54 protein-coding genes and 3 pseudogenes (1 of these 57 cut by a window edge) are annotated in these 56,062 nt (G+C 65.7%); 47 read left to right on the top strand and 10 right to left on the bottom strand.

Annotated elements, in window-relative coordinates:
* On the bottom strand, nt 1-573 hold the 5' portion of the coding sequence (locus L1965_RS15055) for a DEAD/DEAH box helicase (RefSeq protein ID WP_235757259.1). 5,364 nt of this gene lie to the left of the window's left edge; the window shows 573 of its 5,937 coding nt (coding positions 1-573); the start codon lies at nt 571-573; its stop codon lies beyond the left edge, outside the window.
* Nucleotides 570-3,824 (bottom strand): hypothetical protein, encoded by a 3,255-nt coding sequence (locus L1965_RS15050; protein WP_235757258.1) that lies wholly within the window; start codon nt 3,822-3,824, stop codon nt 570-572. The genes L1965_RS15055 and L1965_RS15050 overlap by 4 nt, the downstream gene beginning before the upstream one ends.
* A gap of 157 nt (nt 3,825-3,981) precedes the next feature.
* On the opposite strand from L1965_RS15050, the gene L1965_RS15045 reads away from it, so the two are divergent.
* The 21 genes and pseudogenes from L1965_RS15045 (at nt 3,982) to L1965_RS14945 (ending at nt 20,858) form a co-directional block, all read left to right on the top strand.
* Nucleotides 3,982-4,308, top strand: a complete 327-nt coding sequence (locus tag L1965_RS15045) for a helix-turn-helix domain-containing protein (RefSeq protein ID WP_130992038.1) — start codon at nt 3,982-3,984, stop codon at nt 4,306-4,308.
* Between the two features lie 10 nt (nt 4,309-4,318).
* Nucleotides 4,319-5,041, top strand: a complete 723-nt coding sequence (locus tag L1965_RS15040; RefSeq protein ID WP_235757257.1) for an ImmA/IrrE family metallo-endopeptidase — start codon at nt 4,319-4,321, stop codon at nt 5,039-5,041.
* Nucleotides 5,042-5,145: 104 nt separating this feature from the next.
* Entirely contained in the window at nt 5,146-6,336 is a 1,191-nt protein-coding gene (locus tag L1965_RS15035; protein WP_235757256.1) for a hypothetical protein, read from the top strand.
* Nucleotides 6,311-7,255 carry a hypothetical protein gene (locus L1965_RS15030; protein WP_235757255.1) on the top strand — a complete coding sequence of 315 codons (945 nt, stop codon included), beginning with the start codon at nt 6,311-6,313 and terminating at the stop codon, nt 7,253-7,255. The genes L1965_RS15035 and L1965_RS15030 overlap by 26 nt, the downstream gene beginning before the upstream one ends.
* 190 nt (nt 7,256-7,445) lie before the next feature.
* Entirely contained in the window at nt 7,446-8,189 is a 744-nt protein-coding gene (locus tag L1965_RS15025) for a helix-turn-helix domain-containing protein (protein ID WP_277882980.1), read from the top strand.
* Nucleotides 8,190-8,487: 298 nt separating this feature from the next.
* On the top strand, nt 8,488-8,697 hold the full coding sequence (locus L1965_RS15020) for a helix-turn-helix transcriptional regulator (RefSeq protein ID WP_021096360.1): 210 nt from the start codon (nt 8,488-8,490) through the stop codon (nt 8,695-8,697).
* A 10-nt stretch (nt 8,698-8,707) separates the two neighbouring features.
* Complete coding sequence (locus tag L1965_RS15015; RefSeq protein WP_235757253.1) at nt 8,708-9,193, top strand: hypothetical protein; 486 nt, start codon at nt 8,708-8,710, stop codon at nt 9,191-9,193.
* Nucleotides 9,193-9,939: an ATP-binding protein gene (locus L1965_RS15010; protein WP_235757252.1), complete on the top strand. Its 747-nt coding sequence runs from the start codon at nt 9,193-9,195 to the stop codon at nt 9,937-9,939. The genes L1965_RS15015 and L1965_RS15010 overlap by 1 nt, the downstream gene beginning before the upstream one ends.
* Before the next feature lie 22 nt (nt 9,940-9,961).
* Nucleotides 9,962-10,468, top strand: a complete 507-nt coding sequence (locus L1965_RS15005; protein ID WP_235757251.1) for a DUF669 domain-containing protein — start codon at nt 9,962-9,964, stop codon at nt 10,466-10,468.
* Between the two features lie 66 nt (nt 10,469-10,534).
* Nucleotides 10,535-10,900: a hypothetical protein gene (locus L1965_RS15000; protein WP_235757250.1), complete on the top strand. Its 366-nt coding sequence runs from the start codon at nt 10,535-10,537 to the stop codon at nt 10,898-10,900.
* Nucleotides 10,900-11,844: a PD-(D/E)XK nuclease family protein gene (locus tag L1965_RS14995; protein WP_235757249.1), complete on the top strand. Its 945-nt coding sequence runs from the start codon at nt 10,900-10,902 to the stop codon at nt 11,842-11,844. The genes L1965_RS15000 and L1965_RS14995 overlap by 1 nt, the downstream gene beginning before the upstream one ends.
* Entirely contained in the window at nt 11,838-13,577 is a 1,740-nt protein-coding gene (locus L1965_RS14990) for a DEAD/DEAH box helicase (RefSeq protein ID WP_235757248.1), read from the top strand. Before L1965_RS14995 ends, L1965_RS14990 begins: the two co-directional genes overlap by 7 nt.
* Nucleotides 13,574-13,798: a DUF6511 domain-containing protein gene (locus L1965_RS14985; protein ID WP_235757247.1), complete on the top strand. Its 225-nt coding sequence runs from the start codon at nt 13,574-13,576 to the stop codon at nt 13,796-13,798. Before L1965_RS14990 ends, L1965_RS14985 begins: the two co-directional genes overlap by 4 nt.
* A complete protein-coding gene (locus L1965_RS14980) occupies nt 13,798-16,083 on the top strand; it encodes a PriCT-2 domain-containing protein (RefSeq protein WP_235757246.1) in 2,286 nt (761 codons plus the stop codon). The genes L1965_RS14985 and L1965_RS14980 overlap by 1 nt, the downstream gene beginning before the upstream one ends.
* 11 nt (nt 16,084-16,094) lie before the next feature.
* On the top strand, nt 16,095-16,997 hold the full coding sequence (locus L1965_RS16250; protein ID WP_439332098.1) for a crossover junction endodeoxyribonuclease RuvC: 903 nt from the start codon (nt 16,095-16,097) through the stop codon (nt 16,995-16,997).
* Entirely contained in the window at nt 16,994-17,194 is a 201-nt protein-coding gene (locus L1965_RS14970) for a hypothetical protein (RefSeq protein ID WP_235757245.1), read from the top strand. Before L1965_RS16250 ends, L1965_RS14970 begins: the two co-directional genes overlap by 4 nt.
* Nucleotides 17,187-17,615: a DUF6362 family protein gene (locus tag L1965_RS14965; protein WP_130992050.1), complete on the top strand. Its 429-nt coding sequence runs from the start codon at nt 17,187-17,189 to the stop codon at nt 17,613-17,615. Before L1965_RS14970 ends, L1965_RS14965 begins: the two co-directional genes overlap by 8 nt.
* Before the next feature lie 461 nt (nt 17,616-18,076).
* Nucleotides 18,077-19,441, top strand: coding sequence for a site-specific DNA-methyltransferase (locus L1965_RS14960; protein ID WP_235757260.1), 1,365 nt, complete (start codon nt 18,077-18,079; stop codon nt 19,439-19,441).
* A 1-nt stretch (nt 19,442) separates the two neighbouring features.
* Nucleotides 19,443-19,949, top strand: a pseudogene (locus L1965_RS14955) (DNA cytosine methyltransferase); the annotation flags it as partial.
* Nucleotides 19,950-20,154: 205 nt separating this feature from the next.
* On the top strand, nt 20,155-20,637 hold the full coding sequence (locus tag L1965_RS14950; RefSeq protein ID WP_235757262.1) for a hypothetical protein: 483 nt from the start codon (nt 20,155-20,157) through the stop codon (nt 20,635-20,637).
* Complete coding sequence (locus L1965_RS14945) at nt 20,634-20,858, top strand: DUF7220 family protein (protein ID WP_235757244.1); 225 nt, start codon at nt 20,634-20,636, stop codon at nt 20,856-20,858. The genes L1965_RS14950 and L1965_RS14945 overlap by 4 nt, the downstream gene beginning before the upstream one ends.
* Nucleotides 20,859-20,911: 53 nt before the next feature.
* Here L1965_RS14945 and L1965_RS14940 read toward each other — a convergent pair whose 3' ends face one another.
* Together L1965_RS14940 and L1965_RS14935 are read right to left on the bottom strand one after the other, a co-directional pair.
* Entirely contained in the window at nt 20,912-21,430 is a 519-nt protein-coding gene (locus L1965_RS14940) for a DUF3489 domain-containing protein (protein WP_235757243.1), read from the bottom strand.
* 96 nt (nt 21,431-21,526) lie between these two features.
* On the bottom strand, nt 21,527-21,799 hold the full coding sequence (locus L1965_RS14935; protein WP_235757242.1) for a hypothetical protein: 273 nt from the start codon (nt 21,797-21,799) through the stop codon (nt 21,527-21,529).
* Between the two features lie 111 nt (nt 21,800-21,910).
* On the opposite strand from L1965_RS14935, the gene L1965_RS14930 reads away from it, so the two are divergent.
* The 8 genes from L1965_RS14930 (at nt 21,911) to L1965_RS14895 (ending at nt 29,657) form a co-directional block, all read left to right on the top strand.
* Nucleotides 21,911-22,507, top strand: a complete 597-nt coding sequence (locus L1965_RS14930) for a hypothetical protein (RefSeq protein ID WP_144864451.1) — start codon at nt 21,911-21,913, stop codon at nt 22,505-22,507.
* The gene (locus tag L1965_RS14925; RefSeq protein WP_235757241.1) at nt 22,455-24,461 is read left to right on the top strand and encodes a phage terminase large subunit family protein; all 2,007 of its coding nucleotides are present in this window, start codon (nt 22,455-22,457) and stop codon (nt 24,459-24,461) included. The genes L1965_RS14930 and L1965_RS14925 overlap by 53 nt, the downstream gene beginning before the upstream one ends.
* Before the next feature lie 2 nt (nt 24,462-24,463).
* On the top strand, nt 24,464-24,673 hold the full coding sequence (locus L1965_RS14920; protein WP_028030714.1) for a phage head-tail joining protein: 210 nt from the start codon (nt 24,464-24,466) through the stop codon (nt 24,671-24,673).
* Nucleotides 24,673-26,244 (top strand): phage portal protein, encoded by a 1,572-nt coding sequence (locus L1965_RS14915; RefSeq protein WP_235757240.1) that lies wholly within the window; start codon nt 24,673-24,675, stop codon nt 26,242-26,244. Before L1965_RS14920 ends, L1965_RS14915 begins: the two co-directional genes overlap by 1 nt.
* 10 nt (nt 26,245-26,254) lie before the next feature.
* Nucleotides 26,255-28,309: a prohead protease/major capsid protein fusion protein gene (locus tag L1965_RS14910; protein ID WP_235757239.1), complete on the top strand. Its 2,055-nt coding sequence runs from the start codon at nt 26,255-26,257 to the stop codon at nt 28,307-28,309.
* Nucleotides 28,310-28,384: 75 nt separating this feature from the next.
* Nucleotides 28,385-28,720: a DUF2190 family protein gene (locus L1965_RS14905; RefSeq protein ID WP_235757238.1), complete on the top strand. Its 336-nt coding sequence runs from the start codon at nt 28,385-28,387 to the stop codon at nt 28,718-28,720.
* Nucleotides 28,720-29,031 carry a head-tail joining protein gene (locus L1965_RS14900; protein ID WP_235757237.1) on the top strand — a complete coding sequence of 104 codons (312 nt, stop codon included), beginning with the start codon at nt 28,720-28,722 and terminating at the stop codon, nt 29,029-29,031. The genes L1965_RS14905 and L1965_RS14900 overlap by 1 nt, the downstream gene beginning before the upstream one ends.
* Nucleotides 29,028-29,657, top strand: coding sequence for a DUF6441 family protein (locus L1965_RS14895; protein WP_235757236.1), 630 nt, complete (start codon nt 29,028-29,030; stop codon nt 29,655-29,657). Before L1965_RS14900 ends, L1965_RS14895 begins: the two co-directional genes overlap by 4 nt.
* Before the next feature lie 51 nt (nt 29,658-29,708).
* Here L1965_RS14895 and L1965_RS14890 read toward each other — a convergent pair whose 3' ends face one another.
* Nucleotides 29,709-30,449: a hypothetical protein gene (locus tag L1965_RS14890; protein WP_235757235.1), complete on the bottom strand. Its 741-nt coding sequence runs from the start codon at nt 30,447-30,449 to the stop codon at nt 29,709-29,711.
* 140 nt (nt 30,450-30,589) lie between these two features.
* Here L1965_RS14890 and L1965_RS14885 point away from each other — a divergent pair, with 140 nt between their 5' ends.
* From L1965_RS14885 to L1965_RS14815, 15 genes are all read left to right on the top strand, one after another.
* Nucleotides 30,590-31,009 carry an acyl-CoA transferase gene (locus L1965_RS14885; RefSeq protein ID WP_235757234.1) on the top strand — a complete coding sequence of 140 codons (420 nt, stop codon included), beginning with the start codon at nt 30,590-30,592 and terminating at the stop codon, nt 31,007-31,009.
* Between the two features lie 24 nt (nt 31,010-31,033).
* Nucleotides 31,034-31,975 (top strand): phage tail tube protein, encoded by a 942-nt coding sequence (locus L1965_RS14880; protein WP_235757233.1) that lies wholly within the window; start codon nt 31,034-31,036, stop codon nt 31,973-31,975.
* Between the two features lie 2 nt (nt 31,976-31,977).
* Nucleotides 31,978-32,433, top strand: coding sequence for a phage-derived protein YdaY family protein (locus L1965_RS14875; protein ID WP_235757232.1), 456 nt, complete (start codon nt 31,978-31,980; stop codon nt 32,431-32,433).
* Nucleotides 32,434-32,516: 83 nt separating this feature from the next.
* On the top strand, nt 32,517-32,672 hold the full coding sequence (locus L1965_RS14870; RefSeq protein WP_235757231.1) for a DUF7697 family protein: 156 nt from the start codon (nt 32,517-32,519) through the stop codon (nt 32,670-32,672).
* Nucleotides 32,653-35,070 (top strand): phage tail tape measure C-terminal domain-containing protein, encoded by a 2,418-nt coding sequence (locus L1965_RS14865; RefSeq protein WP_235757230.1) that lies wholly within the window; start codon nt 32,653-32,655, stop codon nt 35,068-35,070. Before L1965_RS14870 ends, L1965_RS14865 begins: the two co-directional genes overlap by 20 nt.
* A complete protein-coding gene (locus L1965_RS14860) occupies nt 35,070-35,696 on the top strand; it encodes a DUF2460 domain-containing protein (RefSeq protein WP_235757229.1) in 627 nt (208 codons plus the stop codon). The genes L1965_RS14865 and L1965_RS14860 overlap by 1 nt, the downstream gene beginning before the upstream one ends.
* Nucleotides 35,693-36,577 carry a phage/gene transfer agent baseplate hub protein gene (locus tag L1965_RS14855; RefSeq protein WP_235757228.1) on the top strand — a complete coding sequence of 295 codons (885 nt, stop codon included), beginning with the start codon at nt 35,693-35,695 and terminating at the stop codon, nt 36,575-36,577. The genes L1965_RS14860 and L1965_RS14855 overlap by 4 nt, the downstream gene beginning before the upstream one ends.
* A complete protein-coding gene (locus tag L1965_RS14850) occupies nt 36,574-37,020 on the top strand; it encodes an NlpC/P60 family protein (protein WP_235757227.1) in 447 nt (148 codons plus the stop codon). Before L1965_RS14855 ends, L1965_RS14850 begins: the two co-directional genes overlap by 4 nt.
* A gap of 9 nt (nt 37,021-37,029) precedes the next feature.
* Nucleotides 37,030-40,995: a baseplate multidomain protein megatron gene (locus tag L1965_RS14845; protein ID WP_235757226.1), complete on the top strand. Its 3,966-nt coding sequence runs from the start codon at nt 37,030-37,032 to the stop codon at nt 40,993-40,995.
* A gap of 7 nt (nt 40,996-41,002) precedes the next feature.
* The gene (locus L1965_RS14840; protein ID WP_235757225.1) at nt 41,003-42,079 is read left to right on the top strand and encodes a DUF2793 domain-containing protein; all 1,077 of its coding nucleotides are present in this window, start codon (nt 41,003-41,005) and stop codon (nt 42,077-42,079) included.
* A 19-nt stretch (nt 42,080-42,098) separates the two neighbouring features.
* A complete protein-coding gene (locus L1965_RS14835; RefSeq protein ID WP_036708271.1) occupies nt 42,099-42,386 on the top strand; it encodes a DUF6127 family protein in 288 nt (95 codons plus the stop codon).
* A gap of 73 nt (nt 42,387-42,459) precedes the next feature.
* On the top strand, nt 42,460-43,134 hold the full coding sequence (locus L1965_RS14830) for a YcbK family protein (protein WP_235757224.1): 675 nt from the start codon (nt 42,460-42,462) through the stop codon (nt 43,132-43,134).
* Complete coding sequence (locus L1965_RS14825) at nt 43,131-43,388, top strand: hypothetical protein (protein ID WP_235757223.1); 258 nt, start codon at nt 43,131-43,133, stop codon at nt 43,386-43,388. Before L1965_RS14830 ends, L1965_RS14825 begins: the two co-directional genes overlap by 4 nt.
* Before the next feature lie 241 nt (nt 43,389-43,629).
* Entirely contained in the window at nt 43,630-43,830 is a 201-nt protein-coding gene (locus L1965_RS14820; RefSeq protein ID WP_101341408.1) for a hypothetical protein, read from the top strand.
* 189 nt (nt 43,831-44,019) lie between these two features.
* Nucleotides 44,020-46,077 carry a DUF262 domain-containing protein gene (locus L1965_RS14815; RefSeq protein ID WP_235757222.1) on the top strand — a complete coding sequence of 686 codons (2,058 nt, stop codon included), beginning with the start codon at nt 44,020-44,022 and terminating at the stop codon, nt 46,075-46,077.
* A 411-nt stretch (nt 46,078-46,488) separates the two neighbouring features.
* On the opposite strand, the gene L1965_RS14810 is transcribed toward L1965_RS14815, so the two are convergent.
* From L1965_RS14810 to L1965_RS14800, 3 genes are all read right to left on the bottom strand, one after another.
* Complete coding sequence (locus L1965_RS14810; protein ID WP_235757221.1) at nt 46,489-47,964, bottom strand: restriction endonuclease subunit S domain-containing protein; 1,476 nt, start codon at nt 47,962-47,964, stop codon at nt 46,489-46,491.
* Nucleotides 47,961-49,775, bottom strand: a complete 1,815-nt coding sequence (locus tag L1965_RS14805) for a type I restriction-modification system subunit M (RefSeq protein WP_101341271.1) — start codon at nt 49,773-49,775, stop codon at nt 47,961-47,963. The genes L1965_RS14810 and L1965_RS14805 overlap by 4 nt, the downstream gene beginning before the upstream one ends.
* A 378-nt stretch (nt 49,776-50,153) precedes the next feature.
* On the bottom strand, nt 50,154-51,308 hold the full coding sequence (locus L1965_RS14800; protein WP_235757220.1) for a tyrosine-type recombinase/integrase: 1,155 nt from the start codon (nt 51,306-51,308) through the stop codon (nt 50,154-50,156).
* Between the two features lie 219 nt (nt 51,309-51,527).
* On the opposite strand from L1965_RS14800, the gene L1965_RS14795 reads away from it, so the two are divergent.
* Nucleotides 51,528-52,967, top strand: a complete 1,440-nt coding sequence (locus L1965_RS14795; protein ID WP_235757219.1) for a DUF6880 family protein — start codon at nt 51,528-51,530, stop codon at nt 52,965-52,967.
* 1,008 nt (nt 52,968-53,975) lie between these two features.
* A pseudogene (locus L1965_RS14790) lies at nt 53,976-54,479 on the top strand (phospholipase D-like domain-containing protein); the annotation flags it as partial.
* 195 nt (nt 54,480-54,674) lie between these two features.
* Here the strand turns inward: L1965_RS14790 and L1965_RS16135 are convergent.
* A pseudogene (locus tag L1965_RS16135) lies at nt 54,675-54,845 on the bottom strand (phage tail tube protein); the annotation flags it as partial.
* A gap of 29 nt (nt 54,846-54,874) precedes the next feature.
* Entirely contained in the window at nt 54,875-55,315 is a 441-nt protein-coding gene (locus L1965_RS14785) for an acyl-CoA transferase (protein WP_235757218.1), read from the bottom strand.
* A gap of 135 nt (nt 55,316-55,450) precedes the next feature.
* Here L1965_RS14785 and L1965_RS14780 point away from each other — a divergent pair, with 135 nt between their 5' ends.
* Nucleotides 55,451-55,906, top strand: a complete 456-nt coding sequence (locus tag L1965_RS14780) for a hypothetical protein (RefSeq protein ID WP_235757217.1) — start codon at nt 55,451-55,453, stop codon at nt 55,904-55,906.
* The last annotated feature ends 156 nt before the right edge of the window (nt 55,907-56,062 follow it).

Here is a 56,062-nt window from a genome sequence, read left to right as displayed (position 1 = left end):
CGATCTTGTCGCATCTGAGCGCACCTGCCCGGTGAAGCGCCCGAGTGTGATGCCGGGATCACCGAGATCCCGAAACAAGAGCCGGGCGATACGGTGCATCTGGTCGTTTGCGAGGGCGTTGAGCGGATAGACGAGGATCGTCCGAACGCCTGGCCGCTCCAGTTCCCCTTGACGCAAAAGATCATCGATCAGGGGGAATAGAAAGGATTCCGTTTTGCCGGAGCCGGTGCCTGTGGCGACGAGATAGTTTTCGTCGCGCCCGATGGCTGCAGACTGGTGCAGGTGAAGCCGCCTGCGCCACAGTGATCGCCCCTCTTCGCTTTCGGAAAGCGCTGACCAAGCACCGTGCAATGCACCGTTAGCAACGAGTTCCTCGATGCTTCCGCCCTTCTCGAAGTCTGGCAAACTTTCGACGAACGGGCCGCGCACCAATGCCGAGCGCGCGCATGCGTCAGCGACGGCTCGTGAAAGTCGCGGCGCCCGCGCAGAAGAGACAGCGGCGGCTGTTGAGATGTAGCGCGCCAGCGTCGCGCCGAGGTCGTCCCTGAAACGGATTGGGTCGAGTTCGGTCATGGGCGTTCCTTGGCGATTTGCCAGAGCAATAGATGGAAGGCGAAAAGCTCTGGAGCGAGGCGCAACATAAAGGCGATGCTGGTCAGAGCTTGCGTTGGCGACATTTCCGCCCGCGTGGAAAGGCCTTCAACGTACTCGGACACCTCATTCAGGCGGCTCGCCCGGGCAAAGCCGGAAAGGAGCGCCGAGCCCCATAAATCGACCTGAGCCGGCTCCTCCGACTCCTGGCTGCGATGCGGAGCAGGTGGGCGAAGCTTCTCTGGCGCCAAGATCCAGGCTGCGTGCATCAAGCGCTGCAAGGATGCCTGCCGCCGGCTGTTCGGCCCTTCTTCGGCAGTGTCCTCGACGAATAGACCAGCGGCGTCGAGCCGCTCGACAAGGCGCAGATGTGCTGCACGCCAATGGTCGGGCCCGAGCAATGGCGTACCACGCCAGAACCATCCCGCTGATGGATCGCCGTCGACCAGCGGCAGGTTTCTGAATAAGCGTGCTGGGTCGAATCCCTCCAATCGCGCTCCCTTGTCGCGCGCTGTCTGCAGATTCCGGAACGCGAGGTAGACCGTGGGATGAAGATGAGACAGCTCGCGAAGGCGCGCCGTGTCGAGTGTGGCGAGCGCTGCCATTTCGGCGACGCCGGGATCTATGGACGCCGCCAGTGAGGCAAATGCCTGAGGCGCTGCAGCGTATAGATCCGGAGCGAACCGCAAGGGGTGAAGGATTGGTACCCAGCCGGGGGCCGCGTGGTCGGGAGGCGGCAAGCAGGCCGCTCTCATCACCGCTCCGTCGCCGCCGTGAAGTTCTCGCAGCCGATGGCCGAGTTCCTGCCAGCGCGGCACCAATGTGCGCTCCAGCGTTGGCCAGCACTCTGCTGCATAGCAATCCGACAGCCATCGACTGAGGGCCTCGAACCGACGTTGAAGCTCTCCGTGCTGCACGAAGTCGTCCGCCGCCGGGTTGGCAACAGCGATTGCGAAACAGTCGCCTCGCGAATTGCGCAGCGGTCGCCAGCCATCGCGTCCTTCGGGGCGGATCAGGAGCCGGGCCAAGCGGGGGCCGTCATCGAACCAATCGGCGTCAAGTGTCAGTTCGAGGCCGTGCGCGTCGTTGTCGCTCACCTCGGCATGGAACCATTCTGGCCGTCGGGTGGCCACCGGCCGATGCCGCAGCGCGGCTTCGGCGAGAACTACCGTTCCGGTTTCATCCTCAACCTCGACGGCTACTGCGTCCACCGGCTCTCCGAATTTTAGCTGCAGCCGGATCGCGCTACGAGCGGGAAGAAGGTTAACCCCCTGGGGGGCAAGTGCTGCAACCAGTTCGAACAACAGGACTTCCGAACCGTTTCCACGCCGCAGTAGCACTCGTTCATCGGACGCAGGTGTCAGTAGATCACGAACAGCTAGACTACGGGTCAGCCCACCATAGAACGGCCGCTCTTCCCGCCTTCCGCGGATGACCAGTTGCGCCTTCTGATCAGGGCACCGGATGCTGATCGTATCGAAGCGATCATCTTCACCAACCGAGAGCCGCGTGCCAATCGGGAGTGGGGCAAGGCTGCCTTCTGCACGGCGCCTGGTTACGGAAACATCGGGCCAAGGCAGATCGAATGGAACATGAACGCCTTCGATTTCGAATACGGCCCGTGCAACGCTGTATCCGCCGCCGGGATCAAGGCAAAGACGCCCTTGGTCGTCACGGCCGACATGGAGGCATTCGTCCTGTACGAGGTTACGGACCGGGCGGTCGCTATGGAACACAATCCCGTCAGAGTCCCGAAATCCGGGCCATACCCAGGCGGCAAGTCCGATCCCGGAGCCATGAACAGTGGCACCATCAGCGCTAGGTGCCATCAGTTCCATCCGAAGACGCACCGGGTCTGCTGCCTCAGTCTCTGCGAAGCCCGCTAGGACCTCTTCCATCCCGACATCGCCAAAACCGTCATCTGAGATCAGTACCTCGATAAGCCGCGACTGCATGCCGAGCGCGACCCGTACCGCACGGGTCTCGGAGCGTCCCAATCCAGTTTCGACCCGAAGGCGTGCAGACTGCCCGTGAAGCACGCCCCGTGGACCGCTCGCGATTTCGGCGCCCGCCAGGGAAAGGCGTCTTCGTGGACGGGCCCTGAGGCCCATTTGAACACCGTCGAGGTTGAGCGCCACAGGGCGGGGCCCAAGCATCGTAAAGCCAACATAACTATCGGTTTCTGGTTCAAGAGCGGGTTCGCCTGCTACGGAGAACGGCGCACGTGCCAGGATCGCTATGTCCGTTGAGTCCAGTTCGATCTCTACCGCCCCTCGCGGGATCTCGCGCAGATAGTGGCCGGTGATCCTGTCGAACGCGGCACATCCTCCGTGCGCGACGAGTTCGAGCTGGCCGCTCTGGCCAGAAATTTCCCAACGTATCTCGCGCGGCCAGGGCTGCGGAAGTGTCCAGTCTTCGCCACCACGCAAACGCAGCGGTCGTTGCGCCCCATCGAGCCACAGGCGAATACGTCCCTCGCTTCGAGGCAGTCGCAAGACAAGCCCCCCAGACTGCCAATGGAGCCGGGGCCGTGGTGCAAGTGCCTCGCTTCCTCCTCGACTTGATGTCGGCCGCGTTTCCTTCAGCCTCTGGTCAAAGACTTCCTTGAAACACCTCTCGAACTCGATCGCAGGGACGAAGGCCTCTGGATCTTGGCGTATCCGTGCAAACAGGGCGGCATGCCAGGCAGTCTCGTCCCAGAGGATCGCACGGCGAGGCACGATGACCGCGGGTGGAAGGAAATACAGGGCATCGTCCTCCCAGCGGTTGAGTAGCACGGTCGTTTCGACAGGCGGCGGACCAAATGCTGCTTCCTGTCTCAGAAACGCGTCGATCAAATGGGGAAGCTGCGCTTGGCTTACTCCGGCATGAAGAAGGTAGACGTCGACATCGCGATCGAACCCTCGAGTAGGCAACCCGAACCGGTCGCAGACGCCACAGAATGAGCTGAACAGCACTTTGCGATGCTGCTGGTTATCAAGCGGAACGCGAAGAGTATCGGCAATATGCGGGTACACCGCATGGCCGGTGTCTCCATATCCTTCGCTAAGAGAGTGAGTGACGAGCCATGCTGCGAGGCTTGGAAACTGGCGGAACAACACTTTCAGCCTGTCCGGCCGGCCGTCCAGAAACTGTCGCGTGCGCTCAATGGCTCGCACTCGCGCGGCTTCGTCCAGGGGGATAAGGCCAATGAAGGGCGGCGCCCCTGCTTCTTGGCGGCGTCTGTTGATCAAGAAGTCTGCGGTCCTGCAACCCAAAGCACACCCTTCCGTCTACAGTGCCCGCTGGCCGCGAGTCCGCTTCGCTGTTGATACTGTTGGGGATAAGGCGTAACAGTTCGCATATCCGCGAACAAGCGGATTGACAGGGAGAGCAAGCGATGAACCGGCCATGTCCGCCGACGGTGTGACCTTCGGCCAGGCGATTTCGAAGGCCCGCAAGGGACTCGGTCTCAGCCAGAAGGAGCTCGCAGCGCGCGTGATGAAGGAAGAGGGCGGCGGGTCGATATCCCCGCAGTACCTCAACGACATCGAGCACGATCGACGCAGCCCCAGCTCGGGGCACCTGATCCGCCAGTTCTCCGGCATCCTGAACATCCCGGAGGACTACCTATACGCACTCGCAGGCCGGCTACCGGATGATCTGCGGCCGGATGCGTCCACTCCGGACAAGGTCGTCGAGGCCTTCGCCAATTTCAGGAAGACGTTGAAGGAGTAAGGAGGTTGGCATGGTGAAGATGATCCGTGACAACACGGGCCGCTTTGCCGAGCGACCCTTCTACGAGGCGCGGGATCTCGACAATGAATGCGAGCGACTGATCCGGGACCTTCTGCTGAAGCGCCGCGGGACGGTCGACTACCCCGTGGCGACCGACGACCTGACCGTGCTGATCGAGATGCACGGTGCGGACCTCGACCCTTACGCCGACTTGTCCGCGTATGGCGCCGATGTCGAAGGGGTGACCGAGTTCTTCCCCGACCGCGGACCGCAGGTCTCCATCTCGGAACGCATCGCGGCCGACGAACGGCGCGAGAATCGCTTCCGCACCACGCTCACCCATGAGTTCGGACACGTGAAGTTCCACGGGCCTCTCTGGGCGCAGAAGTTCGCCAACGGCGACCTGCTCGAGCGCGGCGTGAACGCCAACAAGGCGATCTCCAAGCGCGACAACATCCTGGACGCCCCGCAGTCCGACTGGATGGAATGGCAGGCCGGCTATATCAGCGGCGCTCTGTTGATGCCGGTCACGCCGGTCCATCGCCTCGTTTCCGACTACTGCAGCCCGCGCGAGCTGCATGGCGATATCCATGTTTCGACAGAGCATGCCGCGCGGCTGATCGAGATGGTCACGGAGCGGTTCGCGGTCTCCGAAGATGCCGCCCGCATCAGGCTGTTGAAGCTGAACCTGATCACTTCGACACACGGACAGCCCTCGCTTTTCGGCCGTTGATCGCGAATCCGCGGAAGCGCGTATTTTTTCGATTGACTCCACTCTGGCGCGATATACGCTGATTAGCAGATCAGCCGATACATGGAATCACCAGAAAGGAGATCATGGTGACTGCACTGTCCGCCTTCCTTCGCAAGACGCCCGGCGAGGCGCTGCGCGAATACTTCGACCGGCCGGAGATCGGCCTGCCCACCGAGTTCGACTGGAGCGTGCCGGAGGCCGAGCTGTCGAAGCCGCTTCTCGGCGCCATCGAGAAGATGTCCCGCGTTCAGCGTGACCGAATTTCGAACGACGCCGAGCGCGTCCATGCACTGTCCGACGAGCCGGGGCAGGCCGCGATCTACAGCGTTGCGGACGATCCCGCCTTCCTCGACGGGCTCGCGAACCCGCATGCGCGCTCGCTCTGGATGTTCCTGAATGCGCAGGACCGGTTCCGCCATGCCGAGGAAGTTCGCTTCACCGAGGACCGCAGGCGCGGCCGGATGTGGGCGGGCTACATGACCGACGCGGGCTGCGTTGTGCAGCGCGATGCATCGGCCCGTCACGCCTTCATCTCCGCGATCAAGGAGTTCTCGGGCGCCGCCCATGCCCATGTCGACATCTTCGACCGAGTTAGGACGACCCATGAGGGCGACGAATGCGACCTCGTGCAGGTGACGATCTACCGCGAGGGACGGCCCGACGATTTGCTGCGCTTCGACGACAAGGGGTCTCTCGTGCGGCAGGCCTATCGTCCCGTCTTCGAGGCCGCGGTAACCTATGAGCCCGCGACCGGCGGCATCGAAGTGATCGCCAACGACAAGGCGACGCGGGGCGAGATCGTGAAGGCGACGGTCACGCACCTTCTCGGCATCGCGTTCAAGGAGAACCGTCTGCCGCTTCGGTGCTACGACCTTTCCGTGCTGCTGACGCCGTACGACTTCCCGGTCGACCCGGAGGACGGGATCGAAGGTGTCGAGGTGCGCGAGCTGCGCCTCATGCCGATCGACGACAGCAGCCGAAGGGTCACACTGGAGAACATGGCCCGTGCGGACGGTACCATCTGGTCTATGGCGGACGAGATGTTCCAGGAGCGCACGCCCTTGCGCGACGGTTTCGTCATCACGCGGGCCAAACTGGCGGTGAAGCTTGCCAAGCGCCCAGGGGGCGACCGCCGGCGCACCCTCACGCTGTCGATCACTTGGCCCCACGGCTGCGACCTGAAGGATCGCACCGCGACCGAGCAGATGATCGGCGAGAAGTACCTGCGGCGCTGGGGGATCCTGGTCGATGACCTGCAGCTCTTCGAGGATTGATCTCGCCGCCCGCCGGCTGCTCTCGTCCATCGCCGGGACCCGCGATGCGCGGGTCTCGGCCATGGCGCTGGCGCATATGCGCGGCGCCGGAAAGACACTGATGGATACCGGACTGCTCGTGCAGCGCGGCGGCGCGATGTCCGTCGTTGCCGAGGACGATCTGGACGACACCCCGACGTCCGTCATCGACCACCCGATCACGGACCAGCATGGGCATCTCGGCAACGCGGCCTGGCACGACGAACAGGCGAGCGCCCGCCGCCGGGTCTATGCGTTGGACATGGGAGCAGCAGCTCGGCGGGTGGTCGCCCGCCTCGACTGCTCGCTCGGAAAAGACCCGGTGCCGTACCTCCACGGCGCGGTGCTGGACTTCGGGACAGCGCGACTGCCGAAGCGAAGGGCACGTGTCGGGATCTGGGTCGCTCGCCGTCTTACGACACCGGCCGTGTTCCAGGAGTTCCGCCAGCTCGTTGCGCGCCGCCCGGCCGACGGGCTTCGTGTGGTCCTCTTTCTCGACCCTCCGGATCGGCATCGCTTCCGCTTCATCCGGGGCCATGAGTTCGTCGCGTTGGCAGACGTGGTCGATCATGAAGATGGTCTTGCAGTCGCCCCGGAGGTCCTGACCGCCCGCCTGCTGAAGGGCCCGTCGCACAAGGAACCCGTCTGGGTCTCCGGCGACGGCGGCGTGCTGATCGTGCATGGCAAGTGGCACGAGTTCACCGGCGGCAAGCAGAAGATCGCCGTCGCCATGCTCGCCGAGGCTTGGCTGGACCGGGATCCGGTGCTGCCCGTCGCGCGCATCCTCGAGGAGGCCGAGTGTGGTCCTTCCGTGAAGCGAATGAAGAACCTCTTCGACGGCCACCCCACGTGGCAGGAAGTGATCCGGGAGAGCGGCTCCAGCGCCTGGCTCGAAGTGTGACGGCAGAAGATCGATCGCATCGGCTGTGCGGTGCGCCGCTGATGTCACCATTATGGTGCGCCAATGGCTGTATAACACATTGAATTTCATCATCTGTCCATGCACTGTCTAGCAACTGGCCATATAGTGTCCATTCCCCCTTCAATGTGGAGCGTCCATCTTGCCGTCACACAACACACGGAGACGATCCATGACACTTAACGGCGATAGGTTGCGTTCCCTGCGGGCTCAGAAGGGCCTGTCACAAGGGGATCTAGCCAAAATGAGCGACGTCCACCCCAAGACTATTTACAGGGCCGAGAATGGAAGCCCAGTTGATCAAGAAACCGCGGCGTTCATTGCGGATGCGCTGGGTGTTCCGGCGCAAAGCTTGCGCAACGAAGACGCGCCTGCGCACTCCGACACGCCCGGAGAGGTGATCCACTTGCCTTGCCGTTCAGGCCGGCGTCTCGTCGAGAAGATGACTGAAGTCTTCAACTTCACGTTCGAGCTTGATGTGGAGCCTACCGGCGCGAATGTCGACGCGGTCGAGGCGTTTCAAGAGGTTCTCAAGCACATGCTGCGGGATCCGCGCAATGCGGAAGCCCACAGGGAGGGACGCCAGACTGACTTGCGCCTTGCTGCCGAGGCCCAAGATGCGATCGCGGCGCTCACCGAACACGGGCTCATCGCCTATCTCGGCGTCTTTTCGAGCTACCAGGAGCTTGATCGAGTACTGATGAACGATGGTGACTATCACGCGCCTGGGCGCATCGCTCTCGATTGCGTTCTCCACGCCCACGTCGTGATTTCGGAGCAAGACGTCAGCCACCTCCGCCGCGTACATGACGCGCACATCGAGAATCAGGACCCCAGTGTCTTGGAGGGTGGGACTGCGATATTCCGCGGCTGGCGAGTGCAAGACTGGCCCGATGCGGTCTTCAATGTGGATTGACCTGCTCGCGGAAGGGTCGGTTCAAGCCGGTTCGCCAACGTGAAGTCCCGGATGGCTGGTCCCCTCCGAGCAACCCGATTGCTGATTTGTAGCGTGGTTTGCGCCGAGCGAAGCGCACAGTAAAGGCTAGAAATCCACGATATCGAAGGCCTGCAGGCGATCACCTGCGGGCCTTTTCGTCTTCGGGCACCCCGATCTGCATTCCTCCCGTCTCCCCTCCCACCGCCCTCCCGATCTCCTCCCCTCGCACACCCCAGTCTCGTTCGCAGGCATTCGGCCAATCGCGAAGGAGACGACGATGTCAGTCACGCATCTCAACCAGGTCGAGCTGGCGGCTCGATGGAAGATCAGCCCGCGCACGCTGGAGCGCTGGCGTTGGACCGGTGAGGGCCCCGCCTTCATCAAGATCGGCGGCCGGGTCGTGTACCGGCTCGAGGACGTCGAGGCCTACGAGGCCAACCGGCACTGCTCGAGCACGGCCGACAAGCCCGCCGTGAAGCTGGCGTGAGGGGACGGCCATGACGATCCCCAACCGCATCACCATCGACGATCTTCCCACCATGCCGGTCGGCGAGATCGCCGCGCTGCCGGGCGACCAGCTGGTGCTCCTGAAGCAGGACGCCGATGAACGGCTGCGCTCCGCGAAGGCCCTCTGCGACTGGCTCGATGGCGCCATCGCGCTGAAGTACGGCGACGAGGCGCAGGCTGCGCGCCGCATAGAGGGCAAGGACACCGGCACTGTCAGGCTGCAGGACGGCCAGGTCACCGTGGTCGCGGAGCTGCCGAAGCGTGTCGATTGGGATCAGGCGATTCTCGCCGGTCTGGTCGAGCGCATCCGGGCGGATGGCGCCCATCCCGCCGAGTACGTGGACATCGCGTTCAGCGTGCCCGAGCGCAAGTACAACGCCTGGCCCAAGGACATCCACCAGGAGTTCGAGCCCGCGCGCACGGTTCGCACCGGCAAGACCAAGTTCCGGCTGCTGCTCGGCAAGGAGGTGCGCTGATGGCCATCTCGCTCGCATCCCTGCGCACCTCGACGGTGCTGAGCCCGCCGCGCGTGCTGATCCACGGCGTCGCCGGCATCGGCAAATCCACCTTCGCCGCGTCCGCCGACGCGCCCGTGTTCATTCTCACTGAGGACGGTCTCGGCAAGCTGCAGGTGCCGCACTTCCCGCTGGCGACGAGCTACGCGGAGGTCGCCGAGGCGCTCGACGCCCTGCTCGACGAGGACCACCCATATTCGACGGTGGTGGTCGACAGCGTGGACTGGCTGGAGCCGCTGATCTGGGCCGAGGCCTGCCGTCGCAACGGCTGGCAGTCGATCGAAAGCCCTGGCTTCGGCAAGGGCTACGCCGAGGCGCTGACCATCTGGCGCGAGTACATCGACAGGCTGAATGCGCTCCGCGACCGGAAGGGCATGGCGGTCATCCAGATCGCCCACACCGACATCAAGCGTTTCGACAGCCCCGAGCACGAACCCTACGACCGGTACGTGATCAAGCTGCAGGCCCGCGCGTCCGCGCTGCTGCAGGAGCACTCGGACGTCGTGCTCTTCGCCAACTACCGGATCTCGGTCAGCAAGTCCGACGTCGGCTTCAACAAGAAGGTGACCCGGGCGCTCGGGTCCGGTGCGCGCGTCATGCACACCGAGGAGCGCCCCGCCTTCCTCGCCAAGAACCGCTACGGCCTGCCGGAAACCCTCCCGCTCGAGTGGTCGGAGTTCCTGGCCGCCATGCCCCAATCCGCCTGATTACGACTGAAAGGACAGCACGATGGCACGTTTCGAAACCGCCTTTGACGCCGCCGGCATCGAGCCCACCACCGCCTACGAGATCCTGCCCGCGGGCAAGTATCGCGCCCAGATCGTCGAGAGCGAGATGCGCGTCACGAAGAACGGGATGGGTAAGTATCTCTGGCTGATGCTCGACATCCTCGAGGGGCCGCAGCAGGGCCGCAAGGTCTTCGACCAGCTGAACCTGGTGAACGCCAACCCGACCACCGTGGAGATCGCGCAGCGCACGCTGTCGGCGATCTGCCACGCCACGGGCAAGCTGCAGGTGAACGACAGCGAGGAGCTGCACCTGATCCCGCTGACGATCCAGGTCGGCGTGAAGCCCCCGAAGGACGGCTACGGTGAGCGCAACACGATCCGCTACCTGGTGCCGGAGGCCCCGGCGCAGGCGACCCCGCCGAAGCCCGCCGCCACGCAGCCGGCCAGCGCGCCCGCGCAGTCGGCGCCCGCCCGCCCGGCCACCGCACCCTGGAACCGCAAGAGCTGACGCCCTCGGCCGCCGCGGGCTGAGACCTGCGGCGGCCAGGACATCGCCAGACCCGAGAGACAGATCATGACCAACATCACCGACGCGGCCTGCGTGGCCGCGAACGCCCCCGGCTTGCCCGACGACACCCGGCGCCTGATCGAGATCGAGGACGCCATCGCGAAGATCCGCACGCAGATCGCGACCGCGGATCTGGCGCGGCAGCGGACGGCGAAGCCGATCGACCCCGACTGGTTTCACCGCGCGCGCACGGCGCTGCGCCACCTCAATCGCGAGCGCGCCGAGATCGTCGCCCGTCAGGGCGGTCGCCGCCGGCGCGAACGGCTCAAGGACATAATCATCGCCGTCCTGCGCGAACGCCACGACAACGCCGCCTGGACGGCGGTGATGGCGGAGGCGCGGGCGCGGCTCGAGCGGGAGGAGGCATGCTGATGGCCGAGCTTCCCGAACCCCCGACGCCGACCCTCTCCGCGATCTACGCCTCCTACGAGGCGCGGCAGGGCGACGGCTTCCGCGACCACCTCGGCGCCTCGCTGATCGGCAAGTCCTGCACGCGCGCGCTCTGGTACGATTTCCGCTGGGCGACGCCCGCGCGGCACACCGGCCGCATCCTGCGGCTATTCGAGACCGGCCAGCTGGAGGAGGCCCGGCTCGTCCGCGACCTGCGCGCCACCGGCGCGACGGTGCTGGAAGTCGATCCCGAGACCGGGCGGCAGTTCCGCGTCGAGGCCCATGGCGGGCATTTCGGCGGCTCGCTCGACGGTGTCGCCCTCGGTCTGCTCGAGGCGCCGAAGACCTGGCACGTCGTCGAGTTCAAGACCCATTCGGCGAAGAGCTTCGCCGAGCTCGTCGCCAAGGGCGTCGCGCTCGCCAAGCCCCAGCACACCGCACAGATGCAAATCTACATGCACCTGACCGGCATCACGCGGGCGCTCTACGTCGCGGTCTGCAAGGACACCGACGCGCTGCACATCGAGCGTGTCCTGGCCGATCCCGAGATGGGTGAGCGCCTGCTTGAAAAGGCGCGGCGGATCATCTTCGCCCAGCACCCGCCCGAGCGCATCAGCGCGGATCCCGCCTGGTTCGAGTGCCGGTTTTGCGACCACCACGGGCTCTGCCAGGGCGAGGATGCCGCGGCGGTCACCTGCCGGTCCTGCCTGCATTCGACGCCTGTCGAGGGCGGCTGGCACTGCGCGCGCCACGACCGGCTGCTCGACTCGGCCGACCAGCGCCGCGCGTGCCCCCGGCACCTGTTCATCCCCGATCTCGTCCCCGGCGAGGTGAGCGACGCAGGCGAGGACTTCGTCTCCTACCGCATGCGCGACGGTTCGGCCTGGACCAACGACGCCCGCGAAGAGGAGGCCGCCGCATGCTGACCCTGCGCCCCTACCAGCAGGCCGCGATCGCCTCGATCTACGGCTATTTCGAGAAGGAGAGCGGCAACCCGCTCGTCGTGATCCCCACCGCCGGCGGCAAGAGCCTCGTCATGGCCGCCTTCATCGACGGCGTGCTCAAGGCCTGGCCTGACCAGCGCGTGCTGGTCGTCACCCATGTCCGCGAGCTGATCGCGCAGAACCATGCCGAGATGCTGGGGCTCTGGCCCGAGGCGCCGGCGGGCATCTACTCGGCCGGGCTCGGTCGCCGCGATGCGCGGGCCCGGATCCTCTTCGCCGGCATCCAGTCGATCCACGACAAGGCGACGCGCATCGGCCATGCCGATCTGGTGCTGATCGACGAGGCCCATCTGATCCCCGGCCGGTCGAACACCATGTATCGCCGCTTCCTCAATGACCTGCAGGCGATCAACCCCGCGCTCAAGGTGATCGGGCTGACGGCGACGCCCTTCCGGCTCGACAGCGGCATGCTGCACGAGGGCGAGAACGCGCTCTTCACCGACATCGCCTACGAGGTGTCGGTCCGCGACCTGATCGATCAGGGCTATCTCTCCCCGCTGATCTCGAAGCAGACGAAGACCCGCCTCGACGTGACCGGCGTGGGATCGCGCGGCGGCGAGTTCATCGCGCGTGACCTCGAGGACGCGGTCGACCAGGACGCCATCACGCGTGCGGCCGTGGCCGAGGTGATCGCCCATGGCGAGACGCGCCGGTCCTGGCTCGCCTTCTGTTCGGGCGTCCGCCACGCCACCCATGTCGCCGAGGAGTTCCGCCGCCGCGGGGTCAGCTGCGCCACCATCTTCGGCAAGACGCCGAAGGACGAGCGTGACGCGATCATCGCCGCCTTCAAGCGCGGCGAGATCAGGGCGCTGGCCTCGATGGGCGTACTGACGACGGGCTTCAACGCGCCGGCCGTGGACCTGATCGCGATGCTGCGGCCCACCAAGTCGGCCGGGCTCTATGTCCAGATGGCCGGTCGGGGCACGCGGCTCGCCGAGGGCAAGGAGAGCTGCCTCGTTCTCGATTTCGCGGGCAATGTCCGCCGGCACGGCCCCATCGATCTCGTGCGGCCGAAACGGCCGGGCGGTCCGGGGGACGGGCCGCCGCCCACCAAGATCTGCCCGAAATGCGGGACCATCGTGGCCATCGCCGCGCTCGAATGCCCCGACTGCGGTTTCGAGTTCCCCGGCCGCGAGGTGAAGCTCGAGCCGACCGCCTCGACGCTGGAGGTGCTGTCCACCGGCAAGCCGCAATGGGTCGGCGTCACCGACGTCACCTTCAGCCGCCACGAGAAACGCGGCGGGCGAGTCTCGCTGAAGGTCACCTACCGCTGCGGGTTCGCCTTCCACACGGAATGGGTCTGCTTCGAGCACGAGGGTTATCCGCGCCGCAAGGCCGCGAGCTGGTGGCGCGAACGGGCGCCCGAGGTAGAAGTGCCCGAGTCCGTCGACGAGGCGCTCCTGCTGGCGGATCGGCTGCGCCGCCCCACCGAGATCGCCGTCCGCCCTGCGGGCCGCTTCACCGAAATCACCGCCTACAGGTTCGCCCCATGCCTTACAGCCGTGCCGGGCTCTGCGCCGTCTGCCATCGAGAACCCCGCGGCTGGGGCTGGTTCGACGCGCGCTTCCGCGTCTCCGATCCGCGGCGCGACACGAGCCGCAGAGACCTCTGCAGCCGGGTTTGCCAGGACATCTGCCACCGGAGGTCGGGCATGATCGATCCGACCCCCAATGAGACGGCGGCCATGGTCGAGGGCGGAAAGGCCGGCGGCGCCTATCTCGACAGCCTCGGCCGGACCGATCTCGCCCAACTCAGCGAGGAGGAGTGGGACACCTTCGTCGAGGTGATCGTCACCGGCTACTGCGATGCCTTGCGTGAGATGGCGGCGAAGGACCGCGCGCGGCTCGACGGCATGATCCCGGAGGTGCCCTTCTGATGGCGGACACCTCGTGGATGGCGCGCGTGGGCGCGCGTCTCGTGACCAACGGCTACGCGATCCTGCCGATCGCGCCCGGCACCAAGAAACCCGGCCAGTTCGCTCGCGCGGCCTGGCACGACTACCCGCAGTGGAACCGGCATGCTTGCCGCGCCACGACCGAGCACGAGGTCGCGACCTGGTCGACCTGGCCTAGCTGCGGCGTCGGGATCGTCGGCGGCGCGGTCGCCGCGCTCGACATCGACGTCGCCGAGGATGGCGAGCTTGCGCTGCGCATCGAACGACTGGCCCGCGAGCGGCTGGGCGACACGCCCGCGCTCAGGATCGGCAAGGCACCGAAGCGGCTGCTGGTCTATCGCACGCGAGAGCCCTTCGCCGGGATCCGGCGCGCGCCGCTCGAGGTTCTGTGCCTCGGACAGCAGTTCGTGGCCTATGCCGAGCATCCCGACACCGGCCAGCCCTATGCCTGGCCGGACGAGGGGCTTGCGGATCTCGACATCGAGAGCCTGCCCGAAATCGACGCGGAAAAGGCGGCGGCCTTCCTCGACGAGGCGCTGGCGCTGATCCCGCCCGATCTGCGCCCGAAGAGCCTCGGTGCGAAGGCGGCGAACGGGGCCGGGCATCCGTGTCTGCCGGCCCACGCACAGGCCGGCACGCTGGCGGCGATCCGGAGCGCGCTGGCGTGGCTGCCGAACGCCGAGCTCGACTACGACAGCTGGATGCGCATCGGCATGGCGCTGAAGGGCGCTCTGGGCGAGGAGGGCGCGACGCTCTTCGGCGACTGGTCGGCGCAGGCGGCCAAGAACGACCCGGCCGCGACGGCGAAGGCTTGGGCGAGCTTCAAGCCCGCGCGGATCGGCGCCGGCACGATCTATCACCTCGCCATGGAGAAGGGCTGGCGTCCCGATCCAGACCTGCTGCTAGACGGCAGCCAGAAGGTCTGCGCGGGCGACGACCATCCCGCGGCCGGCCTCCTCGCGCGGCTCGCCCAGCCCGAAGCCCCGATGCCGATCCTCCCGCCTGCGCCGTCCTTCACGCTGACGATCCCGGGCGGGCTCGTGGGCGATCTCGCGCGCTACATGATCGACACCGCGCGCAGACCGCAGCCGCTTCTCGCGGTGGGCGCCAGCCTCTGCGCCCTCGGCGCGCTGATGGGGCGGCGCTACCGCACGACAACCGACCTGCGCACGAACCTCTATATCGTCGGCATTGCGGACAGCGGCTCGGGCAAGAACCACGCCCGAGAGGTCGTCAACGAGCTGTTCTTCGCGGCGGGGCTGGCGCACCACCTTGGCGGCAACAAGATCGCCTCCGGCGCGGGGCTTCTGACCGCGCTCCACCGTCAGCCCGCGATCCTGTTCCAGATCGACGAGTTCGGCATGTTCCTCTCGGCGGCGGCCGATCGGAAGCGCAGCCCGCGCCACATCACCGAGATCCTCGACAACATGACCGAGCTTTACACCGCGGCCAGCGGGATCTTCCTCGGCGCGGAATACGCCAACCGGGACGGCTCGAACGAGCGGCGCGACATCGTGCAGCCCTGCCTCTGCGTCTACGGCACGACGACCCCGCTGCATTTTTGGGGGGCGCTGCAGGGCGCCAACGTGGTGGACGGCTCGCTCGCCCGGCTCATCATCCTGCCGAGTGAGGAGGACTATCCGGACGAGAACCGTAGCGCCGGGCTCCGGAGATTGCCCCGGCCGCTGATCGAGGGCCTGCAGCGGCTCGCCGAAGGCGGCGGCCGGGCGAGCGGAAACCTCGCAGGCCGGACTTCCGGTCCCGAGACCGCGGTAGACCCGATGACCGTGCCGATGGACGACGAGGCGCAGGCGCATTTCGACGCGCTTCGCGACGAGATCACTGCCGAGCTCCGGGCCGCGGCCGGCACGTTCCACACGCCGATCCTCGCCCGGATCGCGGAGAACGCGGCCAAGGTCGCGCTCGTCCTCGCTGTGGGGCGGGATGCGGTCCAGCCCGTCATCGGGCTCAAGGATGCCATCTGGGCGATCGATTTCGTGCGCCATTTCGCCCGGCGCACCATCGACGCCGTCGAGCGCCACGTCGCCGACACCGAGACAGAGGCGCATCTGAAGCGAGTGCGCGAGATCATCCGCAAGGCCGGGTCGGCAGGCGTCACCAAGTCCGAGCTGACCCGCGCCTCGCAATGGCTCCGGGCGCGCGACCGCGATGACATCCTGCTCACGTTGGTCGAGAGCGGTGACATCGTCACGGTGGAGCAGGAGACCGGGGGTCGGAAGGCCATGCGCTTCCGGGCGCTGCGGTGAGGGCCGGGACGATGCTTCCTTCAACGGCCCCCATCCTTCATTTGAAGGAAGTACCCGCCCAAGCCTCCGTCCTGGAACGGAAATCCGGCGCGGCGGACTTCTTTCAATATTTCACGCAAGGACCCTCGCGCGCGTGGATGGGAAAGGGTGCCACACCCACACCCCATGAAATAACTGAAATATTGAAAGAAGAGATTTATCCGCATTCTGCCAATGGCTTGCGGCCCCACTTCCTTCAAGCGGACGGGGTGAAGCCATTGAAGGAAGTGCCGGGCGCTCCCGGCATCGACAACGTGACCGTGACCAAACCTCGCGATCCCGGTCCGGGCGCGCGTGCTGCCCTCACCAGGCAGCCGTGGCGCCTCGGCCTCTCACTCGAAGAGGAGGTCGTCATGGACCGCTCCCCATACATCGCCCCGGCGCCTCTCACGGCTGCTGGCAATCTCGACCGCTGCATTCTCGCGCGGGATCTCGGCACCAGCACCGGCTGGGCGTTGCGCTCGGCCGAAGGGCTGATCACCAGCGGGACCGCGAGCTTCAGGCCCGGCCGCTATGACGGTGGCGGTATGCGCTATCTGCGCTTCACCAACTGGCTGACCGAGATCGATCGCCTGTCCGGGCCGATCGCCGCGATCTGGTTCGAGGAGGTGCGCCGCCACGCCGGAACCGATGCGGCCCATGTCTATGGCGGGCTCATGGCCACGCTGACAGCTTGGGCCGAACTGCGCGGCGTGCCATATGCCGGCGTTCCGGTCGGCACGATCAAGCGTCACGCCACCGGAAAGGGCAACGCGCCGAAGGAGGCGATGATCGCGGCGGCCCGCGCCCGAGGCTTCAGCCCTGCCGACGACAATGAGGCGGACGCCATCGCGCTCCTGCTCTGGGCGATCGAGACGAACGGGGGTGTCGCATGAGGTGGCATCCCAAGGGCTACGGCGGCCATCGCCGGGATCCGGAACAGGTGAAGCGCGAGGGCTGGCGCGAGCAGGGTCTGCTCGCCGTCTCGCTCGAGGACGCGCGTCTGACCTGGCCGGAACGCGAGCTCGTCCGCCAGCTGGGCGAAAAGCTCTATGGGCCGCACCCCTCCGACGAGGGAGGGCGCCATGGATAAGTGGACCCCGTCCCTCGTCGAGGCACGCCTCGCTGAAGCGGCCTTCGTGCTCAAGCGCCTGCCCGAGCCGCGACGGCAGGGCTACTTCAGCACTTGGCCCGAGATCGTCCACTCCTTCGCCGACAAAGTGGGCCAGGAGCCGAAGCCCATGCGGGTGCTGCCCTCGCCGCAGGCGATCAGCCGGATGGAGGAGACGCTGACCTGGACCGCCTGCCTCGACCCCGTCGACGGCAAGATCGTCTGGATGCGCGCCCACGGCGAGCGCTGGAAGACCATCTGCTGGACGGTCGGTCTGCAACGCTCGGCCGCCCATCAGCACTGGCTCTACGGGCTCTGCGTCATCTCGCTGAGGCTCAACCGGCGGCGGTTCAACCGCAACCTGTCGAAGCGGCGCGTGATCGAGCTGGCCGGTGGCGCGTAACCCTGCGCGCCAGAGGGGAAGGTGTGCGGCGGACAGTTTTCGACGGGACAGAAAACCGGTTCAGGGGCTAGGTTCGGGATAAGCTCGGGAGAGGCGCGCGCGGCGCGGTCCCGAACGAAACCATCCTTTCGTTGGCGGGGTCCGTTGGAAAAGGAAAGGCGCTAATCCTTTCTCTGCGGGCCGCTGTCCGCCCCCGCCACGCCCTTTCGGCCGAGTTCACGGGTCCTTCCTGGCGATATTCGTATGCTGGCGGGCGAAGCGCGGGACTTCGCCAGCGACAGGGCCGGATTTTTGGGAAGCCACCCGGAAGCCTGACCACCCGAAACCCGCGCAAACCCCAATGAATGCTGGCCTTCGGGCCGGATACCCCGGACGCCGCTGGACCCCGCATGGAGTCCAGCGCGGCATCCGGTGTCTGGAATCCGGCCAGCATCCACCATCACATCGGAAACCACCCGACCATGACGCTGAACTTCGCCCCCGAGCGGATCGAGATGTGGCCGCTGGCCAAGCTCCAGCCCTACGCGAAGAACGCGAAGGCGCATGGCGCGGACCAGGTGGCGAAGATCGCCGCCAGCATGGCCGAGTTCGGCTGGACCGTGCCCTGCCTCGTGGCCGAGGACGGCGAGCTGATTGCGGGCCATGGCCGGGTGCTCGCCGCGACGCAACTCGGGCTGACCGAGGCCCCGGTCATCGTGCTCGGGCATCTGACCGAGGCACAGCGGCGGGCTTACCGGATCGCGGACAACAAGCTGACGGAGCTGGGCACCTGGGACGAGGCGCTGCTGTCGGCGGAACTGAACGACCTGCTGGCCGAGGATTTCGACCTGTCGCTGGTCGGGTTCTCCGATGGCGAACTCGACAAGCTGCTGGCCTACGTCGCGGAAGACGACGGTGAAGAAGGTGGCGCCGGGGGCTCCTTGCCGCCGGTGACCATCCCCGAACCGCCGCGCAACCCGGCGTCGCGCACCGGAGATCTTTGGATCCTCGGCGACCACCGGCTGCTCTGCGGCGACAGCACCAGCGCGGCCGACGTGCGCCGCCTGATGAACGGCGAGCGGGCGATCCTGTTCGCGACCGACCCGCCGTATCTGGTGGACTACGACGGCTCGAACCACCCGACCCGCAACAAGGATTGGTCCGCGTCCTACGGGACGACATGGGACGACAGTTCGCAGGGCGCGGAGCTCTATGACGGCTTCATCTCGGCGGCCGTCGCCGAGGCCATCACCGAGGATGCCGCCTGGTACTGCTGGCACGCCTCGCGCCGCCAGGCGATGCTGGAGGCCTGCTGGGAAAAGGCCGGCGCCTTCGTCCACCAGCAGATCATCTGGGTGAAGGACCGCGGGGTGCTGACCCGCTCGCATTACCTGTGGAAGCACGAGCCCTGCTTCATGGGCTGGCGCCGTCCGAACCGTCCGCCGAAGGTGGCCGAGCAGACACTGCCGTCGACCTGGGAGATGCCGTCCTTCGCCAAGGACGAGCGCCCCGACCATCCGACGCCGAAACCGCTCGACGCCTTCGGCATTCCGATGCGCCAGCACGTCGCCCGTGGCGGCCTCTGCTACGAGCCGTTCTCGGGCTCTGGCTCGCAGATCATGGCGGGCGAAGCCAACGGCCGCCGCGTCTTCGCGATGGAGATCAGCCCCGCCTATGTCGATGTGGCCGTGGAACGCTGGCAGGCCGAGACCGGCAAGGACGCGATCCTTAACGGCGACGGGCGGACCTTCGCACAGGTGAGAACCGAGCGGCTGGGCGACGGCACCGATACGCCGGACACGGACGCCGAACCCGAACCCGCGCGAAAGCGCAAGACCGCCGCGTGACATGCATGACCTGGCTTTACCTTCCTCCGGACGCGCTTCCGGAGACGCAGACGCATGCCTCTTCGGCCTCTCCCTCTGCTCCGGCGCGGGCGGTCTCGACCTCGGGCTCACCATCGCTATCCCCGGATATCGTGCTGTGGGCCATGTCGAACGGGAAACCTACGCCGCAGCCACTCTCGTGGCGCGGATGGAAGACGCGTCCCTGGATCAGGCTGTTGTCTGGGACGATGTTGGAACCTTCGACGGCCGCCCGTGGCGCGGCGCGGTGGACATCGTCACTGCGGGCTATCCGTGCCAGCCGTTCTCCGTCGCGGGCAAACGCCGGGGCGCGGACGACCCGCGCCACCTCTGGCCGCATGTCGCCCGCATCATCGGCGAGGTCGAGCCGCCCTTCGTCTTCCTCGAGAATGTCGCCCATCATCTCCGCCTCGGCTTCCCCGAAGTCGCCAGCGGACTGGTCGGCATGGGCTACCGCCTTGCGGCAGGCCTCTTCACGGCGGCGGAAGTCGGTGCGCCCCACAAGCGCGAGCGCTTGTTCATCCTCGCCATCCGCGAGGGAGACGACCTGGCCGACCCCGCGCGCTTGCTCCGGCACCCGTTCGAGTGGCGGGAACCGGACGGAGCTCCTGCGGCTCTGGCCGACACCGAGGGCCAGTGCGAACGAGAACCGGCAGACGAAGCCGACCCCGTCGCAGGCAGCGGGCCAGCACGGCATGAACCTGGCGACGACGGCCGCGCTCTGGCCGACGCCGCAGACCGACAGTTTTCGCAGCCGGGGTGGCGAGCGGAAGGACGAAAAGGGTCTGGACCGCATGGCGCGGGACTGGCCGACGCCAATGGCGAACGACGGCTGCAAGCCGAGCGCGGGAAACCGCCGCTCGGCCGACCTGACCCATTCGGCGGGGCTGTGGATGACGCCGACGGCACGCGATCACAAGGACGGGGCGACGAGCCTTGCCAACACGCCGGTGAACGGTCTGCTTGGCCGCCAGGTCCTGGTGACGCCATTGGCTGGGCCGAGTACCTGCGATACGCGCCGGACCTTGAACCCGCTGTTCGTCGAGGCGCTGATGGGCTGGCCCACCGGGTGGACCGGCTTCGCCTCTGTGGCAACGGAGTGGTCCCGCTGGTTGCGGCGCATGCGCTGCGAACTCTGGCGGCTGAATTGCTGGCCGATGGATGAGGTGGCGGCATGAAACAGTCCCGCCTCATGTCGCTGGTCGAGTCCATCGCCAACGTGGCTGTCGGCTACGGCGTCGCGGTCGTCACGCAGATCCTGATCTTCCCGGTCTTCGGGCTGCACGCGACGCTGGCGCAGAACCTCAAGATGGGTGCGGTGTTCACCGTGGTGAGCATCGCGCGGTCCTACGTCCTGCGGCGGCTGTTCGAGGCGGTCCGGATGCGGAGCGCCAAATGATCGACCGCCGCCCCGGAGGGACGGCGGCCATCAAATTTTCGGGGTCCGGTGCGTCAGGCGGCGGGGAGTCTGTACACGCGCCCGCGCCCTTCGACCTTTTCGGAGGTGACCTCGAGCCCGAGTTTCTTCTTCAGCGCGCCGGACATGGCGCCGCGCACCGTGTGCGACTGCCAGCCCGTTTGGGCGACGATCTCGTCGATGGTCGCGCCGCCCTCTGCGCGGAGCATCTCGATCAGGGTCTCCTGCTTGGTGCCCTTCCGGCGCTTGACCGGGGCGGTCGGCGTTTCGGGCGGCGGCGTCTCGCCCGGTTCGTCCGTGATCCCGAGGTTGCTGTAGGCCAGCGGGGTGGCGCGCAACGTGATCGGGCCGCGCTCCTCGTCGTGCCGCCAAACCGTGTTGAGATCCGTGGCGGCGATTTCCTCGATCAGGCCCTGCTTCAGGAGGCTCTTGCAGACGTTGCCGACGGCGCCGCCCTTGAGGCTGGCGGTGACAGGGAAGACTGCCCCGTCCCCGCGCGCGCAGGCGGTGGACAGGATGACGGCTTGGGCGTCGGAAACCTGGATCTGGTTCATGGGGTCGTCTCCGTGCTCGAGGCCCGCGTCATGCGGCGCCTTCTACGACCCCGAGCCGCGCGGGGCGCGCGGCGGGAGTTCCGGCGGTGCCGGAGATCAGCGGGCGTGTTCGCCCTCGCCGAAGGCGCTGTCGGTGATGCGCTTCAGCAGGCTGGCGTAGTGTTCGAGGGTGCCGACCATCGCCCAGCCCACCTCGTCGGGGGCGCAGTTGAAATGGTCGTCGCTGAGCGCCTGCAGGCGGGCAAGCATCTCGTCGATCTCGGCCTTCTTGCCGATGAAGGCGGCGAGTGCCGCCTCCTTGTTCCGGCGCGCCTTCTCGACGCGGAGTTCGTGGCGCGGGGTGGTGATCGGGTTCATACGGGTGGCCATCGGGGTGGCTCCTTGGTGAGTTGCATCGTCCTTCTGGAGACACGTTCCCTCTCTCCGGCGCGCTTATCAACTCGATAAGCGCATGATCTTGAATGATAATCGGAGCCGTCGATGCAGGGCATGAGCGAGCGCCAGTACGCCGCCCATGTCGGCCTGTCGCGGGGCGCGATCCAGAAGGCGAAGACGGCCGAGCGGCTGGTCCTCTATCCCGACGGCAGCATCAACGCGGCCGCCAGCGACGCCAGACGGGCCGAGACGACGGACCCGTCCAAGACCCGCAAGCCGCCCGCGCCAAAGCTGAAGCCCGTCCCCGAAGCGGCGGTGGCCGCTGTCGGCGACACGCTGCGCGAACAGGGGCTGGCGGTTCCCGCGGTCGGCGGCGGCACGACCTTCCTGCAGGCGAAGACGGCGAACGAGGTGCTGAAGGCGCAGGAGCGGCGCATCCGGCTCCAGAAGCTGAAGGGGGAGTTGATCGAGCGGGCCCGCGCGCTGGCGCTGGTGTTCCGGCTGGCGCGCGAGGAACGGGACGCATGGGTGAATTGGCCCGCGCGCGCGGCGGCGCTGATGGCGGCAGAGCTCTCGGCATCGTGCAGCGAGGCGACGGGCCAGCAGATCACCGTGGAGCCAGCCGCGATGCAGAAGGTCCTGGAGAAACATGTACGCGCCCACCTCGACGAACTCGCCGAGGTCCGGCCCGACTTCCGGTGAAATCGGCGATGGCCTGACGGACTTCGACGGCGCGGGCGAGATCCTGCGCGCCTGGGGCAACGGGCTGCGGCCCGACCCGGACCTGACCGTCTCGGAGTGGGCGGACCGGCATCGGATGCTCTCGGGCCGCGCCTCGGCCGAACCGGGGCGGTATCGCACGGTGCGCACGCCCTACATGCGCGAGATCATGGACCGGCTGTCGCCGGGCGATCCAACCCAGCGGATCGTGTTCATGAAGGCGGCGCAGGTCGGCGCGACCGAGGCGGGCAACAACTGGATCGGGTTCGCGATCCACCAGGCGCCGGGGCCGATGCTGGCGGTCCAGCCGACCGTGGAGCTGGCCAAGCGAAACTCGCGCCAACGGATCGACCCGCTGATCGACGAAAGCCCGGAGCTGCGGGAGCGGGTGAAACCGGCGCGCTCGCGCGACGCGGGCAACACCATGCTGTCCAAGGAATTCGCAGGCGGCATCCTGATCATGACGGGGGCCAACTCGGCGGTCGGGCTTCGGTCCACCCCGGCGCGATACATCTTTCTCGACGAGGTCGACGCCTATCCGGCCTCGGCCGACGAGGAAGGCGACCCGGTCACGTTGGCCGAGGCGCGGTCGCTGACCTTCGCCCACCGGCGCAAGGTGCTGCTGGTCTCGACGCCCACGATCCGGGGGCTGTCGCGCATCGAGCGCGAGTACGAGGCCAGCGACCAGCGTCGGTTCTTCGTGCCGTGCCCGCACTGTGGCCATGCGCAATGGCTCAAGTTCGACCGGCTGCGCTGGCAGAAGGGCCGTCCGGAGACGGCGGAGTATCACTGCGAGGGCTGCGAGAGGCCGATCGCGGAGCACCACAAGACGGCGATGCTGGAGGGGGGCGAATGGCGGGCGACCGCGACGGCCGCCGATCCGACCACGGTCGGGTATCACCTCTCGGCGCTCTATTCGCCGATCGGCTGGCTGAGCTGGGAGCGGATCGTGCGGGCATGGGACGCGGCACAAGGCTCGGACGAGGCGATCAAGGCGTTCCGCAACACGATCCTCGGCGAGACCTGGGTCGAGACCGGGGAAGCCCCCGACTGGCAGCGGCTCTACGACCGCCGCGAGCGCTGGACATCCGGCACGGTGCCAGCGGGCGGGCTGTTCCTGACCGCCGGCGCCGACGTGCAGAAGGACCGGATCGAGGTCGACGTCTGGGCCTGGGGGCGCGGACTGGAAAGCTGGCTCGTCGATCACGTGGTCATCGAGGGCGGCCCCGACCGGCACGACGCGTGGTCGGAGCTGACCGCGCTGCTGGACAAAAGCTGGCCGCACGAGCGCGGCGCGCATCTGCGGATCGCGCGGCTGGCCATCGACACCGGCTACGAGGCCCCGGCGGTCTATTCCTGGTCGCGAGCGCAGGGGTTCGCACAGGTGTCGCCGGTGAAGGGCGTCGAGGGGTTCAACCGCTCGAGCCCGGTGTCGGGGCCGACCTTCGTCGACGCGACCGAGGGCGGCAAACGCCTGCGGCGCGGGGCCCGGCTCTGGACCGTGGCGGTCTCGACCTTCAAGGCCGAGACCTACCGCTTCCTGCGGCTGGCGCGCCCGACCGATGAGGAGATGGCCGACGGGGCCGCGTTCCCGCCCGGCTCGGTGCATCTGCCGCACTGGGTCGAGAACGAATGGCTGAAGCAGTTCGTGGCTGAACAGCTGGTGACGGTGCGCACGAAACGTGGCTTCGCCCGGCTGGAATGGCAGAAGCTGCGCGAGCGGAACGAAGCGCTGGATTGCCGGGTCTATGCCCGCGCCGCCGCCTGGATCGCGGGTGCGGATCGCTGGCCCGACGAGAAATGGCGCGACCTCGAGGATCAGCTTGGGGCGGCGCCCACCGACACCGATCCCGCCGGGCAGATCAACCGGCCGGGACAGGCCCCGCAGGGCAAGCGCCGCTCCGACTGGCTCGGGCGGCGGGAGGGATGGTTCTGAACATGACCGACTGGACGGAAACCGAGCTCTCGGCACTGCGCCGGGCCTATGCCAGCGGCACGACCCGCGTCAGCTATGACGGCAAGTCCGTGGATTACGGCTCGGCCGAGGATTTGCTCGCGCGGATCCGCACCATCGAGCGCGCCATCGCGGGCACCACACGTCCGCTGCCGGTGGCCGGGCTCGCGGGCTTCTCGCGCGGAGATCGCTGATGTCGGCGACCTGGTTCGATCATGCCATCGCCACGGTGGCGCCGCGTATGGCCGCCGGCCGCGTGATGGCGCGTCAGGCCTTCGAGACGCTGACGCGCGGTTACGATGGCGCCGCACGCGGACGGCGCACCGAGGGCTGGCGCGCGCCCGGATCCTCGGCCGACACCGAGATCGGCGTCGCCGGGGCGCTTTTGCGCGACCGCATGCGCGATCTGGTGCGCAACAACCCGCATGCGGCCAAGGCCGTGGCGGTGCTGGTCAACAACATCATCGGCGCGGGCATCATGCCGCGCGCCGCCAGCGGTGACGACACGCTGGACCGCAAGGTCGATGCGCTGTTCGAGCGCTGGACGGCGGACTGCGATGCCGACGGCCAGCTCGACTTCTACGGCCTGCAGACGCTGATCTGCCGCGAGCTGGTCGAGGCGGGCGAGGTGCTGGTGCGCCGCCGTCTGCGTCGCGCCAGCGACGGTCTGCCGGTGCCGCTGCAACTGCAGGTGCTGGAGGCCGACTTCCTCGACGCCACGAAATCCGGCGCCATCGGCGCGGGGCGGCTGGTCCAGGGGATCGAGTTCGACCCGGTCGGCAAGCGCCGGGCCTATTGGCTCCATGCCGAGCACCCGGGCGACGCCTATGGCGCCTTGCAGAACGGTCTGCAGAGCCGCCCGGTGCCCGCGACCGATATCGCTCATGTCTACGAGAAGCAGCGCACGCAGGCGCGCGGCGTGCCATGGGGCGCGCCGGTGATCCGCTCCTTGCGCGATCTCGACGACTACGAGGTCGCCGAGCTGGTCCGCAAGAAGACCGAGGCCTGCGTCACCGCCATCGTCTTCGGCGATGACGAGGCACAGCAGGGCATCGCGCCATCCGTGGTCGATGCCGACGGCAACCGGGTCGAGCAGTTCGAGCCGGGGCTGATCGCCTATGCCCGCGGCGGCAAGGACATCCGCTTCAACCAGCCGTCGGCCACCGGCGGCTACGGCGAATACAAGCGGGCGAGCCTGCACACGATATCGGCCGGGTTCCGGGTGCCCTACGAGCTGCTGACCGGTGACCTCACCCAGGTGAATTATTCCTCGATCCGGGCGGGGCTGGTCGAGTTCCGCCGCCAGATCGACGCCGTGCAGTGGCAGCTGTTCATCCCGATGTTCTGCGCTCCGGTCTGGCGCTGGTTTACGGAAGCGGCGTGGGCGGCGGGGCTGATCCCATCGCCGATCGTGCCGGTCGAATGGTCGCCGCCGAAGTTCGAGGCGGTCGACCCGCAGAAGGATGCGATGGCGAACCTGCTGTCGATCCGCTCGGGCACCATGACGCTGGCCGAGGTGATCGCGAAGCAGGGCCGCAACCCCGACGCGGTGCTGGCCGAGATCGCCGCGACCAACGCCAAGCTCGACGCGCTCGGCCTTGTGCTCGACAGCGATCCGCGCCGCGTCACCAAGACCGGCAGCGCACAATCCAAAGACGGGGCCAGCGACCCGGCGACGGATCCGGCCGACGACGAACCGGCCGACGACGATCCCTCCGCCGAAGCGGATGAAACCGACCCGGCGCAGGCCGACGTCGACCAATAGGACTGACCCCATGGACACGATGATCGAACTGCCGGCCATGCGCCGGTCGGCGGAGCTTGCGCCGAACACGGCCGATGCCGACAGCCGCACCGTCGAGGTGGTCTGGTCGGCCGGGGCCCGCGTGCGCCGCGCGACCTTCTTCGGCGAGCCCTATGACGAGGAACTGAGCCTCGATCCCGCCCATGTCCGGCTCGACCGGCTGAACGCGGGCGCGCCCTTCCTGAAGGTGCATGAGCTCGACACGCTCGATGCGGTGATCGGTTCGGTCGTGCCGGGCTCGGCGCGGATCGAGAACGGCCGGGGCATCGCGCTGGTGCGGATCAGCGAGCGTGCCGATGTCGAGCCGATCTGGCGCGACATTCAGGCCGGGCACATCCGCGCGGTCTCCATCGGCTATCAGGTCCACCGCTTCGAGGTCTCGAAGCCCGAGGCGGCGCGCGAACTCTGGCGGGCGGTGGACTGGACACCGTTCGAGGTCTCTGCCGTCGCGGTCGGCGCCGATCCCGCCGCCGGTTTCCGCGCCCAGCATCCCCTTCACGACTGCGTCCTTCACCGCTGGGACGCCCCCACACTGCAAGGAGCATCCCCGATGACGGACAAGACCCAGACCCCGGCGCGCGACGCCGCAACCCCCGCCACCACCCAGCCGACCGAGCCGGTCGAAACCGAGGACACCCCCATGACCGAGCCGAAACCGGCTGATCCCGACCCGAAGGTCGCCGCAGTGGAAACCCGCACCCAGCCGAAGACGCAGGCAATCCCTGCGCCCGACACCGAGGCGGTCGCCACCCGCGCTCGCGAGGCCGAGCGCGACCGCGTCTCCACCATCTACGATCTGGCCGGGCGGCTGAACCTCGAGCGCGGCTTCGCCGAGGATCTGGTCAAGCGCGGCGTCAGCGTCGACGAATCCCGCCGCTTGATCCTCGATCAGGTCGCGGCGAAGTCGGACGAGACCCGGACTTTCCCGCATGTCTCCGTCCCCCTCAGCGGCCGGGACGAGCGTATCACCCGCCGCGACGCCGTGGCGAACGCGCTTCTGCACCGCTACAGCCCGACGCTCTTCCAGCTGGAGGATGCCGCCCGCCAGTACCGCGGCATGACGCTGCTGGAACTCGCCCGCGAAAGCCTCGGCAATGCCGGGGTGAACACCCGCGGCCTGTCGCGCGACGAGGTGGCGACGCGCGCGCTGCATTCCACCTCGGACTTCCCCGAAATCCTCTCGGCGGTCACCAACAAGACCCTGCGGCAGGCCTACGAGGCCTATCCCCGCACGTTCATGCTGTTCTGCCGCCAGGTGCTCGCCACCGACTTCAAGGCCATGCACCGGGTCCAGCTCGGCGAAGCGCCGCAGCTTCTGGAGGTCGGTGAGAGCGGCGAGTTCAAGCGCGGCACGCTGGGTGAGAGCAAGGAGAGCTACAAGGTCAAGACCTATGGCCGGGTGGTCGCGATCACCCGCCAGACGCTGATCAACGACGATCTCGACGCCTTCACGCGCATCCCGGCGATGTACGGCAACTCCATCGCCCAGCTGGAGTCGGACGTGGTCTGGGGGATCATCACCGCCAACCCGGCGATGGCCGACGGCAACGCGCTGTTCCACACCACGCACAAGAACCTCGCGGGCACCGGCGCGGCGCTGGCGGTCGATGCGGTGGGCGCGGCGCGGGCGGCGATGGCCAAGCAGACGGGTCTCGACAAGAAGACGGTGCTGAACGTCCGCCCAGCCTTCCTGATCGTGCCCGCCTCGCTGGAACTGAAGGCCGAGCAGCTGGTCGCCCAGAACCTCGTGCCCGCCGCGACGTCCAGCGTGGTGCCGCAGTCGATCCGCACGCTCGCGCCGATCAGCGAGCCGCGCCTCGACGCCGCGAGCGAAACCGCGTGGTATCTGGCGGCCAGCCCGAACCAGATCGACACCATCGAGTACGCCTATCTGGAGGGCCAGCAGGGCGCCTACATCGAGACGCGCAACGGCTTCGACGTCGATGGCGTCGAGATCAAGTGCCGCCTCGACTTCGGCGCCAAGGCCATCGACTGGCGCGGCCTCTACAAGAACCCGGGCGCGTAACCCGCACCATCCTGAACACTGACACACGGGCGGTCCAATCGGGCCGCCCTTCGTCTTTCCACGAGGATCACCCCCATGAAAACCTACGTCCAGCCCGGCAACACCATCACTCTGACCGCGCCCTATGCTGTCGCCTCCGGCGATGGCTTGCTCGTCGGCTCCATCTTCGGCATCGCCGCGGCCGCCGCCGCCCTCGGCGAACCCGTCGAGACCGCGCTCGTCGGCGTGTTCGACATCACCAAGGTCGGCTCCCAGGCCTGGACCGTCGGCGCCAAGGTCTATTGGGATGACACCAACAAGCGCTGCACGACGGTCGCGACCGACAACACTCTCATCGGCGTGGCCGTCGAGGCGGTGCCGAGCGGCGCGGGCGACACCATCGGCCGGGTGCGCCTGAACGCGACGTTCTGATGAGCGCCTTCGCCGCCGCCGTGGGCGCACTCTTCGCGGATCCCAACATCGGTCGGGACGCGGTCTACATCGCCGACGGCGGCGCGCCCGTGCTGGTGCGTGCCGTCGCCCGGCGCGCGGATGCCGTCTCCGACTTCGGCGACGCGCGGCTCTGGTCCGAGACCACCCGCATCGACCTGCGTGTGGCTGAGGTGGCGAACCCGCGCCCCGGCGATCGGATCGAGATCGAGGGCGATGCCTTCCTCATTCAGGGCGAGCCCGTCCGCGACCGCGAGCGGCTCGTCTGGACCGTCGATCTGAGGCCCGCGTGAAACTGAAGCTCGACATCGATCCCGACATCGTCGCGATGATGGCGGCCGAGGTCGCGGCGGGCGAACGCGCCGTCACGGCCGCCATGCGCGAGGCCGGGACCGGGCTGAAGACCGCGTGGAGGCTGCAGATCACCGGCGCGGGGCTCGGTACTCGGCTGGCCAATTCGATCCGGAGCCAGAACTTCCCGAGGTCGGGTGAGAGCCTGGATGCGGCGGCGCTCGTCTGGTCCAAGGCTCCGGTCATCGTGGGCGCGCATGACACCGGCCCGCTGATCCGCTCGAAGAACGGGTTCTGGCTGGCGATCCCGTTGCCTGCTGCCGGCAAGTCCCTGCGTGGTGGCCGGATCACGCCCGGCGAATGGGAGCGGCAACGCGGCCTGCGGCTGCGCTTCGTCTATCGTCGCACGGGACCGAGCCTGCTGGTGGCCGAGGGGCGGCTGAACACGAAGGGCCAAGCGGTGGTATCGCGCTCGAAGACCGGGCGCGGCAAGGTCACCGCCCCGATCTTCCTGCTGGTGCCACAGGTGAAGCTGCCGAAGCGGTTGGATTTGGCGCGGGACGCGGACCGGGCATTGGACAGCGTGCCGGGGCTGATCGTGGCGAACTGGGTGGAGCGAGCCATGTGACGCCGACATAAGCCTGTCGTTCATGTGAGGCGAAGAAAATTGGAACTATCGCTATCTGTTTCCGTCCAGATCTTGGCGGCGGACGAGATCAGCAGCGATGAGTCTCTCATCAATCTCTCTTGCCAGTCCTGAGATCGCGCCTTTGGCCGAAGAAACGAATGCAAAGTCTACAACGATCTTTTGCTCGCGCAAAACAACAAAGGGATAGTCGTTTCGATATTGCTCATCAGTCTTGCCATCTCGGTGCACCAACATGTGCCGTGCGTCCAAGTAAGGCATTGCCGCATCGAGGATATCCTGATCGACGTTCAAGCCAAGCCGGTCACTAGCTTTTCTGATCAAGTCCCTAGTGTTTCTTTCGTTCTCAAGTTTCCGGAAGATCGAATCAGAGATTGTGCGGACCGCCCCATCCCAGCTTCCAGCAGATAGAATGTCGGTCGCATGCAGGTCCAATTTTATGTTCCCGACAAATCGAGCAGGATTGACTCCCTTGATTGCTGCGTTGGCCATGATCGTCGCTAGATACTCGGAAAAATCCTCGTAAAGATCTTTTATGAACGCCGTATACAGAGTGCTCTTGAGATGGTTGCCGCAGATCCGGCGTGATGCCAGCGTGTTTGTTCGCCGTGCAAGGTAGGGATGACGAGCGGCGTCTGTCCCAAGATCTATGGCAAGATTAGAGGCAGAATTTGGCCGGCTAATGAACGAGCGAACGAGAAGGTCACACAGCTCCAAATCTGCTCCGTATGAGTCAACTCGTTGCTCAAACCTTCGAAATGCCTTCGTTGCCATATGTGAAATTCCTGTCTCTCTGGGCCAAGGCCAACGTGTGGCAAACTCAGCGGGATTTCTAGCGTCTTCGTCGAGCATCATCGTCTTTGCACGGTCGCTTGATGACCTAAACAGCGCTGGCTGCCCGAGAGAGTAATGAAATGCTGACCCTCCGCGAAACCATTCTCGCCGCGCTGCACGCGCGGCTTTCGGCGCTGCCCGCGACCGCCCTGCGCGGTGAGGTACTGCCCGAGCGCGTGCCCACAGAGGGCCTGCTGATCCTGCGCGACGGCGAGCCGGGGGAGCCGGAGGTGACGTTGTCGCCCCTGCGATATCATTACCAGCACCGCGCTGAGATCGAGGCGGTCGTGCAGGCCACCGACCGTGACGCCGCCTTCGACACGTTGACCGCCAGCATCGGCACGGCGCTCGCCGCCGACCGCACGCTGGGCGGGCTCTGCGACTGGGTCGAGGCGGAAGCGCCGCGGCCGGTCGATCTGCCCATCGAGGGCGCGGCCAGCCTGAAGGCGGCCGTCATCCCGGTGGTGCTGCACTATTCCACGGCCGATCCGCTCGGCTGATCCCGACAACCCGAGGAGAACACAATGGCACGAGCCCAGGGGGCGCGGGCGCTGTTGGCGCTTGCGTTCGAGACGACCTATGGAACGCCGCCCGCGAGCGGCTTCACCCGCATGCCCTTCGCCAGCGCGTCGCTGGGGGCCGAGCAACCGCTGCTGAACTCCGAGCTGCTCGGCTACGGCCGCGATCCGCTGGCGCCGATCAAGGATGCGGTGACAGCGGACGGCGATGTCGTGGTGCCGCTCGACGCCGAGGCATTCGGCTTCTGGCTGAAGGCGGCCTTCGGCACACCGACGACGATCGGCGCGGAGGCCCCGTACAGCCACGAGTTCCAGTCGGGGTCCTGGACGCTGCCCAGCATGTCGATCGAGACGGGCATGCCGGAGGTGCCCCGCTATGCGATGTACTCGGGCTGCGTGCTCGACCAGATCACCTGGCAGATGCAGCGCTCGGGGCGGCTCACCGCAACCGCACGGCTGGTAGCGCAGGGCGAGACGGTGGGCACGACCACCAGCGCCGGGACACCCGCCGCGCTGGAGCTGAAGCGCTTCGGCCATTTCAACGGGGCGATCAGCCGGAACGGCACCGCCCTCGGCAACGTGGTCTCGGCCGAGATCACTTATGCTAACAACCTCGACCGGATCGAGACGATCCGCTCGGACGGGCGCATCGACGGGGCGGACCCGTCCATCGCCGCGCTGACGGGCCGGATCGAGGTCCGCTTCGCCGACCAGACGCTGGTGACGCAGGCGATCAATGGCGAGGCCTGCGAGATGGAGTTCGCCTACGTCCTGCCCTCGGGCGAGAGCTTCACCTTCACCGTGCACGCCGTCTACCTGCCGCGCCCGCGCATCGAGATTTCCGGGCCGCAGGGCGTGCAAGCCACCTTCGACTGGCAGGCCGCGCGCGACAGCGTCGTCGGCCGGATGTGCACCGCAACCCTGATCAACGACATCGAGGTGTATTGAAAATGCTGACGCTCGACCTGGCCAACGCCCCGCGCTGGCATGACCTCGCGCCCGGCGTCCGGGTGCAGCTCCGCCCGCTGACCACCGCGCTGATGGTGGCGACCCGCAGTGATCCCGCCGTCGAGGCTGTGCCCGATGAGGCCTCGGACGAGGAACGCGCCGTGGCTTTCGCGAAAGCACTGGCGCGGCGGGCCGTGCTCGCCTGGGAGGGCATAGGCGACGCCGACGGGAAGCCGATCGATCCCAGCCCCGAGGCCATCGACGCTCTGCTCGACGTCTGGCCGATCTTCGAGGCGTTCCAGCTGACCTACGTCTCCAAGGGCCTGCTGCTGGAACAGGAAAAAAACGTCTCCGCGCTCTCGCCGAGTGGTCCTTCGGCGGGGGCGAGCGATACTGCGAGGGTTGCGAACCCTGCGAAGGCAGCCCGCAAGCCTGCCCGGACTGCCCGGCGCGGCTGAACCGGCCGGAAACTCCGGAGGGTTGGCAGGTCTGGGACCTCGTCGGCCGCCTCGGAGGCCAGCTCCGCGTTCTGCCGGGCGCGGTGATCGGCTGGGACATGTCGGCCGCGCTGGCGCTCGGCGACGCGCTCGGCGTGCCACCGCTCGCCATGGCCGAACTGCTGCCCGTCATCGAAGCGGTGATGGTCACCAAGCTCAACGAACAGATGGATCACTCCCATGGCGGAAAAACGGGTTAGCGTCCGCCTCGCCGCGGTCGGCGGGCGACAGGTGCGCGCCGAGTTGGAAGGCGTGGGCGAAGCCGGATCGCGCGGCTTCGGGCGGCTCAGCCTGGAGATGGAAGCGGCCAACTCTCGGCTCGCGGCGTTCTCGCGGCGAGTCCGCGTCGCGGCAGCCGCAGCCGTGGCCGCCGCAGCCGCCGCTGGCGTGGCGATGATCCGCTCCGGCCTGCAGACCGTCGATGCGCAGGCCAAGCTGGCGCAGTCCCTCGGCACCACCGTCGCCTCTATTCAGACGCTCGAGCGCGTGGGGGAACTGGCGGGCGTCTCGATGGCCGGCATCGAGCAGGCGACCAAGGATCTGACGCGCCGTCTGAGCCAGGCGGCGGCCGGGACCGGTCCCGCCGCCGATGCGCTGGACCGGCTCGGGCTTTCCGGCACCGAGCTGATCGCCCTGCCGCTGGACCAGCGCGTCGGCGCCATCAACGCCGCCATCGAAAGCTTCGTGCCCGCCGCAGAACGCGCGGCTGTCGCAGGCCAGCTTTTTGGCGAGGAAGGCTCCATCGCCATGTCGCGGATCGACACCGCGACGCTGCGCCAGGCGACGGAAGACGTCCTCGCCTTCGGTGTCGTCGTCTCCGAGCAGGATGCCGACCAGATCGAGCGCACGAACGACGCCATCTCCCGGCTTGGGCTGATCTGGCGCGGGCTGTCGAACCAGCTCGCGGTCGCCGCAGCGCCTGCGCTGGAAGCCGTCGCCGATGCCATGGCGGCGGTGGCCAGCCGCACCGGGCCGCTCGGCATCGCGATCCGCGGGCTGTTCGAGAACATCGGTCGCCTGACGACCTATGCCGCGACCTTCGCCGCCTTCCTCGCGGGCCGCTGGGTGGCCGGGATGGCCGCCGCCGCGCTCTCGGTCCGTGGCCTCGCCACGGCGCTGGTCGTCCTGCGTGGGGCTCTCATCCGAACCGGCATCGGGGCGCTGATCGTCGGCGCGGGCGAGCTTGTCTATCAGTTCACGCGCCTCGTCTCCGGCGCGGGCGGCTTCGGAGAAGCGATGTCGCTCCTGAAGGACCTGGCGGTAGAGGTCTGGGATCGAATCAAGATGGGCGCTGCTGCGGCGGGTGCGGCCGCCACGGCGATGTTCTTCGACCTGAAGGCGGACGCCGCCTCGGGCATGCAGAGCGCCATCGAGAGCGTCGTCGGTTTCGGCAACACCGCTGCGAACACGTTCGAGGGGGCCTACGAGGCGATCAAGGCGATCTGGGGCCTGCTGCCCGCCGCAATCGGCGATCTGGCGTTCCAGGCGGCCAACAGCCTGGTCGACGGCGTCGAGGCGATGCTGAACGGCGTGGTCTCGCGCATCAACGGCTTCATCGGCGGCATCAACCAGGGGCTCGAAGCGCTCGGGTCGGACCGGCGCATATCGCTGATTCCGGACCTCGACCTCGGCGAGCTCGAGAACCGCTTCGAAGGGGCGGCTAGTGCTGCCACGACGGCGGCGCAGGCGGCGTTCGACCGGGCTTTCGAAGACAACCCGCTCACCGCACCCGATCTCGGTCTGACCGAGGCGGCGAACCGGGCGCTCGAGTCCGCCGACCTCTATCGGGGCACGGCGCGCGATCTGGCCGAAGGGGCACGTGCGCCGCTCGAAAGTTGGCAGGCGCTGCGCGATGCGGTGCGCGGCACCGACGAGGCGAGCGCGGATGCGCTGACCGAGGCTTCCGGCGCGGCCGAGAGGTTGGAGACGGCTCTTGGTGAAGCCGGACGCGCCGCCACAGGTGCAGGCGCGGCGGCCGGAGCTGCCGCCGCTGCCGCGGAGCCCGCGACCGAGGCCGCCGTCACCGGTTGGCAGGCGGTAACGGCGGCGCTGTCCGACTACGCCAGCAAGGCCCGCGACATCGGTGGCGATATCGGCCAGAGCCTCGTCGGCGCCTTCCAGTCGGCCGAGAACGCGGTGGGCCAGTTCGTGAAGACCGGCAAGCTGAACTTCCGCGACCTCGTCACCTCGCTGCTGGCCGATCTCGCCCAGCTCGCGGCGCGGCGGTTCATCCTCGGGCCGATCGCCAATGCGCTCTCCGGCGTGTTCTCCGGTGCTGGCGGGATCTTCGCCAACGTCCTGCATGCGGGCGGGATGGTGGGGTCCGCCGGACCCTCACGCCTGGTCCCGGCCATGGCCTTCGCCGCCGCGCCCCGGATGCATGGTGGCGGCATGGCGGGGCTGCGCCATGACGAAGTGCCCGCGATCCTGCAGCGCGGCGAACGGGTCCTGTCGCGTCGCGAGGCGCAGAGCTACGGCGCAAGCGGTGGCGTCAACGTCACCATCATGGCGCGTGACGCCGAAAGCTTCCGGCAGTCCCGTACGCAGGTGGCGGCCGACATTGCCCGTGCGGTCTCGCTCGGGCGGAGGGGCATGTGATGGCGTTTCACGAGGTCCGCTTTCCCGACAACATCAGCCGGGGTGCGCGCGGCGGGCCTGAGCGGCGCACGCAGATTGTCGAGCTTGCCTCGGGCGACGAGGAGCGGAACGCCAGCTGGGCCAATTCGCGCCGCCGCTACGACGTCGCCTATGGCATCCGCCGCGCCGACGATCTGGCGGCGGCGGTCGCCTTCTTCGAGGCGCGGAACGGTCGCCTGCACGGTTTCCGCTTCAAGGACTGGGGCGACCACAAGTCCTGCCTGCCTTCGGGCGCGCCGTCGCCAACCGATCAGGCCATTGGCACCGGCGACGGTGCGACGACCGCCTTCCAGCTGATGAAGCGCTACGCCTCCGGGGCGCAATCCTGGTCGCGCGCCATCGCCAAGCCGGTGGCGGGCACCGTGCGCATCGCGCTCGGCGGCGTGGAGCAGCCGTCTGGCTGGTCGGTCGACACCACGACAGGTGTCGTCAGCTTTGGCGCGGCACCGGGCGCAGGCGTCGCGATCACCGCGGGCTTCGAGTTCGACGTGCCCGTCCGCTTCGACACCGATGCGCTCGACGTGACGCTCGACCTCGAGCGGCTCGGCTCGATCACCTCCATTCCGTTGCTGGAACTGCGCCGATGAAGACCTTTGATCCCGACCTGCAGGCCCATCTCGACGACGGCACGACGACGCTGGCCTGGTGCTGGTGGATCGCGCGCGCCGACGGCGTCACCTTCGGCTTCACCGATCACGACCGGACGCTGAGCTTCGACGGGACCGACTTCGAACCTGAGAGCGGGCTGACCGCATCCGAGGTTCGCTCGGGATCGGACCTCTCCGTCGATGCTCAGGACGCCGAGGGCGTCCTGACCTCCGACCGGATCACCGAAACCGACATCCTCGACGGCCGCTGGGACAACGCCGAGGTCGAGGTCTGGCGGGCAAACTGGGCCGACACGGGTCAGCGCGTGCTGATGCGGCGCGGCGCCATCGGCCAGATCCGGCGCGGGCGGCTGGCCTTCGTGGCCGAAGTGCGGTCGCTCGCGCATGTGCTCGGTCAGACGGTCGGGCGGACCTTCCAGGCGACCTGCGATGCCGCGCTCGGCGATGCGCGCTGCGGCGTCGATCTGGAGGATCCCACCTATAAGGGCACGGGCGCCGTGATCGATCTGCTGCGCGACCGGGCCTTCACCGCCTCTGGTCTCGGCGGCTTCGATTCCGGGTGGTTCACCTTCGGCACGCTGGACTGGACGAGCGGTGCGAGCGCGGGGCGGCGCACCGAGGTGCTGGGCCATGACGTGACGGATGACATCGCGGTGCTGACTCTGCTGGAGGCGCCAGTGCGCGCGATCGCCGAGGGTGACGGCTTCACCATCCGTGCGGGCTGCGACAAGCGGATCGAGACCTGCGGGGCGAAGTTCGCCAACACCGCCAACTTCCGCGGTTTCCCGCACATCCCCGGCCAGGATGCCGTACTCCGCTACGCCACGAAGGATGGCGGGCACGAGGGAGGCGTGCTGTGACGCAACTCCTTGCATTGGCCGATCCCACCCGCGTCATCGCCATTGCGCGCTCATGGCTCGGCACGCCGTACCACGACCAGGCCAGCCTGCGGGGTGTCGGCTGCGACTGCCTCGGGCTTGCCCGGGGCGTCTGGCGCGATGTCGTCGGCCCCGAGCCGTTCCCGATCCCGCCCTACAGCCGCGACTGGGGCGAGACCGGCCCGCGCGACGTTCTGGCCGAGGGCGCGCGGCGCATGATGATCGAGGTGTCGCCCGCCGAGGCCGGTCCTGGCGCGCTGGTCCTCTTCCGCATGAAGCCCCGCGCCATCGCAAAGCATGTCGGGATCCTGACCGGCCCCGACACCTTCCTGCACGCCTACGAGCGGCTCGGCGTAATCGAGGAACCGCTCACCCCATCCTGGCGGCGGCGCATCGCCTTCGCCTTCCTGTTCCCGCAACGCTGAGACCCCGACATGGCCACCCTCGTTCTCGGCGCGGCCGGCGCCGCCATTGGCGGCAGCATCGGCGGCGCGATCCTTGGCGTCAGTGCGGTGACCATCGGTGGCTTCATCGGCTCCACCATCGGCTCGGTGGTCGACAGCTGGATCATCTCGTCGCTGGCGCCGACGCAGCGCATCGAGGGCGCGCGGCTCGACACGCTGCGCATCACCTCGGCCACCGAGGGCGCGGTGATCCCGCGGCTCTACGGGCGCATGCGGATGGGCGGCAACATCATCTGGGCGACGGATTTTCGCGAGGAGACGAAGACAACCACGCAGGGCGGCGGCAAGGGCGGCGGGGGCGGCAAGGTCAAGACGACCGAGTATCTCTACTATGCCAGTTTCGCCGTGGCGCTCTGCGAAGGCCCGATCACCGGCATCGGCCGCATCTGGGCTGACGGCAAGCCGATGGACCTCTCCGGCGTCACCTGGCGCTGGTATCCCGGCGACGAGGCGCAGACGGCCGATCCGTTCATCGCCGCGAGGATCGGCGCGGCGAGCACGCCCGCCTATCGCGGCACCGCCTATGTGGTCTTCGAGGAACTGGCGCTCTCGACCTTCGGCAACCGCCTGCCGCAACTCTCCTTCGAGGTGTTCCGGCCGCTTGCGGATCCCGACACCGCCGAAGGGCTGACCCGCGCGGTCACCGTGATCCCGGCCTCGGGCGAGTTCACCTACGCGACGCAGGCGATCCGCAAGACCGATGGCGGCGCGACGGTGCCCGAGAACCTGAATGCGCTCGCCGACTCCACCGACATGGTGGAGGCGCTGGACCGCCTTCAGGCCATGGCGCCTGCGGTCGAGAGCGTCAGCCTCGTCGTGGCGTGGTTCGGCGACGACCTGCGCGCGGGATCCTGCAAGGTGCGTCCGGGCGTCGAGGTCTCGGCCAAGTCGACTACGCCCGCCAGCTGGTCGGTGAATGGCGTCAGCCGCGCCAGCGCCTTCCTCGTCAGCCGCGACGATCAGGATCGGCCCGTCTATGGTGGCACGCCCTCCGACTTCGCCGTCGCACAGGCGATCCAGGAGATGAAGGCGCGCGGGCTGCGGGTGACCTTCTATCCCTTCATCCTGATGGACGTGCCGCCCGGCAATAGCCTGCCGAACCCGTATTCCGACAACGCCGCCGAGACCGGCCAGCCCGCGTTCCCATGGCGGGGGCGGATCACCTGTTCTCCGGCCGCCGGTTTCGCCGGGACCGTGGACAAGACCGCCACGGCCGCAAGCCAGGTCGCGGCGCTGTTCGGCGCGGCCACGCCCGCGAGCTTCAGCGTCTCGGGTCAGTCGGTTTCTTGGACCGGGCCTTCGGGCGACTGGGGCCTGCGCCGCATGGTGCTGCACTACGCCCATCTCTGTGCGGCGGCGGGCGGGGTGGACGCCTTCCTCATCGGCACCGAGATGCCGGGGCTGACGACGATCCGCTCGGGCGCCAACACCTATCCGGCGGTGCAGGCCTACCGGGACCTGCTCGCGGATGTGCGCTCGATCCTCGGGGCCGGGACGAAGATCGGCTATGCCGCCGACTGGTCGGAGTATTTCGGGCACCAGCCGGGCGATGGCAGCGGCGACGTGTTCTTTCATCTCGATCCGCTGTGGGCCGATCCGGAGATCGATTTCGTCGGGATCGACAATTACATGCCGCTCTCCGACTGGCGGGACGGCTTCGAGCATCTCGACGCGGCCGAGGGCTGGCCCGCGATCTACGACCGCGCCTACCTGCAGGGGAACATCGCGGGCGGCGAAGGTTTCGACTGGTTCTATGCCAGTGCGGCGGACCGGTCGGTGCAAGTGCGCACGCCGATCACGGACGGCGCCGCCAGCAAGCCGTGGGTCTTCCGCTACAAGGATCTGCGCGCCTGGTGGGCGAACCCGCACTATAATCGCTCGGGTGGGGTGGAGAGCGGCACGCCGACGGCATGGGTGCCGCAGTCCAAGCCGATCTGGTTCACCGAGCTGGGCTGCCCGGCCATCGACCGGGGCACCAACCAGCCGAACGTCTTCTTCGATCCGAAGTCGTCGGAGAGTTTCACGCCGCATTTCTCGCGGGGCTGGCGGGATGATGCCATCCAGCGGGCCTATCTCGAGGCGACCTATCTCTGGTGGGGCACGCCGGCGAACAACCCGGTGTCCTCGGTCTACGGCGGCCGGATGGTGCACGTCCCCGAATGCGCCGCCTGGACCTGGGACGCGCGGCCGTACCCATTCTTTCCGGCGCTGACCGACGTCTGGACGGACGGCGCGAACTGGCGGCTCGGCCACTGGCTGACGGGGAGGCTCGGCGCGGTGTCGCTTGCGGCCCTGGTGCGGCACCTCTGTCTGCGTGCAGGGCTGCCCGAGTCCCGGATCGACGTCACCGGCCTCTGGGGCGCGGTCGAGGGCTACGCCATCACCGCGCTTGAAAGCCCGCGCGCCTCGATCACCACGCTCGCGCGGCATTTCGGCTTCGATGCGGTGGAGACCGAGGGCGTGATCCGCTTCGTCATGCGCGGGCGGGCCTCCGTCGCCACCCTTGCGCCCGACGATCTGGTGGCCGCCCGCGAAGGCGACCTGCTGGAACTGACGCGCGGCCAGGAGACCGAACTGCCGCAGGCTCTGAAATGGCAGATCGCGCGCGCCGACGAGGACTACGACGCGGCCCTCGTCGAGGCGCGGCGCATCACCGTCGACACGACCCGGATCGCGTCCGAGTCCTTCCCCATGGCGGTGCCGCCCGAGGAGGCTGAACGTCGCTGCCGTCGTGCGCTGATGGAGGCGTGGGTGGGCCGCGAGACGGCGGCGTTCCGTCTGCCGCCGTCGCGGCTCGCGCTCGATCCGGCCGACGCGATCCGGCTGGAGCATGACGGGCGGCTGCTTGACCTCCGGCTCGTCTCCATCGCCGACGCCGAGGCGCGCGGCATCGAGGCGGTCCGCCAGGACAGGGCGAGCTACGATCTGCCGCCCGGCGATCCCCGCGCGGCGTCGCTGACGCGGGTCGTGGTGTTCGGTGCGCCGGATGCGATGCTGATGGACCTGCCGCAGCTGACCGAGGACCAGCCCGCGCATCGGCCGCTCATCGCCGCGCACGCCGTTCCCTGGCCCGGCGAGATGGCGGTGTTCCGCAGCCCTTCGACCGATGGCTTCGAGCTGCTGACGACCTTCGGCAGCCGCGCCCGGATCGGGATGCTGGTCTCGGATCTCTACGCGGGCCCCACCTCGCGCTTCGACCTCGGCAATGCGCTGGTGGTCGATCTGCTGACGGGCACGCTGGAAAGCGTAACGGACCTGACCCTGTTCGGCGGCGCGAACGCACTGGCGGTGGAAACCGCGCCGGGGGTCTGGGAGATCGTGCAGGCGGGCGCGGCCGAACTGCTGGCGCCCGGACGGTATCGGCTGACCCGCTTGCTGCGCGGCCAGCGCGGCACTGAAAGCGCCATGGGCAACCCGGCGCCTGCTGGCGCGCGGGTCGTGGTCCTGGACACCGCGCTCGCGTCCCTGCCGATCGCAGAGGCCGATCTCGGCATCCCGTGGAACTGGCGCATCGGCCCGGCCAGCCGCCCGGTCAGCGACGAGACCTATCTCGCGCAGGCCTTCACGCCCGCGGGCGCGGGGCTGCGGCCATTCTCGGTCGCTCATGTGGAGCAGCCGTGGCGCACACCGCGCGCGCCCGGCGATCTCACCATCCGCTGGACGCGCCGGTCGCGCGCACTCGCGGCGGACAGCTGGGGCGGGCTTGAGGTGCCGCTGGCCGAGGAACTGGAAGCCTATGAGGTGGAGATCCTCGACGGCGCCACCGTGAAGCGGGTGCTCAGCACGACCACGTCCAGCGCGGTCTACAGCAGCGCCGACCAGACCGCCGACTGGGGCGCGCTGCTCGGCCCCGGCGACACGCTCGACATCCGCATCTTCCAGCTCTCCGCCCTCGTCGCGCGGGGTGCGCCGAAAACCGTCACGCTCACATTCTGAGAACCCCATGTCCGACGCCACGACCCATCTCCTGCTGCCCTACATCCTCGCGGCGCAGGCCCAGAAGCACGTCGCCCATAACGAGGCGCTGCGGATCCTCGACGGGCTCGTGCAGCTCTCGGTGCTCGACCGGGATCTGGCCACGCCGCCCGGCAGCCCCGCCGATGGCGACCGCTACATCGTCGCCTCCGGCGCGACGGGCGACTGGGCAGGCTGGGACCTGAACATCGCGCTCTGGACCGATGGCACCTGGCTGCGCCTGCCGCCACGGAGCGGCTGGCGGGCCTGGATTGAGGACGAAGGACTGCTGCTGGTCTACGACGGCGCAGGCTGGGTCGGGACCACGCCGGACGCGCTGCAGAACCTTGCGCTGCTGGGGCTCGGCACGACGGCGGACGCCTCGAACCCATTCTCCGCCAAGCTGAATGCCGCGCTCTGGATGGCGAAGACCGTGGCCGAGGGTGGCACCGGCGATCTGTTCTACACCATGAACAAGGAGGCCGCGGGCGACGATCTCGGCCTGACGCTGCAGACCGGCTTCGTGACCAAGGCGCTGGTGGGGCTGTTCGGCTCCGACCGCCTCCGGCTCGCGGTCTCCTCCGACGGCAGCACCTTCTTCGACGGGCTCAGCGTTGACAACGCCACCGGCATCGTCGACCAGCCTCGGCTGCCGCGCTTCAAGGCGTACACCAACTACGACAACTACGTCGGCGTCGGGACCTGGACGAAGATCGGCCTCAACAACACCGACACCAACGATCAGGGCGCCTTCGACGCCGCGAACAACCATTTCGTGGCGCCCGTGGACGGCACCTACCTCTTTGGCGCGACGCTGCTCTACAAGATCAATGCCAGCGCCACGGCCCGCATGCGCGGGCGGCTCGTCCTGAACGGCACCACCGAAATCCGCGGCTCCTTCGGCGAAATCTCCGCCACCCACGTCTCGCTCGCCACCGCGATCTGGCTGCAGACCCTGGTGCCGCTCACCGCGGGCGATACCATCGAGCTGCAGGGGTATTTCCGGGTTGCGGACGGCTACTTCGCCGCCGATCACACGTCCTTCTGGGGCTGCAAGGTCGGCTGAGCGGCGGAAGGAGGATCCTATGAACCCACCCCGATCCGAGGGCTTCGTGCGCATGCCCGACGCCGAGTTCGAGGCGATCCTGACCCGGGCCGCCGAGGAAGGCGCGAAGCGCGCGCTTGCCGATGTCGGCCTCGACGGCGACGAGGCCGCGCTCGACATCCGCGATCTGCGCTCCCTGGTAGACTGCATCCGGCTGGTGCGCCGCACCGCGATGCAGACGGCCGTCCGCATGATCACCACCGGCGTCATGCTCGCGCTGCTCGCGGGCATCGCGATCAAGCTGAAGATCTTCGGCGGCAGCCCGTAGTCGCGCCCCATCCCCATTCATCAGCCCGCAATGACCCGCCTTGAAGGCGGGTTTTTCGTTTCGGAGGAACCTCATGACTACCACATTCTACGACCACTGGCGCGACTTGCCTGAGAGCACCTGGCGCTGGCCGAATTTCAGCCCGGCCGAAATCGCCTGCCGGGGCACCGGCAAGCTGCTGATCAACGAACCCGCGCTCGACAAGCTGCAGGCGCTACGTGACCGGCTGGGCAAGCCGCTGATCGTCCGCTCGGCCTATCGCAGCCCCGAGCACAACCGCGCCGTCGGCGGTGCCACGCGGTCGAAGCATCTCGACGGCGCCGCCTTCGACATCGGCATGGCGAACCACGACCCGTTGGCCTTCGAGGCGGCGGCGCGGGAGGTCGGGTTCCTCGGCTTCGGCTTCTATCCGCGCTCGGGCTTCATCCATGTCGACCTTGGGCCCGCGCGGCAGTGGGGCGAGCGGTTCCCGGTCCGGGCGACGGCATTCGCAGCCGAGACGCCGCCCGCCCGCGAAGTGCTGGCCGAAAGCCGCACCATGAAGGGCGGCGGCGCTGCCGGAGCGGCGACGCTGGGCGCAGCCGCGATCGAGGTGGCGCAGAGCGTCCTGACCGAGACCCAGAGCGCCATCCTGCCGCTCGTGCCGTACCTCGATACGTTGCGCTGGGTGTTCATCGCCGTGGCGCTCGGCGGCATCGCGGTCACGATCTACGCGCGGCTCGACGACTGGCGCCGGGGGCGGCGGTGATCTCTGGGCTCCTCACCACGCTCGCCGGATCGGCATGGGCGCGCGCGGCGCTTCGCTACGGCGTCACCGCCCTCGCGATCCTCCTGTTCCTGCTCGCCTTGCGCCGCTCCGGGGAGCGAGCGGGACGCCTCGCCGAGCGCCTTGCAACTACGGAGAAGGCCAATGACGTGCAACGCCAGATGCTGGAAGCGGCGGCTCGCCGTCCTCGCGATCGCAACGAGCTTGCTGAGCGGCTGCGCGACGGACGGTTCTAAATCTCCCTCTGGCAATTGCCCGCCGGTGGTCGAGTACACCCGTGCCGAACAGGCGCGCGTGGCGAAGGAGTTGGCCTCGCTACCGGAGGACGCACAAATCGGCGGCTGGCTCGCTGACTACGCCGTCATGCGGGACCAGGCGCGCGCCTGTCTTCAATACCAATAACCCATTGAGATTTAAGTGGACTAGACGCGTTGGTCACGCCTGTTGTTGCTGTGACTGCCCTGAGGATCCAATGCCATGACGCCGAAACACCCAGACATCACCGTCACCCTCACTGGCCACGACGGCAACGCCTTTGTGGTCCTTGGGCGCTGCAGCCAGGCTGCACGAGAAGCCGGTCTCTCCGAATGCGAAATCGCCGCCTTCATGGCAGAAGCTATGGCGGGAGATTACGATCATCTGCTGCAGACTGTCATGCGCTGGTTCGAGGTCGAGTAACCACAACCAGATCTTGCAAGCCACTCGCCTTAGCCGCAGGCGCGGAACTGAGAGTTGATCCAACTGATCGCATAGTTCTTCGGGACGTATCGAATGGCTTTGGGCGAAGCGTCGAGAAGGTCAAGTCTGATGACATGACCGGGCGTCTGACGTAGTTACGGATAATCACGAGCAATTTGGAGACCTTGCATGAAGGCTGCCGAGACCCGCGTCGACCGCTTTCTGGCCAGCAGCGAGACGGCATTCGCCATCCCTGTGTACCAGCGCAACTATGACTGGACGCGGGTTCAGTGCCAGCAGCTGTTCAATGACATCCTCACCGTCGGCGCGGACGAAGGCCTGTCTGGGCACTTCATAGGCAGCATCGTGTACGTGCATGATGATGTCTACGCAGTCTCAGGTCTCAGGGAGCTGACGATCATCGACGGGCAGCAGCGGCTGACCACGCTGACCCTGATCTTCATCGCCCTGTATCGTCATGCAATCGCCGCCGGAAGGGAGCAGCAGGCCCAGCGCATCTACAAGACGTTCCTGATCAACGAGTTCGCCGAGGATGCCGAGAAGCTGAAGTTGAAGCCAACTGATAACAACAAGGTCGCACTCGCTCAGATCATGGACCCGAAAGAGGCCGTGAAGGTCAGTGGATATTCGCGGCTGGTCGAGAATTTTCGCTTCTTTGAGGGTCGCATCGATGAAGCCAATTTCGACATTGTCCAAAAGGGGCTGATCAAGCTGATCTTCGTCGACATCGCGCTTGAGCGCGGCAAGGACAACCCCCAGCGCATCTTCGAGAGCCTGAACTCGACAGGTCTGGAACTTTCCCAAGCCGATCTGATCCGCAACTACATCCTGATGGGGTTGCCGAGAAAGGAGCAGGAGCGGGTATTCCGGAATTTCTGGGAACCGATCGAGGCCAATGCGCGGAACTTGGACGTCAACGACAGCCGAGTTTCGGACTTTATCCGTGATTTCCTTACGCTGAAGCAGAAGGACATCCCAAACAAAGGGGCGGTCTACGAGAAGTTCAAGGAACGCTATCCCCTCCCGAACTCATCGGACCTGATGGAAGCACTGGATGAACTGCGTGAGCTCTCGAACGTCTATGCGCGACTCCTGAACCCGCAGCTCGAGAAGGACACCGTGATCAGCTGCGAGCTGAACTATATCCGGACGCTGGAAATTAACGTCGCGTATCCGTTCCTGATGCCCGTCTACCGAGACTTCGTAGCCGGGGTCATTTCGCGCGATGAGTTCGCCTCGGTCCTGCGCTTGGTGCAAAGCTACGTGTGGCGCCGATTCATCCTGGGTCTGCCAACGAACGCGCTGAACAAGATCTTCATGAGCCTGTACGACCGTGTCGACCAAGGGGACTACCTCGCCTCGATCGAGGGATCCCTAATGCAGCGCAGCGGCACCCAACGCTTCCCGCGCGATGCTGAAGTCCTCGCGATGCTGAAGGACAAGGACTTGTACAGCACCAAGAGCCGCACCCGCACATACTTCTTCGACCGGCTCGAGAACCACAACAACCGCGAGCCTGTCGATGTCACAATGCCGGGCATCACGGTCGAACATATCTTCCCGCAGAATCCTGAAGCCGGCTGGCGCAGTGCGCTCGCCCCCGACGAGTATGCCTTGCTGGGCGAGAAATACCTGAACACGGTGGGCAACCTCACCTTGTCCGGAAACAATGGGCGTCTCGGGAACAAGACCTTCCTCGACAAGCGGGACATGAATGAAAACGGGGGCGAGCAGGGGTATCGGTTCAGTCGCCTCTGGCTGAACCGCGACCTGCAGGGCCTTGAGCGGTGGGGAGTGGAGCAGGTTGAGGCGCGCGCCGAACGTATCGCCAAGCGCTTCCTGGAGGTCTGGCCAGCACCTAGCGTTGGCGTGGCGGCCGATGCCGACACCGACGAAGTAAACATTTTCGACGCCGAGGAGCCGCGCCACAAGCGGCTAGAGTACGCCGTGTTCTTCGGCAGCCGCTTGGAGGTGACCCAGGTTGCAAGGCTGTATGCCGAGGTGTTCGAGCAGCTCCTAGTGCTCCAGCCCGAGGCGTTCCATGATACGAGGCTGGGCGAGCGCGTCCAGCTGAGCCCAGACCCCGGTTTTCTCCGGCAGGCCATTCAGGTTGCGGACGGATACTTCATCGAGGGGAACATCGACAATAAGGGAAAGTTCGACCGGCTGAAGCTGGCGCTATCCGAACTTGGCCTCGAGGAGGAGCTCTTTGTGAAATTTGCCTAACTCAGACCCTTGGGCCCTCGGCGCCACCCAACACCGGCCGCTCCCTCACGTCCCCGATACCGGGACCCTCGGCATAGGTTCGCTCCAGCTCGCGCCGCGCTTGCACCTATGGCGCAACTGGTCATAAAGCACTGCACACTTGTAGCGCAGCTGACGCAGGAGGCCGTCGGCGCGGTCCTTGCGGCGGCGCAGTGCAATGGTGAACACGTTGATCGCGCATCGGCCAGCCCGAGCCGTGTTCGCGCTGCGAGGATCGCCGCGTTTGGCCTCGCGCCCCCTCCCAACGCCGCCCGCCAACTGTAGCGTCGAAGCCACCAGCCCGCGCGAGGCCGAGAAGGCGATGGAGGAAGGTCCGCATGGGTGACAGAATCGCTCGAAACGGACCCTAAAGGTAGTGGGAATGTTTGGAACTCAACGTGGAGCATAATCGGCGGCAAGCTGCTTGATCAGGTCTCTCGCCTTGTTGCGTTGTTCCACCACTGAACGAATTCTCGCCGAGAGCTCTTCTCGAAAAGTCTCGTCCTTCGGCCAAGGAACACGAACTTCGAATAGTCTTCGGCCAAGAGTGTCGATGACGTCTCGTGTAAACTGACGCGAGCGAAACTGCCGTTTGACAATATACGAATTGAGAACGCCGAGTAGCAGATAAGGGTCCACCCTGTCGGGTGCGAGGCTGCGAATCCGGTACAGCCCGCCACAAAACAACGACTTCTCATCGCCTGGCTGAATGATTGTCGATGACCCAACAAGATAAGTGCCGTCGCGAACCAGCAGGATATCCAGGGGCTTAAGGCTCTGTTTGCTGGAGTATTCCTCATAGATTTTATCGCTGACGCAATGCTTCGGGTCATGCTTCACTTCCCAATTCGCGAAGTCGCTCGTCCGCAAAAATGGGATATCCCCAGTGCCATATGCCAGCTTTCCGACCTCATGGCCAGTTTCAATCTCGAGAAGTCCTTGATCGACAAGCTCCTGGATGCTCAAAATATCGCAGGTTGTGGAGAGCGCCTTCAGCTCTTTGTCGATTTCTGGATCATAGTATTTCGGAAGAAATATTCTATTTTTTACACCCGATGAGGACACAAAGGTCGCCTCGAACTCCCCGAATTCCATTGTCACAGTGTCAGAGACGAGGGCTTCACGGATTTCTTCGTCTGATAGATTATCAAAGTCAGTGATAGGTTTGATGCTTCCAATGCTCAAGCATCTCTCGATTAGGACAGGTGCCTGCTTCACGAACGCCTTGCCGCGGACCCGCACTTCGAGCGCGGCCTTGACTTGCGCGGCGAGGGACTTCGCAATCCTTTCCTCCTTTATAATTGGAAGCCGAATTTCCCTATAGCGCCGTCCAATTGTGTCGATTATGTCTGCGGTAAACTGGAAGGAACGGACTTGAGCCTGAACGAATGGTGAGTTCAGGGCAAGAAAAAGGATTTCTGGGCTTAGGGCGGATTCATCATTGATCCTAAACTTCAGAATATGAGACTGGAAAAGCATCTCCTTCTCGATTCCAGTAACAAAGCAATTAGTCCCTATCAGATAGGTGCCATCACGCACAAAAAGCACATCGCCTTCACGAACATCCTGCTTGTCTGCGTATGCCTTATATATCTCTTGAGACACTCCTTGCTTTGGAACAGTCTTCACCTCCCAATTCGAAATATCGGAAGTTCGAACAAACGGTATGCTGCCTGTGCCGTAGGCTTCTTTGCCGATCTCGTGTCCCGTGGACGCTGAAAGGAGCCCCGCCTCTTCCATCGAGCCGATATCACGAATGAGATGGGTTGTGGATAGTTCTTTAATCTTACGCTCAATGCGCGGGTCATAGTATTTAGGGATGAAGACATTCTTCCGAATGTCGCTGGATGCGATCCAAAAGGAAATCATGCGTTGCCGCCTTCGTGATAGAGAGGGGCAACCGAGGGGACCTCATCGAGGATGATGCGTTCTCCTGCGTCATTCGTTCGATATGTGGGATTGCCGCGGCTATCGTGTCCGCACCACTTCACGTCGCACATAAAGATATCGTACGGTTCCTCAGGTGGTGTGTTCTCAAGTATAACGACGCAGGTTTTAGCATGTGTGTATGGCTGAAATAGGTCTTCTGGCAGGGTAACAATGGCCTTTATTTTGCAGCGAGCGTTGATGTACTCGACGATATATTCGTACTTTGGCATCCCAAAGATGCTCTCGAGTAAAACGATGCCAAGCCTGCCACCAGGCCGAAGTAACTGAAGACAACGTTCGATAAAGAGAATTTGCGGAGGCTGCTTCTCAAGCGGAATGCCTTTCTCAAAATCTCCTGACGAATTCTTCTTCCATTCGTGCCCAAGGTCGAACGACTTCAGTATATCGTTCGAATCTATAGCAAGCTTCTTGCCGAAAGGCGGGTTAGTCACAACTATGTCGAAAGAGCCGAGTTTCACTTCATTTTGAGTGTGTGACGCCCAGTTGGCTGGACGCTCCAGTGAGTTCTCGCAGAATACCCCACCACGCCCGTCGCCAAGAATCGCCATATATGCCTTCGCAACTTTCGACAGGAAGTTGTCTTTATCCATCCCACGGAAGTTTTTGATCGCTGCCTGTTGCTTGGCGCTGAAGACTTCAGTATCAGGCCAATCTAATTCCTTACCCTGCTCTTCGATGCGCCTCCAAACATGACGCAATGCTTCAACGAGAAAGCCGCCGCTACCGCATGCTGGATCGATTATCCGGTCGTTCTCAGATGGGTCGAGCATATCGATTACCATCTTGACGACATTTCTGGGAGTAAAGAACTGGCCTTGGGGACCCTTCAGCGAAGGACCAATGAAGACCTCAAACGCATCAGCAACCGCATCACGCTCTGACTCAATGATAGAGTACATCTGGATTTCACCAACGACATATGCAAGGCTCCGCTCGTCGAGCTCAATGCTGTCTGATATCTCAATAACGTCGTTGTATTGCTTTTTCACATGAGAAAATAGCTGCTCAATTCGCTTCTTGATCGAGCTGTCATCCTCACCTATGCCAGCTCTGAAGGTTACAGTAGCATCGGGCTTCGTGAACCGCTCGTCGTAAATCTTGCAGAATAGAATGTTGATGATTTGCTGTGCAAATACTTCGTCTCTGGTGATGCCGACCGCGTTTGCGGCGAGGTAGTTTCTCACCGCACGGAAAACACTTTTCAGATTGGTCGCGGGTCGTAGGTCCTTACGAGCGAATTGCCCAACATCCTCCAAGCGTTGACCGTATCGGGGGATATTGGGTATTTCTTCGAACAGTATGCGGCCAGCTTTTTCCGTCTTCTTCAGGAAGAGGCGCTCATCACCATTAAACCATACGCCAATGCGAGCCTTGGAAAAACGAAGGTAGTCCTCTAGCTGAGATCTCCCGTCTTTTCGGTTCTTTTTCTTACACTCGACGATGATTTCGACATTGTCATCGTCATGCTCAGCCTTTGAGAAGACGGCAATATCGACCGGGTACTCTTTCTTTTGGTCTGATGGACGAACCTTCACGCGCCACTGCGGTCGAGTCCGCATGTGCGACTTTGGATAACCATAGTCGTCTACAAGAACGCGCGAAAAAACCTGTACTGCTTGGACTTCCTCCGGGGTTGCTCGAACTGAGACTCCTGAAATGAAATCCTTTATGTAGCCTTCCTTTTTCTCACCCGCTTCAACTACGTCTTGCACTTCGAGCTGCTCGTCCATGTGTCGTCCTCGTTCTTTGCGGGCTTGGCTTTTGAACTTCCTAGTGTGTTTTCCCTAAGGATGTCTAGAACTTGCCGCCTGAACCGTGATGGCTGATCCTCGTGGATCTCGCGATCTTGGCGAGCCGTTCTGGTGCAGTTCGGCCGGCCATTGCCATCCCGTCCACCTTTTCGCTCAGCCTGAGCGCTATGCTGATGAGCCCTTGCGGGGCGCCGTGGACGCAGACGAATGCGGGCGTGGACCGCGTCCTTCATCGCTTCCACGTCGACGCTGAAGCTGGCATCTGGTCCTCTATGGCGCGTGTACGGCGGCGCGGCCATATGGGGATACCGGAGCCGCCTACGTGGGTCCGATGAACGGTCCCTGTTCGCCAAAGCGCTATTGAAGAAGGCGCCTGAGGTTCTGCGCCACCGCGTCGGCTGCCACTCGCACCGGTTCGGCGGCGAGATGGGCGTAGCGCGCCGTGGTCTGGACTTGCGTGTGGCCGAGCAGCTTGCCAATCATCGGCAGGCCCTGACCCGCGGCCACGGCTGTGGACGCGAAGGTGTGGCGCAGATCGTGGATACGGACGTCCTTCACCCCGGCGCGGGCACGGATGCGTTGCCAGAAGGGCTGGAGATCGCTCAGGCGCTTGCCGGGCAGGGTGCCGGTGATGACCCACGGGTTCCCGTCGATGCGATGGGCGTCGCGGAGCAGATCGACAGCAGGCTGGCCGAGATGGACGACCTTGGCGCCGGACTTGGAATCCGGCAGGCGCAGAACGCGTTCGGCCAGATCGACGTATGCCCATTGCAGCGTCATGATCTCGTTCAGCCGACAGCCAGTCAGTATGAGCAGGCGGGCGGCGAGGATGGCCGAGGGCAGTTCGATCCCCTCCGCCTCCATCTCGCGCAGCACCTCGCCGATCCGGCGCAGTTCAGCCGCGCTGAGAAACCGCTCGCGCTTCTCCTCGGGGTACTTTCGGATGTGTTTTCTCGGGTTGGTGCCGTCCGGACGCAGGCCCCACATCTCGGCGAGGCTGAACATCTTCGAGACCACTTCGAGGCAGCGGTTCGCCTGATAGGCGATGTGGCGGAGGTCGTGGTGGAACTTCGCCACGTCCGCCCGAGTGGTGCCGGTGACCGTGAGTTGCCCGAGCGCAGGCAGGATGAAGCGTTCGAGGTTGCGGCGGTACTCCTTGGCCGTGCTCGCCTTCACGCGGATCGCGATGTGCTCCTTGTCGAACCGCTCGGCCAGCTCCTTCACCGTGATCGCCTTGCGCCCCGCGTCCCGCTCGGCGGCGGGGTCCGCGCCATTGCGCGCGGCAGCGACAATGGAGATGGCGCGGTTGCGCGCCTGCTCGCAGGTCAGGACCGTGCTGGGCCCGAGGCTGATCCGCCGGGATCGGCGTCCCGCGCGATACTGGACCACGTAGCCCTTGCGCCCGCTCGGCAGCACCCGCAGCCCGAAGCCAGGGATCTCACTGTCCCAGACGAAGTATTCGGTGGAGCGGGCTTCTGCGGCGTCGACGAGGCGTTTGGTGATCCTGGGCATGGCACTCTTCGGTGGTTCTTTCGCCGTTCCACAGTGCTGAAGCCGGGGCGACAGTCAACGAACACATTGAAATCGCGAAGAAAAAGGAAATGCCTCGCGTTTCCGCGCAAGGCGTTTCGGCGCGATGGTGCGGGAAATCGACGAGCCGCGCGAATCAGAACGCAGGTTTCGGTGCCCGCAGGCTGCTGTTAGGCTCGGGGAAAAGAAACTGGCGATCCGATGGCGTCGAAGACCACCCTTAATGCGAAGAACCTCGAGGCGCTGGGCGCAGAGCGCCTGGCGGAACTGCTGATCGAGGTCAGCACCGGGAACGCGGCGGCCAAGCGCAAGCTGCGGCTCGCGCTGGCCGGGGCCCAGAGCCCGAGGGAGGCGGCGCGGGAGATCACCAAGCGGCTGACCAGCATCGCCCGCGCCCGCAGCTTCATCACCTGGAAGAACCGCAAGGCGCTCGTCACGGATCTCGAAACCCAGCGGCGCGCCATCGTCGAGCAGATCGCGCCGGCCGATCCGGACGAGGCGCTGGCGCTCATGTGGCGGTTCATGGCGCTCGCCACACCGGTGTTCGAACGCTGCGACGACTCCAGCGGCACCGTCATCGGCATCTTCCACCAGGCCTGTGCCGATCTTGGTCAACTCGCCGCGAAGGTCCGGCCGGATCCGCAGGCCCTCGCCGGCACTGTTCTCGATGCGCTTCAGGACAACGGCTATGGCCAGTATGACGGCCTGATCGGCATCATGGCTCCGGCGCTCGGCGACGAGGGATTGACGGCCCTGAAATCGATGGCCGAGGACCTCGGTCGCTCGCCCGTGCCGGTTCCGCCGAAGGATCAATGGAAGGCGGTGGGCTGGGGCCCGGGCGGCACCACCTACGAGCACGAGATGCGGGCGCGTGAGCGCACCAGCACGGTCGCCATGGCGCTCAAGGACATCGCCGATGCGCAGGGCGACGTCGACGGCTTCATCGGCCAGTACGATCCCAAGACCCGCAAGGTGCCGCAGATCGCGGCCGAGATCGCGCAGCGTCTGCTCGCGGCCGGCAGGGCGGGTGAGGCGCTGGGGTTCCTCGAGCGCGCAGAGCTCGGCGACGGCTTGCGGGTTCCGCTGGCCTGGCAGGACGTTCGCCTGCAGACGCTGGAGGCGCTGGGTCGCGGCGAGGAGGCGCAGGCGTTCCGGTGGGACTGCTTCGAGCGCACGCTCTCCGACAGCTACCTGCGGGCCTATCTCAAGCGGCTTCCCGACTTCGACGACATCGAGGCCGAGGAGCGGGCGATGGCGCACGCCAAGTCTTGTCCAAGCCTTCTCCACGCCCTGCAGTTTTTCTTCGACTGGCCGGCTCTGGATCGCGCCTCGGACCTCCTGATTTCCCGGCATGATGAGATCGACGGGGATCACTACGAGTATCTCGCCCCCGCAGCGGAGGCATTGTCAGAGCGTCATCCGCTGGCCGCGACGCTGGTGCTCCGCGCTATGATCGACTTCACGCTCACGAGGTCGCGGGCGAAGCGGTATCGCTATGCCGCCGAGCATCTGGTTAGCTGCGCCCGTCTCGCGAGGGACATCCCGGACTTCGGCGCGTTCGAGACGCACGACGCCTACGTCGGCCGACTGAAGGAAGAGCACGGCAGGAAGTTCGGCTTCTGGTCGCTCACCGCCGCCTGATGGTCGTGCTACCGGAAAATCAGGTCTCGGGCATTTGGAAGCATGGTGGAAGCACGACGCCGAAAAGCGCTGCGCAATCCCGGCAGATCGTGCGCAGCGGGGCCGCTTCGCCGAGACCGGCAAGTGTCGGAAACTGCGAAAGAACTCGCGGTTCCGAGTGATTGTTCATGGTTCGTTCGACACGACTCATAACCTGAAGGCCGCAGGTTCAAATCCTGCCCCCGCAACCAAAAAATTCTATACAGATCAACAGCTTAAGAGCCTCCCTCGCGGGAGGCTCTTTGCGTTCCAAACCGCGGGTCAACAATAGGTCAACAAACGGATGAATTCCGCGTGCGAAATCAGGGGGATAGTAGGCCCGCAGGATCAGGAGCGCGCGAAAACCGCGCCGGAACGCGTTCGACAGGTTTGGGAGCGACGCTCCCCCAGTTCTGCGTTAGATGTGCCTTGCGCCTTCCTTAAGTCGCGAACAGCTGTACGTCCGCTTCGACGCCATTGAGTTGAAGAATCGCTGCTACGGTTTTTGCCCAAGTGCTTGCTCGCTCGAGCGACTGGCTTTGAATTGGGCTTACGGCAACTACACCACCGTATCCGTCTGTGTCGCCAATACCTGCGTGCCTTAGCCATCGCGCGAAGCCCCGCCGGGCATCAAAAACCCTTACCAGCGCCGTTCCGCACTCTCCCTCAGGAATTGCTCCGACCCCGGTCAAGAACATAGGAGTGGGAACGTGAGCATTCGCAGCATCGATTGCGGCACCATTCGCGCGGTCCCAAAGTTTTGACCACTCCTCGTGCGTTCGGGGCCCTGGTGGCAAGATTGGTGGATCGCCTGGCTCAACTGCGTCAACGCCATCCTTCCGCCGTGCCGTCAAAGAGGAATGCGTAGGCTTTGCGCCTCTGACCGGTGTTCGGCTCCACAATGCTTCCCCCATTTGCGTAACGTTGATTGCCTGCTTGCCAGTTCAATCGCTGGCTTTCTTTGTGAGGCTATTTTGGCCGATCTTCTGGATGGACCCATCCCGCCGGTGGATCATATTCGAAACCGTGTTGGTCGAGCACCTGAAGGGCGCACGCAGCTATAAGAGGATCGCGGGATACTTCACCAGCTCCCTCTTCGAAGTGGCCGGTGAGATGCTGGAAGGCATCCCTGAGGTCAAGATTGTCTGCAATGTCGATATCCACCCGGACGATTTGAGGGTCGCAAAGCTCCGCGAGGCGAAGATGCTTGGCTTGTGGAACGAGAACTCTCTCGAAGCGGAGACCTTGCTCAACCGCGACCGCTACCGCTTGCTTGATAGCTTTCTGCAGAAGCACGGACAGGCCGTTCGGGTCGCCCCCGACGACGTTTGTGGCTTTCTGCACGGCAAGGCAGGGGTAATCGAGCTGGCTGACGGCCGGAAGCTGGGCTTCATGGGGTCGATGAACGAAACCCGAAGCGGCTGGCAAAGTCACTATGAAATCCTTTGGGAAGACGAGTCTCCCGAGGGCGTGGCCTGGATCGAAGACGAGTTCGACTTCCTTTGGCGCGCTGCCAAAGAACTCCCGCGGGCCATCATTCGGGAGGTAAAGCGGCGGGGATATCGGCGAGAAGTCGACTTCGACGATATCTCAGATCCCGATGAAATCGCCCCAGCTGCATTGATTGAATCACCTCTCTATCGTGAAGGCTTCTCTCTCCAACCGTGGCAGCGTGGGTTTGTGACCGAGTGCCTGGGGGTCGCGGCCATAGCCGAGGAGTTCCGGCGACAGAAGACCCTGTTCGGAGCCAAGCGTCGTCGTGGCAAAGGGCATCCGGCGATAGCCGCTGGCGGGCGGAGTGCCGTAAACGGATTCGAAGGCGAACGCGACTTGCGTCCGCGCGCCTGGCTGGCGGGCCATGGGTCAGTCCTTTCGGGGGTGGGATCGGATCAGAGAAGCGGGTCGGTCGTGGCGTAGGCGAGGATCACCGGGATCACCGCCGCCTTCAGACCCTCATTGGCGTCGATCGCCAGCAGCACCGGTTCCGGCGCCTCTGGCGTGATGTAGTCGCAAAGGCCGCCAAGCGTGCGATCGGAGGCCAGGGCCGTTCCTATAGCGAGGCGCATGACGTCGAAGGCGGCATCACGGGCGGCGGGTGCGCCATCCACGACCACTTCGATCTCGGCCCGATGTTCGTAGTAGTAGCCTGGCGGCGAGAGCCACACCTCCGGCGGCCCCGGATCGCCATCGCGCAGGATCACCACCCCGGCGGCAGGCACCTTCTCGGGCAGGATCGCATTGCGCAGCACCTTGGCTCCCGGCGGCATCGCGTCGGACAATAGGGTATGGAGCGACGCGAGCAGGCGCTCGGCCGTGGATTGCGTGGGCATTGGGCGGCTTCCAGGAAGGTTTCAGGTGTTGGAGTACATGACGGTCAAAAGCTTCTTAAGTGCGATAAAGAAGAAAAGACTTGCGCGACTCGGCGGGCCTTCGTAATAAGCCTTATCGATCATAAGGAGCTTAAGGTGACGAACTCCAAGGATGTGGTTAAGCGGCTGAGACAGGAGGTTGAAAGTGATCCTGCGGCGCATGCGCTGTTCGGATGGCTGTCAACCTATACCCGAAATGTCAGTATCAGCACCGTTGATCAGGCCGAGCAGGCTGCAACAAGGTGGGGACGCGAGAACTTCGATGACGACCTCATCGTCAGCCGAGCCGAAGTCATTAACATCATGCGTTTGCTAGATGATCTGCAATTGGGCCGATTCATTGTCGGTCGTCGAGGGGCTGAAAGCAGGTTCGAGTTCTGGAGTAATCGTGGCCAGATCGGTAGGGCTGCCATGAAACTGGCCGACGAGATCGACATAGACGAAGAACCCGTCGAGCTGGAGGAAAGCGAGATCATCGAGGCGCACAGGATGCTTTTGGCCAACGTGTTGAAGCGGCCCCTTAGCCAGGTTCGGATCAAGATCAAGGACTAGAGAAGTGTCACAAACAGCAGCTGTAGGTCCCAAACCGCGCGATGACATCTGCCTTTTCAGCGGGTCACGTCCGTCAAGGTGGTGTAAATTTCCAGATGGCCTGAGGTCATGATCAGGCGGCTTTCGTAGTTATGCTGAGAATGGGGTCGATCTCCT

The organism is Paracoccus salsus, from assembly GCF_021556615.1.
Taxonomy (GTDB): Bacteria; Pseudomonadota; Alphaproteobacteria; order Rhodobacterales; family Rhodobacteraceae; genus Paracoccus; species Paracoccus salsus.
The sequence above is the reverse complement of the archived record's forward strand: the minus strand, read 5'-3'. Positions and strand labels throughout refer to the sequence as shown.

What these genes read in the sequence shown, in the direction of transcription:
- L1965_RS15045 (WP_130992038.1), top strand. Translation starts at nt 3,982, where the DNA reads ATGTCCGCCGACGGTGTGACCTTCGGCCAGGCGATTTCGAAGGCCCGC.
- L1965_RS15040 (WP_235757257.1), top strand. Translation starts at nt 4,319, where the DNA reads ATGGTGAAGATGATCCGTGACAACACGGGCCGCTTTGCCGAGCGACCC.
- L1965_RS15035 (WP_235757256.1), top strand. Translation starts at nt 5,146, where the DNA reads ATGGTGACTGCACTGTCCGCCTTCCTTCGCAAGACGCCCGGCGAGGCG.
- L1965_RS15030 (WP_235757255.1), top strand. Translation starts at nt 6,311, where the DNA reads ATGACCTGCAGCTCTTCGAGGATTGATCTCGCCGCCCGCCGGCTGCTC.
- L1965_RS15025 (WP_277882980.1), top strand. Translation starts at nt 7,446, where the DNA reads ATGACACTTAACGGCGATAGGTTGCGTTCCCTGCGGGCTCAGAAGGGC.
- L1965_RS15020 (WP_021096360.1), top strand. Translation starts at nt 8,488, where the DNA reads ATGTCAGTCACGCATCTCAACCAGGTCGAGCTGGCGGCTCGATGGAAG.
- L1965_RS15015 (WP_235757253.1), top strand. Translation starts at nt 8,708, where the DNA reads ATGACGATCCCCAACCGCATCACCATCGACGATCTTCCCACCATGCCG.
- L1965_RS15010 (WP_235757252.1), top strand. Translation starts at nt 9,193, where the DNA reads ATGGCCATCTCGCTCGCATCCCTGCGCACCTCGACGGTGCTGAGCCCG.
- L1965_RS15005 (WP_235757251.1), top strand. Translation starts at nt 9,962, where the DNA reads ATGGCACGTTTCGAAACCGCCTTTGACGCCGCCGGCATCGAGCCCACC.
- L1965_RS15000 (WP_235757250.1), top strand. Translation starts at nt 10,535, where the DNA reads ATGACCAACATCACCGACGCGGCCTGCGTGGCCGCGAACGCCCCCGGC.
- L1965_RS14995 (WP_235757249.1), top strand. Translation starts at nt 10,900, where the DNA reads ATGGCCGAGCTTCCCGAACCCCCGACGCCGACCCTCTCCGCGATCTAC.
- L1965_RS14990 (WP_235757248.1), top strand. Translation starts at nt 11,838, where the DNA reads ATGCTGACCCTGCGCCCCTACCAGCAGGCCGCGATCGCCTCGATCTAC.
- L1965_RS14985 (WP_235757247.1), top strand. Translation starts at nt 13,574, where the DNA reads ATGATCGATCCGACCCCCAATGAGACGGCGGCCATGGTCGAGGGCGGA.
- L1965_RS14980 (WP_235757246.1), top strand. Translation starts at nt 13,798, where the DNA reads ATGGCGGACACCTCGTGGATGGCGCGCGTGGGCGCGCGTCTCGTGACC.
- L1965_RS16250 (WP_439332098.1), top strand. Translation starts at nt 16,095, where the DNA reads ATGCTTCCTTCAACGGCCCCCATCCTTCATTTGAAGGAAGTACCCGCC.
- L1965_RS14970 (WP_235757245.1), top strand. Translation starts at nt 16,994, where the DNA reads ATGAGGTGGCATCCCAAGGGCTACGGCGGCCATCGCCGGGATCCGGAA.
- L1965_RS14965 (WP_130992050.1), top strand. Translation starts at nt 17,187, where the DNA reads ATGGATAAGTGGACCCCGTCCCTCGTCGAGGCACGCCTCGCTGAAGCG.
- L1965_RS14960 (WP_235757260.1), top strand. Translation starts at nt 18,077, where the DNA reads ATGACGCTGAACTTCGCCCCCGAGCGGATCGAGATGTGGCCGCTGGCC.
- L1965_RS14950 (WP_235757262.1), top strand. Translation starts at nt 20,155, where the DNA reads ATGAACCTGGCGACGACGGCCGCGCTCTGGCCGACGCCGCAGACCGAC.
- L1965_RS14945 (WP_235757244.1), top strand. Translation starts at nt 20,634, where the DNA reads ATGAAACAGTCCCGCCTCATGTCGCTGGTCGAGTCCATCGCCAACGTG.
- L1965_RS14940 (WP_235757243.1), bottom strand. Translation starts at nt 21,430, where the DNA reads ATGAACCAGATCCAGGTTTCCGACGCCCAAGCCGTCATCCTGTCCACC.
- L1965_RS14935 (WP_235757242.1), bottom strand. Translation starts at nt 21,799, where the DNA reads ATGGCCACCCGTATGAACCCGATCACCACCCCGCGCCACGAACTCCGC.
- L1965_RS14930 (WP_144864451.1), top strand. Translation starts at nt 21,911, where the DNA reads ATGCAGGGCATGAGCGAGCGCCAGTACGCCGCCCATGTCGGCCTGTCG.
- L1965_RS14925 (WP_235757241.1), top strand. Translation starts at nt 22,455, where the DNA reads ATGTACGCGCCCACCTCGACGAACTCGCCGAGGTCCGGCCCGACTTCC.
- L1965_RS14920 (WP_028030714.1), top strand. Translation starts at nt 24,464, where the DNA reads ATGACCGACTGGACGGAAACCGAGCTCTCGGCACTGCGCCGGGCCTAT.
- L1965_RS14915 (WP_235757240.1), top strand. Translation starts at nt 24,673, where the DNA reads ATGTCGGCGACCTGGTTCGATCATGCCATCGCCACGGTGGCGCCGCGT.
- L1965_RS14910 (WP_235757239.1), top strand. Translation starts at nt 26,255, where the DNA reads ATGGACACGATGATCGAACTGCCGGCCATGCGCCGGTCGGCGGAGCTT.
- L1965_RS14905 (WP_235757238.1), top strand. Translation starts at nt 28,385, where the DNA reads ATGAAAACCTACGTCCAGCCCGGCAACACCATCACTCTGACCGCGCCC.
- L1965_RS14900 (WP_235757237.1), top strand. Translation starts at nt 28,720, where the DNA reads ATGAGCGCCTTCGCCGCCGCCGTGGGCGCACTCTTCGCGGATCCCAAC.
- L1965_RS14890 (WP_235757235.1), bottom strand. Translation starts at nt 30,449, where the DNA reads ATGGCAACGAAGGCATTTCGAAGGTTTGAGCAACGAGTTGACTCATAC.
- L1965_RS14885 (WP_235757234.1), top strand. Translation starts at nt 30,590, where the DNA reads ATGCTGACCCTCCGCGAAACCATTCTCGCCGCGCTGCACGCGCGGCTT.
- L1965_RS14880 (WP_235757233.1), top strand. Translation starts at nt 31,034, where the DNA reads ATGGCACGAGCCCAGGGGGCGCGGGCGCTGTTGGCGCTTGCGTTCGAG.
- L1965_RS14875 (WP_235757232.1), top strand. Translation starts at nt 31,978, where the DNA reads ATGCTGACGCTCGACCTGGCCAACGCCCCGCGCTGGCATGACCTCGCG.
- L1965_RS14865 (WP_235757230.1), top strand. Translation starts at nt 32,653, where the DNA reads ATGGCGGAAAAACGGGTTAGCGTCCGCCTCGCCGCGGTCGGCGGGCGA.
- L1965_RS14860 (WP_235757229.1), top strand. Translation starts at nt 35,070, where the DNA reads ATGGCGTTTCACGAGGTCCGCTTTCCCGACAACATCAGCCGGGGTGCG.
- L1965_RS14855 (WP_235757228.1), top strand. Translation starts at nt 35,693, where the DNA reads ATGAAGACCTTTGATCCCGACCTGCAGGCCCATCTCGACGACGGCACG.
- L1965_RS14845 (WP_235757226.1), top strand. Translation starts at nt 37,030, where the DNA reads ATGGCCACCCTCGTTCTCGGCGCGGCCGGCGCCGCCATTGGCGGCAGC.
- L1965_RS14840 (WP_235757225.1), top strand. Translation starts at nt 41,003, where the DNA reads ATGTCCGACGCCACGACCCATCTCCTGCTGCCCTACATCCTCGCGGCG.
- L1965_RS14835 (WP_036708271.1), top strand. Translation starts at nt 42,099, where the DNA reads ATGAACCCACCCCGATCCGAGGGCTTCGTGCGCATGCCCGACGCCGAG.
- L1965_RS14830 (WP_235757224.1), top strand. Translation starts at nt 42,460, where the DNA reads ATGACTACCACATTCTACGACCACTGGCGCGACTTGCCTGAGAGCACC.
- L1965_RS14820 (WP_101341408.1), top strand. Translation starts at nt 43,630, where the DNA reads ATGACGCCGAAACACCCAGACATCACCGTCACCCTCACTGGCCACGAC.
- L1965_RS14815 (WP_235757222.1), top strand. Translation starts at nt 44,020, where the DNA reads ATGAAGGCTGCCGAGACCCGCGTCGACCGCTTTCTGGCCAGCAGCGAG.
- L1965_RS14810 (WP_235757221.1), bottom strand. Translation starts at nt 47,964, where the DNA reads ATGATTTCCTTTTGGATCGCATCCAGCGACATTCGGAAGAATGTCTTC.
- L1965_RS14805 (WP_101341271.1), bottom strand. Translation starts at nt 49,775, where the DNA reads ATGGACGAGCAGCTCGAAGTGCAAGACGTAGTTGAAGCGGGTGAGAAA.
- L1965_RS14800 (WP_235757220.1), bottom strand. Translation starts at nt 51,308, where the DNA reads ATGCCCAGGATCACCAAACGCCTCGTCGACGCCGCAGAAGCCCGCTCC.
- L1965_RS14795 (WP_235757219.1), top strand. Translation starts at nt 51,528, where the DNA reads ATGGCGTCGAAGACCACCCTTAATGCGAAGAACCTCGAGGCGCTGGGC.
- L1965_RS14785 (WP_235757218.1), bottom strand. Translation starts at nt 55,315, where the DNA reads ATGCCCACGCAATCCACGGCCGAGCGCCTGCTCGCGTCGCTCCATACC.